The following is a 53878-nucleotide window of genomic DNA, read 5'->3' as shown; positions in this document are numbered from 1 at the left end:
TTCCGACGTCTCTGGCGACCCGGCTTCTGCTGGCCCGCCTTCGTCCCCATCCATATCGGTTTCAGCGTCTTCCACAAGGCGCGCGACGGAAACAACGTGCTCGCCTTCCGCTGTCCGCAGGACCCAGACGCCAGCCGTGGAGCGGCCCGCGATGCGGATCTGGTCAACCGGTGTACGGATCAGCTGGCCGCCATCCGTGACGAGCATGACCTGGTCGCCATCATCGACAGGGAAGGACTGTGACACCTGCTTGGTTGGCCCGGCCTTCTTGTCGCGGCCCCAGATGTTCTGGGCGACAAGGCCTTTGCCGCCGCGCCCGGTGGTGCGGTAGTCGTAGGCGGACGAGCGCTTGCCCATGCCGTCATCAGCGATCGTGAGGATGAATTCCTCGGCAGCGCCCAGCTCGGCGATACGCTCGGGGCTCAGTGCAGTGTCAGCGACGGCCTCGTCGGCATCATCCTCGCTGATTTCCTCTTCCTCGCCTGTCGCGGCACGACGCATCGCAGCGGCGTGCTTGAGATAGGCGCGCGCCTCTTCGGACGACGCCTCGACGTGGCGCAGGATACCCATCGAGATGACTTCGTCCTTCGCACCGAGACGAATGCCGCGGACGCCGGTCGAGTTGCGCCCGGCAAACACGCGCACGTCGGTCACCGGGAAACGGATGCACTGGCCAAGCGCGGTGGTGAGCAGGATGTCGTCATGCTCGGAACAGATCTTGACCGAAACGATGCCATCACCCTCGTCGAGCTTCATCGCGATCTTGCCGTTGCGGTTCACGCGGGTGAAGTCCGCCAGCTTGTTGCGGCGCACCGTGCCGGAGCGGGTGGCGAACATCAGGTCGAGCACTTCGTGCGCCGTTTCGTCATCCGGAAGCGGCATGACGCTCTCGATGCGTTCATCGGCTGCCAGCGGGAAGATGTTGACCAGCGCCTTGCCACGGGAATTCGGCCCGCCGACGGGCAGCCGCCAGACCTTTTCCTTGTAGACCATGCCGGCCGACGAGAAGAACAGGATCTCGGTATGGGTCGTCGCCGAGAACAGCTTGACCACGAAATCCTCGTCTTTCATCGACATGCCGGAGCGGCCCTTGCCGCCGCGATGCTGCGTCCGGTAGGTCGAGAGCGGGGTGCGCTTGACGTAACCGCCATGCGTCACGGTGACGACCATGTCTTCGACCTCGATGAGGTCTTCGTCTTCCATGTCGATTCCGCCCATGGCGAATTCGGAGCGGCGCGGCACGGCAAACTTTTCCTTCACGTCAGCCAGCTCAGCCTTGATGATCTCAAGGATGCGCGGGCGTGAGCGCAGGATGTCGAGCAGGTCGGCGATCTTGTCGGACAGGGCCTTCGCCTCGTTGCCGATCTCGTCGCGGCCAAGGCCGGTAAGCCGGTGCAGACGCAGGTCGAGAATGGCGCGCGCCTGTTCGTCGGACAGGTAGATCGTGTCGCCGCCGGACCAGCGCGTGCGCCGGTCCGCGATCAGTTCGAGCAGCGGCCCCATGTCCATGATCGGCCAGGCCTTTGCCAGCAATTGCTCGCGGGCGGTGGCCGGATCCGGCGCATGGCGGATGATGCGGATGACTTCGTCGATATTGGCCACAGCGAGGGCAAGACCAACCAAGACGTGAGCCCGGTCGCGGGCCTTGTTCAGTTCAAACTTGGTGCGCCGGACGATCACTTCCTGCCGGAAGGCGATGAAGCAATCGAGCACCTTGCGCAGGTTCATCAATTCTGGCCGGCCGCCGTTCAGCGCCAGCATGTTGACGCCGAAACTGGTTTGCAGCTGGCTGAACCGGAAGAGCTGGTTGAGCACGACTTCGGCGCTCGCATCCTTGCGCAGTTCGATGACGACACGGATGCCGTTGCGGTCGGATTCGTCGCGCAGGTCGGAGATGCCCTCGACGCGCTTTTCGCGGACAAGTTCGGCAATCTTGGTGATCATCGCCGCCTTGTTCACCTGGTAGGGAATCTCGGTGATGATGATCGCCTGGCGGCCGTTCTTGGCCTCTTCGATATTCGTCTTCGAGCGCATGATGACCGAGCCGCGGCCGGTGGTGAGGCCCTTGCGGCTGCCGGCATAGCCCATGATCAGGCCGCCGGTGGGGAAGTCGGGACCAGGCACGATGTCGAGCAGGGCCTCGTCGTCGATCATCGGGTCGTCGATCACCGCCAGCGTGGCATCGACGACTTCGCCGAGATTGTGCGGCGGGATGTTGGTGGCCATGCCGACCGCGATGCCGCCGCCGCCATTGACCAGGAGGTTCGGGAACTGGGCCGGCAGGACCGTGGGTTCCTGCTGCGAGCCGTCATACGTGTCCTGGAAGTTGACGGTATCCTTGTCGATATCGGCGAGCAGGTAGGTCGCCGCCTTGGTCATGCGGCTTTCGGTGTAACGCATGGCGGCTGGCGGATCATTGTCGATCGAGCCGAAATTGCCCTGCCCGTCGACCATCGGCAGGCCAAGCGAGAACGGCTGGGCCATGCGCACAAGCGCGTCATAGATCGCGCTGTCGCCGTGCGGGTGGAAATTACCCATCACGGCGCCGACGATATTGGCCGATTTCTTGTAGGGCTTGTCCGGCGTGTTGCCGCCGACATGCATGGCGTAGAGGATGCGCCGGTGCACCGGCTTGAGGCCGTCGCGCACGTCTGGCAGCGCGCGGCTGACGATCACGCTCATCGCATAGTCGAGATACGAGCTCTTCAGCTCCGATTCGATGGAAATCGGCTCAATGCCGTCCACGTGAATTGGACCGGCACCACCCGCATTCTCGGGGGTTTCCGGCTCGTCCGGCGGGGTCGTATCGTCGCTCATTGGGAGGCTTTCTGTGTATCCGGTCGCTTGGGGCGGGGGCAGTGCCCGAATCGCCTATATTTATTGAGAAAACACTAGCAGGCGGAGGGGACGAAAGCCACCCTTTTGGCGGGATTTTGGCAGTTGGCGACGGTGACCGGCCCGACACGAAAAACAGCCCGAACATATGCACGAAAAAAGCCCGGATATTGCCCGGAAACAGGCCGAAACTGTTCGACTCAGCCCGACAGAGTGGCAACATAGTTGGCCACACCGGAATAGGATTCCAATTCTGGCTTGTAGGCACCGATCTTGTACAGGTTGCCATCGATATCAATTCGGGAAATGTCAAAACCGTGCGACACGAGCAACTCGAACAGAGCGCGGAACATGACGCTCGAGTTCACGTCCGAGGGGCCAAACTCAAACTGGACAGAGCGGACGCCCCGGCGCGCAAATATTGACTCGCACCCTCGCAGGACGCTGAATTCGTGGCCTTCGACATCCATCTTGAGCAAATGGATTTCCTTGATGCCGAGACGGCTCACGACATCATCGACTGTATCGACCAGGACCGTTGTCTCGGTCGCGGTTTCGAAACTCCTCTCCTGACGCGCATGAAATGATGCCAGATGGTCATCGCCGTAGTTGTAGAGCTTGAGTTCCCCCGGCATGTCGCCAAGCCCTACGCCATGGATGAATACATGGTCAGATTGCAAAAATTTGTTCTCCAGTTCCCGGACGAGTGCGGGTTGTGGCTCGAACAGGTGAACCGTGGCGGATGGCTTGATTTCCAAAGCGAGCGCCGTCCATTCCCCGTTGTTTGCGCCGACATCGAAAATGATGGCATCGTTCGGCAGGCCGAGCTTTGAGATAGCGCGTTTTTCAGACTGGACGTTCCAGCCGCTGCCTCCTCGCAATGCCTGTAGAAATTCGCCGGTTCGAACGAAATTCGCGCCGAGTTTATGACGAACTTTCCGAGGCATCACGCCAAATGCCACGACCAGAAGACGTTTCATACCAACTCCAAACACGTTTTGCCTCAACCAATGCGCTCAACTCAACGTCAGTGGTTCTTACTTTTCAACTTGAAAGCAAGCATCGGGCCAACATGAATTTGAGCTCACGCCCATCCGCTTTTACGAAATTTGTCTATTCGGCGGCCCTCAGCGCCCCGAGATCGGACAGGGCGCGCATGACGACGGCCTTGCGTTTCGGCACGTCGGCGCCCGGATCGGTCATGTCCATGTTGAAGGCGAAAACATAGGTGCCGGGCGCCTCGCCGCCAGTCTGCTCGAGCCAGCCGACATACCAGCCGATATCGGTTTCGCCGGCGACCGTTTTCCAGCCTGTCTTGCCGTAGAGGGTCCAGCCCGGGCCGGAATCGGCCGCCATCATGGGCACACCCAGCTCGTACGTCCGCGCCGACAGCGGCAACGTGCGCCGGGCCAGGTGGGCGAGGAAGGCGACCTGCTCCTGCGCAGAGATCGCCAGCGGGCCCGCCAGCCAGTATTGCGTGACGTTTTCGGGCGGGCCGACATCGGCGTTGCCATAGTGGAACTGGTCCAGCCAGTCATGCAGGGCCGGGGCGCCGATGCGGGGCGTCAGCGCCTGGTAGATCCAGACCGTCGACCGCTTGAAGGCCGCCGCGAAATCCTGCGTCTGGTTCCAGGAGTTCGCCCAGCGCTTCACGCCGTCCCATTCGAAGACCTCGTCCGGGCCGGACACGGCGCCGGTTTCGAGCGCGATCAGCGTGTGCGGTATCTTGGACGTCGAGGCCGGGGTGAACTGTTCAGCAGAGCGGGCCGGATTGCTGATCCATGTGCGCTCGTCTTCCAGCCGGTAGATCACCAGCGTGGCAGTGGCCGGATCAGCGCCTGCCGCCGCCACGCTCTCGTCCAGCGCAGGTGGCAACATAGTCGCGCAGGCGGCCAGCACGAGCGCCAGGAGGGCGGCCAGGACCCCTCCGGCGACCGGTGGGGGAGACGCGTGCCTGCGCCGCATCATGGCCCCTCCCTAGAACGGAATTTCGTCGTCGAGGTCCTGGCTGAAGCTTTCGGCCGGGCCGGTCATCTTGCGGGCGCTGCCCTGCTGGCTGCCGAAATCATTGCCGCCGGACCGGGCACCGCCGCCGGCACCGCGGTCAGCAGCGCTGTCGAGCATGGTGAGCGTGCTGCCGAAGCCGCGCAGGACGACTTCGGTCGTGTAGCGATCCTGGCCTTCCTTGTCCTGCCACTTGCGGGTTTCCAGCTGGCCTTCGATGTATAGCTTGGAGCCCTTCTTCACATAGCTCTGGACGATGCGGACAAGGCCTTCGCTCAGGATCGAGATCCTGTGCCATTCGGTCTTTTCCTTGCGTTCGCCGGTCGCCTTGTCTTTCCACGTCTCGGACGTTGCGAGCGTGAAGCTGGCGACCTGGCCGCCATTCTGGAACTGGCGGATTTCCGGATCCTGCCCAACGTTTCCGACAAGGATGACCTTGTTCACTGATCCTGCCATGTATCCATCTCCGCTCAAGCTTGTTTCATTATCGAATCTGTACTCTTCTACCGCGACTGACCCCGCCTGTCGCCTGCCCAGCCGTATTTCCACAGGTGAGGACAAAAAAGCAGCACGGCGCAGATGTTCACATTTTGTTCTTGTGGTCAAGCTGGACTCACGCCACACATAGAGCCTAGCAACACTCCCAATCCTGTTTCGTCACCGTAACGAGCTTCCTGCATGGCCCGACTAGAATCGCCTTTCATCCGCGTGCGCGGCGCAAAGGAACACAACCTCAAGAACATCGACGTGGATATCCCGCGCGGTGAGCTTGTCGTGATGACCGGGCTGTCAGGCTCGGGCAAATCCTCGCTGGCATTCGACACGATCTATGCCGAAGGGCAGCGGCGCTATGTCGAAAGCCTGTCGGCCTATGCGCGCCAGTTCCTGGAACTGATGCAGAAGCCGGACGTGGAAAGCATCGAGGGCCTGTCGCCGGCAATCTCGATCGAGCAGAAGACGACCAGCCGCAACCCGCGCTCGACGGTCGGCACCGTGACCGAGATCTATGACTACATGCGCCTGCTGTGGGCGCGTGTGGGCATTCCCTATTCGCCCGCCACGGGCCTGCCGATCGAAAGCCAGACGGTCACCCAGATGGTCGACCGGACGATGGCCCTGCCGGAAGGGACGCGCCTGTTCCTGCTCGCGCCGATCATTCGCGGCCGCAAGGGCGAATACCGCAAGGAATTCGCCGAACTGCTGAAGAACGGCTACCAGCGCGTCAAGGTGGATGGCGAGTTCTACGAACTGGAAGACGCGCCCAAGCTCGACAAGAAGTTCAAGCACGACATCGATGTCGTGGTTGACCGCGTGGTCGTGCGCGAAGGCATGGAGCAGCGCCTCGCCGAGAGCTTCGAGACGGCGCTGGGCCTGGCGCAGGGCATTGCGCTGGCCGAATATGCCGACCTCGAAGAGGGCGAGACCGAGCCCAAGCGGATCACCTATAGCGCCAATTTCGCCTGCCCGGTTTCAGGCTTCACGATTTCCGAGATCGAGCCGCGCCTGTTCTCGTTCAACAATCCGTTCGGCGCCTGCCCGACCTGTGACGGCCTTGGCAACCAGCTGAAGGTCGACCCCGATCTCGTGGTGCCGGACAAGGACCTCGACCTGCTGAACGGCGCCATCGCGCCCTGGGCCAAGTCCACCTCGCCCTACCAGACACAGACGCTGCAGGCCCTGTCGACGCATTACCGGTTCGACCTCAAGAAGCCGTGGAACAAGCTGCCGGACGCCGTGCAGCAGATGATCCTGCACGGCACCGGCGAGGAAGAGATCAAGTTCGTCTATGACGATGGCATGCGCCGCTACGAGGTGAAGAAGACGTTCGAGGGCGTGATCCCGAACCTCGAGCGACGCTATCGCGAGACCGACTCCGCCTGGGTGCGCGAGGAAGTCGCGAAGTTCCAGTCCGCTGCGCCCTGCCCGGCCTGCGGCGGCAAGCGCCTGAAGCCGCAGGCGCTGGCGGTGAAGATTGCCAAGCTGGATATTTCGACCGCTGCCGAGTTTTCGATCCGGGATGCCGGCGTCTGGTTCGGCAAGGTGTCGAAGACGCTGACCAAGCAACAGAACGAGATTGCGAGCCGCATCCTCAAGGAGATCAATGACCGGCTGAACTTCCTCAATGATGTCGGCCTCGAATACCTGACCTTGAGCCGCGGGTCCGGCACATTGTCGGGGGGCGAGAGCCAGCGGATCCGGCTGGCGAGCCAGATCGGGTCCGGCCTGACGGGCGTGCTGTACGTGCTGGACGAACCGTCAATCGGCCTGCACCAGCGCGACAATGCCCGCCTGCTGGAGACACTGAAGCGGCTGCGCGATCTCGGCAATTCCGTGATCGTGGTCGAGCATGACGAGGACGCAATCCTGACCGCCGACCATGTCATCGACATGGGCCCGGCGGCCGGTGTGCATGGCGGCGAGATCATTGCCGAAGGCACGCCTGAGCAGGTGCTGGCCAACCCCAACAGCATGACCGCCGATTACCTGAACGGCACGCGCGAGATCGCGATCCCGAAACGCCGGCCGGTGGAAAAATCCAAGCGCAAGGTCACGCTGAAGGGTGCGACCGGCAACAACCTGAAGAACGTCACCGCGACGATCCCGCTGGGCAGCTTCACCTGCATCACGGGCGTGTCGGGCGGCGGCAAGTCAACGCTGATCGTCGAGACGCTGTACAAGGCGCTGGCCCGCAAGCTGAACGGCGCCTCGAGCCCGCCACAGCCCTATGACAGCCTCGAGGGCCTCGAATATCTCGACAAGGTGATCGACATCAACCAGAGCCCGATCGGGCGCACGCCGCGCTCGAACCCGGCAACCTATACCGGCGCCTTCGGGCCGATCCGCGACTGGTTCACCGGCCTTCCGGAATCCAAGGCGCGCGGCTACAAGGCCGGGCGGTTCAGCTTCAACGTCAAGGGTGGCCGCTGCGAGGCCTGCCAGGGCGACGGCGTGATCAAGATCGAGATGCACTTCCTGCCGGACGTGTATGTCACCTGCGAGACCTGCAAGGGCAAACGCTACAATCGCGAGACGCTGGAAGTGCTGTTCAAGGGCAAGTCGATTGCCGACGTGCTGGACATGACAGTGGAGGACGCAGCGAAATTCTTCACGGCCGTTCCGGCGATCTCGTCAAAGATGGAGACACTGGTACGTGTCGGCCTCGGCTATGTGAAAGTCGGCCAGCAGGCCACGACCCTTTCAGGCGGCGAGGCCCAGCGCGTGAAGCTGGCCAAGGAACTGGCCAAGCGTGCGACGGGCCGGACGCTGTACATCCTCGACGAGCCGACGACCGGCCTGCACTTCGATGATGTGCGCAAGCTGCTGGAAGTGCTGCACGAGCTGGTCGATGCCGGCAACACGGTGGTCGTGATCGAACACAATCTCGACGTGGTGAAGACCGCCGACTGGGTGCTGGACCTCGGGCCCGAGGGCGGTGATGGCGGCGGCCGGCTGGTGGCAGCCGGGACGCCGGAAGACATTGCCGCCAACACGGAAAGCTGGACCGGCAAGTTCCTGGCCGAGACCTTCCGCCGGCAGGACGAGCGCCGCGCCGCCCGCAACAAGCGCGAGCGGGCGAAGACGCCTGCGGCTGCCGCGAAGGCCGTCGCGCCGAAGAAGGCCGCAAAACCGAAAGCCACCGCCAAACCGAAAGCCGCGGCCAAACCGAAAACGGTTGCCAGGTCCAAGCCGGCGGCCAAGCGCAAGTCGGGTGCCACCAGCGCCGCCAAATAGGGGCCTTCGCGCCAGCCCTTGCGCATTCCGCAGGGGCTGGCGCTCAAGCCTCCGGTCTAGGTGAACGTCTCGTCGATTGCCGGATTGCTGGCCCATTGAGGATCGGCCCGCGCCGCCAGTGCGGCAGGCCCCGAAAAAATGTGCATCCAGCAGGCCTGAAGGAAAATGAAGCCCACCATCAGGATGCCTCCGGGGATGATGATACCGGGCGCCGCCATCGCCGAGAAGATGGCTGTCGGATCATCCTCGATGCCGCTCATCACCGGCATCAGCGATGCGACCATGACAACGGCAAAGATCAGGTAGAACACGAAGAATACGACCATCATGATCAGCATGAGCACGATCCAGCTGCCGACAATGGCCCAGGCCTTGCCCTTCGTCACGCGCCAGGCCTGCCCGAACTGGATGCTTCGATCGCGAACCGTGAGTGCCGCCGCCGGAGAGAACCGCGCCGCCACCCAGAGTGCGAAAACCATGTAGGCGATCAACAGGATGAAGACCAGAAATCCGGCGAGAATGGCGCTTTCGCTCGACCCTATCGCGGCCACAACGCCGAAAATCAGGGCCATCACGAGGAAGATGCCCAGATAGAGCGCGATGAACAGGCCAAACCAGATCAGGCCGACAACCAGCAGGCGCCACTCGTCGCCGCCCAGCTGCAGGCGAAAACCTTCCGCCCGCATGTACCGGCGCTGGTTGGCACCTTCGAACAGCATCCAGAAGGCCAGGCCGAGCGGGAACATCAGCAGGTAGCCCAGAAGCATGCGGCCCACCTGCCCCGTCATGGCCGCTTCCATGGCAACCGGGTCGTTCATCATGTCCGGATTGAACATCATCCCGAACATCGGCCACTGCAGCCAGAGATTCACCGCCGACATCACCAGGTACAGGACCGCATAGGTGGCGCCGAATTTGAGCAGAAACCCCTTCGGGCCGCCCGTGCGCCGGAAATGGAACAGCGCATTGTCGAAATTGAACTCGAGATTCGGCATCCTTGGCTCCTCTTGCCTAATCGAAAACTGCCATCTGGGCGGCGTCGTCGACGCCGCCGCGGGGATCGTGCCGGGCTGCAAAGGCGGCCGGACCGCCGGTGAAATGCTGCAGCAGCCCAGACAGGAACAGCCGGAGCAGCGCGTAGATTGACAGAGGAATGACAAAGGCCGTCGACGTCAGCACGGCGGTCAGGTCGTCTGCCGACTCGACCGTTTCCAGACTCGGCATGGATGTCGTCATCAGGGCCATCTGAAGCACCTGGTCGATCACGCTGACGATGATGCCACCGCTCACGGCCAGGATCAGGTAGGCTCCGAGAATGGGCCAGAACCGGCCGCGCGACACGTTCCAGGCATCGAAGAAGACGATCCTGCGATCCTTGATCGTCATGGCGAAACAGGGCGCAAGCCGGGTCGCGAAGAAGACATAGACCGGGAATACCAGCAGCATCAGCCCGAACAGGCTGCCGATCATGGAAAAGGCCTGCCGCGCAATCACGTCTTCCGGGCTGTTGGACACAGACGCGCTGAGCAGTGATGCGATGCCGCCCAGCATGACGAACAATATCGGGCTGATGAACACCAGGTACATGAGGCTCCAGAGCAGGGCGACGACCATCATGCGCAGCTCGTCGCCGCCGAAACGCAGCGTGAACCCCTCATCGCGGATGTAGCGGCGCTGCGAGGCGGCCTCGAACATCGCCCAGAGCGCCCAGCTGCCGACGATGGAGAGAACCAGGAACGGCACGAGCGGCTTGAAGATGCCGGACAATGTCGCGGTGATGGATCCCGGAGCGTCCCGGTCGATGCCGGACCTGTCCAGCGCCCCGATCGACTCGATCACATCGCCGAACGTATTCCGGGTCAGGAGGACCATCACCCCGAAGAACAGTGTGAAGACGATGGCGTAGGCGGCCGAGAACAGCCACGGAAAAGATTGCGCATAGGCAGCGCGAAACGGGTTCGCCAACGCCCCTTCAAAGGAAAATCTCGTTGGCATCGTCCCGCCCCCCAACTCCGATTCCCTGCAGACTAGAGCGATTTAGGCGGCAGACGCAATCTCTTCGGTCGGACCGGGCGCCGGCGCCAGGCGCGGCAGGGCACTGACTGCGAGCCCGTGACCCGCCAGAATGAACGGCGCCAACAGGAGCGCGCCGATGCTGCCGCGCAGGAAACCGGCAACGGATCCGTCGCCGAGCACACCCGCCAGCGCGGCATTGAGGCCGACGGCGACGGCGAACGGCAATACATGGGTGCCCAGCGCCGCGAGGCCAAGGCGCAGGGCATGGCCCTTCGTCCACGGCCATGTCCGGAAGACAAGCGTTTCGCCGGACCTGACCGTCGCAGCGCCGACAAGCAGCAGGCGAATGGCGAAGAAACAGAGCGCCCACAGCCCCAGCGCGCAGGCAATCAGCAGCACGGCGCCATAGGGCGTTGGCAGCATGTCGCGGATGGCGGCCTGCACAATGGCCGGATCCGTCTCCGCGCCGAGATCGGTGCGGCCGGAGACTTCGAGCAGGATGCCCGGAAGGATACCCAGGAAGAAGACGATGAACACGCTAACGAACAGGAACGCGGTATAGATCGAGATATTGGCGTGTGCGAGCGAGAGGAAGCTGCCCGTCTGCTGTCCCAGCATCGTGCGATAGATGCTGAGCGACCAGGCCACGCCGGCGCAGAAGACCGCCGCCAGCAAGGCCAGCGCGAGGACAGACCCGCCACCGGATGCCGACTCCAGCGCGACCGTGTAAAGGCCGGACGCGAGGACGAGAGCGCCGAGCCAGCGCAGGCCCGGCACGAACGACCGCGCCGCAAGCCGCCAGGCCTCGGCGACCAATCCTGTTACCGGCAATCTGTCCGCCATCGTCCGGCTCCTCACTGCCCAGACACCTAACCCGCAAGTTGGCGGGCCGCAAACACCATCTTGACGCGCGGGACCGGCCTGCGCATGTCCCCTCCATGAGCATCAAACCCATACATATCATCGGCGGCGGCATGGCCGGGTCGGAAGCAGCCTGGCAGGCGGCAAACGCCGGCGTGCCTGTCATCCTGCACGAAATGCGCGGCGTGAAGGGCACGGAAGCCCACCAGACCGACCATCTGGCCGAGCTTGTCTGCTCCAATTCCTTCCGCTCGGACGACCATACGACCAACGCGGTCGGCGTTCTGCACGAGGAAATGCGCCGGGCGAACGGCCTGATCATCACCACCGCCGCCGACCACCAGGTGCCGGCCGGCAGCGCGCTGGCGGTCGACCGGGACGGTTTTGCCCAAGCCGTCACCGCGAAGCTGGAAGCGCACCCGCTGGTCACCATCGTGCGCGAGGAAATCACCGGAATTCCGCCTGAAGACTGGGACAGCGTGATCATCGCGACCGGCCCGCTGACGTCGCTGCCGCTGGCAGAAGCGATCCACGCGCATACCGGCGAAGGCGACCTGGCCTTCTTCGACGCGATTGCACCAATCGTCTATTTCGACTCGATCGACATGAACGTCGCCTGGAAACAGAGCCGCTATGACAAGCCGGGCCCCGGCGGTGACACGGCCGCCTACATCAATTGCGGCATGACCGAAGCGCAGTACAACGCCTTCCTCGATGCCCTGATCGCGGCGCCGAAGACCGAGTTCAAGGACTGGGAAAAGGACACGCCCTATTTCGAAGGCTGCCTGCCGATCGAAGTGATGGCCGAACGCGGGCGCGAAACGCTGCGGTTTGGCCCGATGAAGCCGGTTGGCCTGACCAATCCGCACGACCCGACCGTCAAGTCGCACGCCGTGGTGCAACTGCGCCAGGACAATGCGCTCGGTACGCTGTGGAACATGGTCGGCTTCCAGACCAAGCTGAAACATGGCGCGCAGACCGAGATATTCCGGATGATCCCGGGCCTCGAAAAGGCCGAGTTCGCGCGCCTGGGCGGCATTCACCGCAACACGTTCCTGAATTCGCCGAAACTGCTGGACGCGCAGCTGCGCATGAAATCCATGCCGCGCCTGCGCTTTGCCGGTCAGGTCACCGGCGTGGAAGGCTATGTCGAGAGCGCCGCGATGGGCCTGCTGGCCGGGCGCTTTGCCGCTGCCGAACGCCTCGGCCGCAGTCTTGCCCCGCCGCCGCCGACCACGGCGCTCGGTTCGCTGGTGCTGCACATCACCGGCGGCCACCTGCAGGGCAAACAGACCTTCCAGCCGATGAACGTGAATTTCGGCCTGTTCCCGGACATCGCCGACTATCCCAAGGTCGGCGAAGACGGCAAACGGCTGCGCGGCAAGGACAAGGGCCGCGCCAAGAAGCGGGCGCAGGCCGTACGGGCGCTGGAAGATGTTGATGCGTGGCTGGCCGGCGAAGCCGCGCTGGTGCCTGCGGAATAGAGGCTTTTCAGACCTGCCCGGTATTCATCGCCTTCATGATGCTGAGGCGCTTGGTGACCGGATTCGGGTCGCGCCCCTCGCAATAGAACTTGCGCAGGCGGAAATGCGCAATGGCCGGGCGAATGGGCTTCGGTGCCGGGGCGACATGCGGCCCGAAGGCCTTGGTGTCGCTGCGCCGGGTGGCGGCATAGGCCGGGGCCACGTCCTGAATCTCGGTTCCCCAACCGTGCGTGCCGGCAAGGACGCTGGCGGCCACGGCGGCAAGCCAGGCTTCCGGCTCGCGTGCACGGTCTTCGGCGTGGAAGGCGGCTTCGTACCCGTCGACCAGTTTCAATAGCGCGCCGACCTTCAGCCGCTGGCAGGCCACTTCCTCGTAGAGGGCAAGGCAGACATCATGGGCCCGGGGGGCCTGTTCGGCCTCGATCTCCTGCAGGGCATCGCGCCACCACTGGAAGCGGATGGCGCCGAGCGTGTCTTCAGAGACCGCAAGCCGGACGCGCGCCAGCTCGTAAGCCAGGGCATAGAGGGCGATCAGGCTGTGGCGATATTGCTCGGGCGCAAAACGGCTCGAGATCCACCGATCCTCGTCGACGCGCTTTACACGGGCATCGATTGCCTTCCACTGTGTTTTGCTCAAGGGGCTGGTCTCATTGGACATGGAACCCATATGTGGGAAGACGCGCTGATACACCAGTCAATCATATGCAAGAAAGGACACTGACATGGCATTTTCCCTTCCCGAGCTTCCTTATGGACGCGGAGCCCTCGCGCCGCACATTTCCGAGGAGACGCTGAACTATCACCACGGCAAGCACCACCAGGCGTACGTGACCAACCTGAACGGCCTGATCGAAGGCACTGACCTTGCCAACGCGTCGCTTGAAGAGATCGTCAAGAAAGCTGCTGGCGACAAGGCCAAGGCCGGCCTGTTCAACAACGCGGCCCAGGTCTGGAACCACACGTTCTACTGGCACTCGATGAAGCCCGGCGGCGGCGGCAAGCCAACCGGCAAGGTGGCGGCCATGATCGACAGCGACCTCGGCGGCTACGACCAGTTCGTGAAGGACTTCAAGGCAGCCGGCGGCGGCCAGTTCGGATCCGGCTGGGCCTGGCTCGTCCTGAAGGATGGCAAGCTTGCCATCACCAAGACCCCGAACGCTGAAACACCCCTGACAGACCCGGCCGCAACGCCGATCCTGACCATGGATGTCTGGGAGCACGCCTATTATCTCGACTACCAGAACAGCCGTCCGAACTATATGGACGCGTTCATCAACAACCTGATCAACTGGGACTTTGCCAACAAGAACCTTGGCTAGGCCTGACCCGGTGTCTGTCCCTCGGCCCTGCGTGGCCGGGGGACACGCCCTCCCATCCTGAAATCAAGCTGACGTATCAGGGAGCTGCCGCGACGCGGAAACCCGTCAATTCGTCACGAAAGGCGGTATCGTTCCGCCCGCGCGCAGCGATCCGCAGGTCTGCCGGGCTGGATATGTGCGACCCACCGCGCACGACATGCTGCTTGCACGGCGCCCCTTCGACGGCCCGGCCATCCAGCGGCGCATCCGCAAACGTGTTGACGTAGCAATCCTGAACCCACTCGCGCAGGCTGCCCGACACGCCGCGCAGGCCGAACGCGTTGGCCTCCAGGTCGCCCACCGGTTTCAGGTCCGGACCGGACGCCGCCTTGCCGGCATCATAGAGTGCCCCCCACCAGAATGGCGTCACCGTGCCGGCGCGCGCCGCGTATTCCCACTCGGCTTCGCTCGGCAGGCGATAGGTGCGGCCGGTTTTGGCCGACAGCCAGGCCACATAGCCCTGCGCATCCTTCCAGGACACCTTGGCCACCGGTTGCGATCCGCGACCGAGCAGGCCGGCGGGCGGGGAATAGGCCGCACACCCGGCATCGGCGACGCAGGCATCCCACTGGTCGAACGTCACCTCGGTTGCGCCAATCGCGAACGGTGCCATCGCAACCTTGCGAACCGGCCCTTCCCAGGCGTTGCGGGCCAGCTCGTCGTCGGGCGCGCCCATCATGAACGTGCCGCCGGCAATGTTCACCATGTCGGGGCACATGTCGCATTCGCGGAAGGTTGGATTGGCGACCGCCTCGGGCGGGGCTTCGACCACCGGCTCGATGACCGGTGGCGGCGGTTCGACGACGGCAGCGACGACAAGTTCCGCCGCAACAGGGTCGGCCGGCGCGGCGGCGCTGGCGACCTGGTCTCCCGGATAGGCCGGCAGCATCGCCAGCAGCGGCTGGACAAGGTCCGGTCGCAGCACATAGACGCCGACGGCCGTCATCAGCCCGAATGAAAAGGCCATCAGGTGCGTGACCAATACGGCCTTGCCCGAACGCCCCTTTGCCTCGCGATGCTTGCGCGCCCTGGCCGCCGCTTTCGCAACAGCCTTGGTCTTGCCCTTGTGCGCGAAACTGCCGCCGCCTTCGACGGGCTCGACTTCAAGCCGGTGACGGATGACCTCGACACAGGCCAACCAGCTGGGATCCGTGCGGTCACCGGTCCAGCCCGACAGGTCCGTTGACTGGATGAGTTCGAACATTACCGGGCGATCGCAGGGTTCGATCATCAGCGGCACGAGCGTGTTCTTGCGGGCGCCGATGGTCGCCTCGGCGCGCACCCAGCGCGACTTTACCGACCGGCTGGACCAGAGCACGACCACAGCGCGCGCCTTGTGCAGGCGCTCTTCGGTGATCTCGTCATAATTCTCGCCAGCCTGCAGGTTCATGTCCATCCAGACATCGAACCCTTCCTGCAGAAGGCCATCCACGATCCGCTGAGCAATCGGCAGGTCTTCTCTATTGTAGGATACAAATACGTCCGACATTCCACGCCCCCCGGAATATCGGTGGACTGTATGCGAACCTTGGGTGGCGCACAACACGCACGCGAACCGCCAGCCAGGGCCTTCGCCGGGCACCCGAAACACGGCAGGACTTGTATCAGACGCGCGCAGGGCCAAATATGGCTGATGCGTGCCTGACCTGCGTCTCTATACGCGGCGGCATTTTTGCACTATGTGCAGCGCAACAGACGCTCCGGGCTCAGGATTCGCCCGGCAAGGCTGCCATTCGGGCAGCGTCGGGTAATATCAACAATCCTTGGACTGGAAACACTTTGAACGACGTAACATTTGCAGATCTCGGCCTCGGGCCGAACGTACTGAAGGCTGTGGAAGAGGCGGGTTATACAATCCCGACCCCGATCCAGCTGGAAGCCATCCCCCTCGTCCTCGCCGGCCGCGACGTCACGGGCATCGCCCAGACCGGCACCGGCAAGACGGCCGCCTTCGTGCTGCCGATGATCTTTCGCCTGGCCCGCGGACGGGCCCGGGCGCGCATGCCGCGCTGCCTGATCCTCTGCCCGACACGCGAACTCGCGGCGCAGGTATCGGAAAGCTTCGAGAAATACGGCAAGTACCTGAAGCTCACCAAGGCGCTGCTGATCGGCGGCGTCAGCTTCAAGGAGCAGGAAGGCCTGCTGCAGCGCGGCGTCGACGTGCTGATCGCGACACCGGGCCGCCTGATGGACCAGTTCGAGCGCGGCAAGCTGCTGCTCATGGGCGTCGACTACCTGATCATTGATGAAGCCGACCGCATGCTCGACATGGGCTTCATTCCGGATATCGAGAAGATTGTCTCCAAGCTGCCGGCCAAGCGCCAGACGCTGCTGTTCTCAGCGACCTTCCCGACCGACATCCAGCGGCTTGCCAAGAGCTTCCAGATCGACCCGGTCAAGATCGAGGTCGCCCGCCCGACGGATGCGGCCCAGACAATCACGCAATACGTGGTCCACATCCCGACCAATGATGCGAAGGCCAAACGCACGGCCCTGCGCCGTGTGATCGAATCCCGTGACGTCAAGAACGGCATTGTCTTCTGCAACCGCAAGGTCGAAGTCGATGTTGTCGCGGCATCCCTGCAAAAGCACGGGCACGACGCAGCCGCCATCCATGGCGACTTGCCGCAGGCGTTCCGCACCGAAGTCCTGCAGCGTTTCCGCGATGGCGACCTGAAGCTGCTCGTTGCCTCTGACGTGGCAGCGCGCGGGCTCGACATCCCGGATGTCGGCCAGGTGTTCAACTATTCGCCGCCGCCCAAGGATGAAGACTATGTCCACCGGATCGGCCGGACTGGCCGGGCCGGACGCACCGGCGAGAGCTTCACGATCGTCTCTCCCGCGGACGAGAAATCATGGGGCTTCGTGCTCAAGATGATCCAGCAGGATGTCGCGGACTACATGCCCGACGGCCTGCTTGAAGAACTCGAGACGCTTCCGCCCGAAGAGCGGTCCAGCCGTTCCGGCGGCCGCGGTGGCCGCACGGCCAGCAGCAGCCGCAGCCGCGAACGCGGTGAACGCCCCGCACGAGGCCGTTCGCGGAACACCGCCGAGGCCGACGCCCCGAAAGCAAAAGCCGAAACGCCAAAAGCCGAAGTCGAAGCCCCGAAGGCAAAGGTCGCAGCTGAATCTGCCAAGCCGGAGCCAGCCGAAAAGCCGGCCCCGGCCGAGAAACCGAAGCGCGAGCGTGCACCGCGTGCGGAGCGAGCTGAAAAACCGGCCCGTGCACCGCGCGCAGGGCGTGAAGACCGGCCAGCCAGGGACCACAAGCGCAAGGATGACGACCCGATCCTGGCGCCGGCCCCGGAACGCGTCAAAGGGTTCGGCGACGACGTCCCGGCATTCCTGAAGCGCTAGCGATCATTCCGGCAGGGAGTCGACGCCCCGGCGTGCCCGGCGCTTGAGCACGAGGGCTTCGGACAGATCGGATTCCGGTTCCGGACGATCGAACGTGATCGTGAAACGGGTGCCTGATTCACCGGAGTCGATCCTGACATCTGCGGCGACGGATTTGGCCAGCGATTCAACCAGGATCATGCCGATCCCGCGAGACGAACGCCGATCCGATTCCGGTTCCGGCATCCCCACGCCATCATCCTCGACACGGATCGTGATCTTTTCGTCGGCGCCGTCGAGCAGCACCCTGATCGTGCCGGCATCTCGCCCCCTGAAAGCATACTTGCAGGCATTGGTGATCAGTTCGGTGACTGTCAGGCAAACCGATACCGCCTTGCTGACAGGCAGGATGATGGATCCGCGCCGGTCCCATTCGAGTCTGACGGCGCTGTCCAGCGAATAGGTCTCGACGATATTCTCGCACAGGTCCTGCAGCAGGATGACGCAATCGACCTCATTGTGCAGCCCCAGTTCGTAGAGGCTGCGGTGCGTGGCTGAAATCACCTCGATGCGCTGCTGGGTCAGGGCCAGCGTTTCGCGCGCCACCTCGTCTTCGATCCGGTGCAGCGGCAGCGAGATGATCGAGGACACGATCTGCAGGCTGTTGCGGACCCGGTGATTGACCTCGAACAGCAGGATGTCCTTCATCTCCAGTGCGCTGACCAGCGCCTGCTCCGCCTGAACGCGCTTGGTGTCATCGCGCATCGTGAGAACGGACCCGATCTGCTTTCCCTCGGCATTGAGGACAGGCCGCGCCGTACCGACAGCGATCACCACGGACCCGTCGGGCCGCTTGATCTTCCAGGGTTCCTCAATAACCAGTTCGCCACGATTCACGGCCCGCGCGAGCGGCAGTTCGTCCGGCGGGTATGGCAGGTCGTCCATCGTCAGCAATTCATAGGTCTGGGTATATTCCACGGTCGGCACATCAAGCCGCACCCGGCCGTGAATTTCCTCCGCAGCGCGATTGACGCTGATAATGCGGCCGTCCGCATCGGCCACGATGACGCCTTCGCCGAGTTGGTCGAGAACGACAGACTTGAACCCTTCAATTGAACTCAGCATCTACCCGCCTGTCTTCGTCAATCGAATGGTTATCCGGGAACGCACCCTGTCGCCGCTCGCGATGGATGATCGCCTAGCGCTTCAGTCGGGACTGGACCTGCTTGCGATATGTGTCGCCATAGGGCGGCCGGATCATTGCAAGCATTTCGCTGCCGGTCTGTGTGTAGACGGATTTCCTGTGGCTGAACTCGTAGAAGCCGTCGCGGCCATGATAGCTGCCCATGCCCGATGGCCCGACACCGCCGAATGGCAGGTCTTCCTGCGCGACGTGGAATATGACGTCGTTCACGGTGACACCGCCGGAGGTCGTGTTGTTCAACACCGTATCGCGTTCCGAGGAATCCTCGCCGAAATAATAGAGACCGAGCGGGCGCGCATTGGCGTTGATGTAGCCGATCGCATCAGCCGTCTCGCCATACGACTTGATCGGCAGGATGGGGCCGAAAATCTCGTCCTGCATGACGCGCATGTCGTCGGTCGGGTCGACAATGATATGCGGCGCAATCTTGTGATGCGGCTGTTGCGAAAAATTCTCGCTCATCGGATTGATTTCGATCACCTCGGCGCCCTTTTCACGGGCGTCTTCAAGATAGCCCATGATGCGGTCATAGTGGCGCTGGTTCACGATGGACGTGTAGTCCGGGTTGTCCTTCAGCCCCGTCGGAAACATTTTCTCCACCGCGCTTGTCGCCGCCGCCGTGAATTCCGCCGTCTTCTCGCGTGGGACGAATGCATAGTCGGGCGCCAGGCAGATCTGCCCGGCGTTCAGCGTCTTGCCCGCCATGATGCGGTTGGCCGCTTTCTGCATGTCGGCCGAGCGGCCCAGGATGACCGGGCTCTTGCCACCCAGTTCCAGCGTCAGCGGAACGAGATTGTCAGCGGCAGCCCGCATCACATGGCGCGCAACCGAGGTCGCACCCGTGAACAGGATATGGTCGAATGGCAGCTTGGTGAATTCCGCACCGACATCCGGCCCGCCGGTAATCACGGCAATCTCGTCGGCGTCATAATATTGTGCGATCACGGACTTCATCAGTTCGGATGTCGCTTCGGTGAATTCGGACGGCTTGATCATGCACCGGTTGCCGGCAGCCAGCACACCGGCCAGCGGTGTGAAGGTCAGGTTCACAGGGAAATTCCACGGGCTGATGACGCCGATCACGCCTTTCGGCTGGTACTGGATTTCCGCCTTCGAGCCGAGCAGGCCAAGCGGGAACTCGACCTTGCGCTTTTCCGGGCGCATCCATTTGTGCAGGTTCTTCTTGGCAAACTTGAGCGCGCTGATCGACGAGGCGATATCCGTGAACCCGGACTGGTCCTTCGACCGGTGGCCGAAGTCCTCGCACATCGCGTCATTGAACGCATCGCCGTGGGTGACCAGGAGGTCGATGGCCTTGTCGAGCCATTCAATGCGCCGGGCGGCGGATGGAATGCCGTCGCGCAGATGCGCGGCCTTTTGCCTGTCGAGGATGGTGCTCATGCCGCTGCCGGCTGTGCTGTCGAGGGCCATTTCCATTTTCTCCCGGTGTGCTTGTTCTGGTTGTGATGATTGTAGCGCGCGTTCACCGTTTAACAAAGGCGTTTGAATTGCCGCTGCGTGAGGCGTTCACTTCTGGGACAATCCAACTAGATTGGCGCCTCACATGTCAGGGAGTGCACACGATGGCCTACGAGAAGATTGCCTATGAACTCAACGGCGATACAGCCATCATCAGTTTCGACGACGCCGCCACGATGAATGCCTGCGGTGTCGATACGGCCCAGGAACTGCTGCACGCCTTCGACCGGGCCAGCGTCGAAGCCCGGTGCACGATCCTGACCGGCAAGGGCCGCGGGTTCTGCTCGGGCGCCAATCTCGGTGCCAACCCGGGCGGCGGCGCCGCGCCGACCTTGCCTGTATCCGGCCCGGACGCCGGGCGCGCGCTGGACACCCACTACAACCCCCTCATCCTGGCCATCCAGGACCATCCTCATCCGGTCATCACCGCGGTCAACGGGCCGGCCGCCGGAATCGGCTGCGCGATCGGCCTGATGGGCGATCTCGTGGTCTGCGGCAAGAGCGGCTATTTCCTCCAGGCCTTCCGCCGCATCGGCCTGGTGCCGGATGGTGGCTCGACCTACCTGCTGGCACGAACAATCGGCCGCGCGCGGGCCATGGAAATGACCCTGCTGGGCGAAAAGGTCCATGCCGAACAGGCATTGGCCTGGGGGCTGGTGAACCGCGTCGTCGAGGATGATGCCCTGATGGACACCGCCCTGCAGCTCGCAGCCCAGCTTGCCGCCGGGCCGACACGGGCGCTGGCACTGACACGCAAGCTTGTCTGGGACGCCTGCGACGGCGACTTCAAGGGCGCCTTGCGGGCGGAACGCCTTGCCCAGCGCACGGCGGGCCGTACGTCGGACTTTGCCGAGGGCGTGAAGGCATTCCTCGAAAAGCGGAAGGCCCAGTTCAAAGGCAAATAATCACGCACAGATTGAAGGATCTTTGAAATATTAAGAATAGGGTAAGCCATACGTGGCACTGTCCGCCCATCAGATTCAGGCTGGGGGGCGACTGGTTCATGGAATACCGATTGGTCCATTTCAATTGTGCGCGCCCGTTGGGCGCGTTTACATTTGAGAATGAATTCGTTCGGGTTTTCCTCGGTATCCTGCCCCGCATATTCAGCGACGCTGACACATTTGACGGGCTTCACTGGCACCGTCACGGCCTGCGCGAACCGACCGGAAAATGGCGTGACCTGTTCGAAGCCTTCCCCTATCCTGTAGAACTTGCTGCACCGGACGTGTGCACGATGGCGGGCTGGAAATCGATCGAGGACATGCGCACTTTCACCTATTCCGGCAAGACCCACGCGCCCGGCATGCGCCGGCTGCAGGACCAGCTCGACCGCACCCAGGGCCCCGGATTCGTGATGTGGTGGGCCCCCCGCCATGAGCGGTTCACGATGGAAGACGGCTGGCAAAGGCTGATGCACCTTCGCCGGTTCGGCTCTAGCACCTATGCCTTCTCGCTGGACGAGCCGCTCGCTCGTCCGAACGTGGCATGAGCGCACCACTCCGCTGGCTGTCGGCCTTCGTGCTGGCCTGCCTGGTGCTGGGCGCCTGCACGCCCGTGGCGCCGGCCCCTGAAAACGTGATCTATCTCGTGCGCCATGCCGAGAAGGAGGCAGGTGACAACCCGTCACTGACCGAGGGTGGTCATGCCCGGGCAGCGCAGTTGGCCGATGAGCTGGATGACGCAGGCCTGTCGCATATCTACTCGACCGATCTTGCCCGCACACGCGAGACCGCCGCCCCGATTGCCGCGGCGACCGGTCTTGAAATCGAAACATACGATCCAGGCGATCTTGCCGCGTTCGCCACCGTGCTCCTGGCAACGCCCGGCCCGACGCTGGTTGTCGGGCACTCGAACACGACACCCGACCTCGTGACCGAACTTGGCGGCGCTCCGGGAACACTGATCGACGAGGCCGCAGAATTTGACCGGCTCTATGTCCTGCGCATTCGCGGCAGCGAGGTCGACACCGAACTGCTGCGCTATGGCGCGCCCTATCAGCCCTGAGGCAGGCCGAGCCTGTAGACGCCCTTGAACGTGTCCAGGTTCTCGACCGGCTTGCCCTTGCGATAGATCGAGATCGTGCCCGCCTTGGCGAGGCGGACAGCTTCGGCGCGGACATCCTTCAGCACGCGCTGGAAGTTCTCTTCGCTGACGGCCCGCGCGGCCTGTTCGGCGCTGATCGTCTTGCCGACACCGCATTCAGCCGTCAGCGCGAGGATCGCCTCGCGCACCGCATTGTGACCGGGCTCGCTCACCAGTCGATCGCCGCATAGGCCAGTTGCTGGAACTGCGGACGCATCGGATAGGTCGATGACGGCATCAGCTGTGTCGCCTGGATGCCGATCAGTTCCTCTTCCGGATCGATCCAGAAGAAGGTTGATGCCAGCCCGCCCCAGCTGAACGTGCCTTCGCTGCCGGGCTGCTGCATGGCAATCGTGTCGGTATTGACGGACCCGCCAAGCCCGAACCCGACGCCGTCAGCCATGACCTCGGTGAATGTGGACTTGCCCATGTCACGCATCGTCTGGCCGCCGGGAAGGTGGTTCTGGCGCATGTACTCGACCGTTTTCGGGCTGAGGATGCGTTCACCATCCAGCGTGCCGCCGCGCAGCAGCATCAGGCAGAAGCGATGATAGTCGCGCAGCGTGGACACGAGCCCGCCGCCGGCATTCAGCAGCGCGGGACGTTTCGTGTAGAGCTTGGATGCCTTGCCGGCGCCATCGGCCAGCGTGGTTTCGCCGGTCTCGGCGTCCTTCTGGTAGCAGGCCATCAGGCGATCGATCTTCTCTTCCGGCACCCAGAACTCGGTGTCGTGCATGCCGAGCGGGCCGGTGATGCGCTGGCGGAAGAATTCATCGAGTTCCATGCCGGATACGATCTCGACGATCGCGCCGAGCACGTCGATCGAATGGCCGTACCACCATTCGGCGCCCGGCGAGCAAATCAGCGGCAGCTTCGCGAGGCGCTTCGACATCGCCTGCAATGTCTCGTCCGGCCGGCCGATTTTCTCCTTGCGGTAAATCGCATCCACGGGATGCTGCATCATGAAGCCATAGGTGATGCCGGACGTGTGCGTGAACAGGTCCAGCACCTTCATGGGGCGGTCGGGCTTGCGGGTCTTGATATTGTCCTTGTCGCCGCTGTCATAGACCATGACGTCGGCGAATTCGGGAATGTAGCGGCTGACATCATGGTCGAGACGCAGCTTGCCTTCCTCGAACATCATCATCGCCGCCACCGATGTGATCGGCTTGGTCATCGAATAGATGCGGAAGATCGTGTGCGGCCCGATGGGCTCGCCGCTGCCGAGGTGCGTTGTGCCGGAATAATCCTCCAGCGCAATCTCGCCGCCGCGCGACAGCAGCGTCGCCATGCAGGGCAGCTTGCCGGTATCGAGATAGCTCGTCTTGAAATAGGCGGGGATGGCGGCCAGCCGGTCAGGGTTGAGGCCGACTTCGTGCGGGTCGGTGGGGTCGTGTTCGAACATTTACAGGTTTCCTGCCTTGGCAGCCCGGGCGAGTTCCCGGGCGATGATGATCTGCTGGATCTGGCTCGTGCCTTCGTAGAGGCGGAAGATGCGCACATCGCGATAGAAGCGCTCGATGCCGTAGTCAGTGACATAGCCGGCCCCGCCGAATACCTGTACCGCGCGATCCGCGACGCGGCCGCACGCCTCAGTGGCGAACAGTTTCGTGCATGACGCGAGCATGGTGACATCCTCGCCCGCATCGCGCCGGCGCGCAGCGTCGAGGATCATGCAGCGGGCCGCATAGGTCTCAGCCTGGCTGTCGGCAATCATGGCCTGGATCAGCTGGTGGTCCATGATCGGCTTGCCGAACTGCTTCCGCTCCAGGGCGTAGTTGACCATTTCCTTGATGAGGCGCTCGGAGACACCGGTCGCCACGGCGGAGATGTGCAGGCGACCCTTGTCGAGCACGCTCATCGCCACCTTGAAGCCTTCACCCTCGCCCGCGATCCGGTTCGCCACCGGCACGCGCGCATTCTCGAAGATCACGTCGCAGATGTGGGCGCCCTGCTGGCCCATCTTCTTCTCGGGCTGGCCGACTGACACGCCGGGCGTGTTGCGCTCGACCACGAAAGCCGACACGCCCTTGGCGCCCGGCTTGGACAGGTCCGTGCGCGCCATGACCGTGAACAGGTCCGCCTTGTTGGCGTTGGTGATGTAGCGCTTGGTGCCGTTCAACACGTAATGGTCGCCGTCGCGGATCGCCTTGGTTGTCAGGCTGGCAGCGTCGGAGCCCGCTTCGGGCTCGGTCAGGGCAAAGCTCGCGATCAGGTCGCCGCTGGCAATGCCTGGCAGCCATTTCGATTTCTGCTCCTCGGTGCCGAACAGGACCAGTGCCTGGCTGCCAATGCCGATATTGGTGCCGGCGACGGACCGGAAGGCGGGCGAGGTGTGGCCGAGTTCGAACGCCACCAGGCATTCGGTTTCCATGTCGAGGGCCAGGCCGCCATATTCTTCCGGCACCGCAATGCCGAACAGGCCGAGCTGTTTCATCTCGTCCACGACGGACTGCGGAACGGCGTCATCGTCGGCCACCTGGGCCTCGATCGGCACGCATTTTTCGGTCACGAACCGGCGCACCTGCTCGATCAGGGCGGCGCGGATCTCAGCGTCGAAGGCCATCTGGAAGCTCCCGTAATTTCTTGTCCGGATTCATGATATGCCGTTGCGGCATGCTTGTCGAAGGGTGACCGTGCGGTATCAAGGCGAAAACGGAGGAACAAGCAGGAAATGATTGCGACCGAGGTCACAGAGGGCGAATTCAAGGGCTGGAAGACGTGGCCGGAAGAGCCGTTCGAGTACGAGGCGGCAGGGCCATTCTACCTGCGCACCGACGAGAAAGGCCCCGTGGCGGCGTTCCGTGCCGAGCGCAAGCACATGAATGCGGGCGGGGTCATGCATGGCGGCTGCCTGATGACCTTCGCCGACTTTTCCCTGTTCGCCATCGCCCATCAGGGCATGGAAGGCGTGTATGGCGTGACGGTCGCCTTCAATTCGGAATTCCTCGATGGCGCAATCGAAGGCGAACTGATCGAGGCGCGCGGTGAAGTGCTGCGCCAGGGCCGTTCGATCACATTCGTCCGTGGCATCATCACCGCTGACGGGCGCCCCGTCCTCAACTTCTCCGGAACGATCAAATTCAGAAAGCCGAAAACATGAGCCAGCCCCCCTATCAGGAACTTTCCCGCTCGATCAAAGGCAAGACCGCGCTGATTACCGGCGCCGCCAGCGGCATGGGCCGCGCCACCGCGCACCTGTTCGCGCGCGAAGGCGCCAATGTCGCCGTCACCGACCTGAACCAGGCCAATGTCGACATCGTGGTCGACGAGATCAGGGCCGCAGGGTTCGACACTGTCAAAGGCTGGGAACTGGATGTGTCCGATCCCGCCGCCATCAAGCGCGTCATCGACAATGCAGCCGCTCATTTCGGCGGTCTCGACATCCTCGTGAACAATGCCGGTTTCGCCAAAGCCGGCGATGTCGGCGAGGAGAGCTACGAGGACAGCTGGAATCCCAGCATCAATGTCATGCTGACGTCCCACCAGCGCGCCATCCGCGCCGCCCTGCCCTACATGCGCAAGAACGGCTGGGGACGCATCGTCAACATCGCCTCGACCGAAGGTCTCGGCGCGACGCCGGGCAACAGCCCCTATGTCGCCGCCAAGCATGGCGTGATCGGCCTGACGCGCGGTCTGGCCGTTGACCTTGGCCGCGAAGGCATCACGGTCAATTGCATTTGCCCCGGCCCGATCATTACCGGCATCACCGCAGGCATTCCTGACGAGCACAAGGAAATCTACGCCAAGCGCCGCGTGCCGCTGCGCCGTTACGGCATCCCCGAAGAGGTCGCCAACATGACGCTGTCGCTGGTCCTGCCGGCTGCGTCCTTCCTCAATGGCGTTCACATCCCCGTCGATGGTGGCATGTCCATCAAGAATGCCTGACGCCGCACTGCGCCCATGAAGCCCGTCCTCTCCGTGCTCGACCCGTCCCCCCTCTTCGAGGGCTGGGACGCGGCGGATGCCTTCGCCCAGACCGTTGCACTGGCAGAAGCGCTCGACGGGTCGGACTGGAGGGCCTTCTGGGTGCAGGAGCACCATAATGCGGCGAGCTTTGCCGGAACGGCGCCGGAAGTGCTGATGGCAGCCCTCGCCCAGCGCACGCAGCACCTGAAGATCGGGTCGGGCGGCGTCATGCTGCCGAACTATTCACCGCTGAAAGTGGCCGAGCAATTCTGTGCCTTGTCGGCCCTGACGCCGGGGCGGATCGAACTGGGGCTCGGCCGGGCCACGGGGTCGGACCCGCGCACCGCCGCCGCCCTGCTCGGGCCCGGCGCGGACAGCTTTCCCGGCATGCTGCGTCTGCTGATGGACTGGATGCTGGACGCCACCGGCGAGGTGCCGCTGCCGGCAGATCACCGCGCGCGGGGCATCCGTGTCGGCCCGCTTGGCCACAGGCCGGATGTCTGGATGTTGTCATCGTCCACGGAATCCGCCGCCTTCGCCGGGGCGATGGGCCTGAAGCTCGCCTATGCAGACTTCCTCGCGCCAGGCGGCGGGCCAGCGGCAATTGCGGCTTACCGTGCCAGTTTCCAGCCTTCGATCTTCGCGGCGATTCCGCATGCCGCGCTCGGCCTTGTCGGCCTTGCCGCCGATACCGAGGCGGATGCGCATCGCCTGTCCCGATCCAGCGTCGCATGGAACATCACACGGGCTGCCGGGGCCTTCGAGCCGTTCCCGCGAATGGACACGGCAGCCGAACAGCTCGCCACCGCCTCGCCGGAGGCGATCACCGCCGCCTCGTCCCACGGCATGGTCGGCGAGGCTGACAGGGTGGCCGGGCAACTGGTCAGCACCGCCCAGGCTGCGGCCGCCGACGAGGTCTTCCTGCTCACCATCACGGAATCGCTGGACGCCCGCATACGCAGCTACGAACTCATCGCGCGGGCAATGGCCAGGCTCTAGGCCTTCGCAAAGCCACGCGCTGTCATGGCATCGTACCAGCGGCCAAGGTGCGCGTGCTCCTTTTGCGGTTCCCACTTCATCACGCGGCAAAATCCGCAACCGACATAGAGCGTGATATCGGCAATCGAGAACCGGTCAGCGGCCACGAACTCATGTGTCGAAAGGTGCGCATCGAGCCTTTTCGCCATGGACCGCGCCGCCTTCTCGGACTTGGCAGCGGCTTCGGGGCTTTGCGGCACTTCCAGCGGCGCCATTGCCGGGTGGGCATTGCGGAACCAGCCGGCGAACTGGATAAAGAACATCAGCTCGATGCGGCGATCCCACATTTCGATCAGGGCCTTTTCCTTCGGGTCGCTGCCCATCAGGTTCGGCTCCGGAAAAATGCCTTCGAGATAGGTGCAGATCGCGCGGCTTTCGGTGATCGCCGTGCCATCGTCCAGGACCAGGACGGGCACCTGCGAATAGGGGCTGAGCTGGCGGTAGGCGTCCAGCTTGTGCTCGCCCTTCATGATCGAGACCTCCTCCATCTCGACGGCATCAAGCTTGCCCTTCGCGCGCAGGAAAAAGACGACCCGGTCTGGATTGGGCGCCATCGGGCTCTGGTACAGTTTCATCGGTTTTCTCCTAGAATGTCTTTCTCAATCCCAGCGTCGCGTTCAGCGGCTCGCCGGGGAAATACCGTCCGTTGCCGAAGGCGAGATCGGCGCGGTCCGCATAGGCTTCATCCGTCAGGTTACGCACGATCAGGAACACTTCGGTTCCTGCGTCGAACGTGTACGCCCCGCGGGCCGCAAGGATCGTGTGGCCGGGATAGGTCGCCGTGTTGGCCGGGTCCATGTAGTATTCGCCGACATGCTCGGCAGAAAGCGACAGCCGGAGCGCCTCTGTCGCCTGCCAGTCGAGCGCGACATTGGCCAGCCATTCCGGCGCCGTGTCGATCTCGTTGCCGTCGCGGATTGTCTCTGTGCCCGACCCGACGATGCGGTCGAACGTGTAGGTCTGGTCAGACCAGCTGGCATTGCCGTTCAGCACCAGCGTGTCCGTGATGCCGAACGCGGCGGTCGCTTCGACACCGACGTGGCGCGTCGAACCGTCCGGCACGTTGAGGCCATCGCTGTCACGGAAGAAGAAGTTCTCCTTGTCCATCCAGTAGGCAGCAACGTCGAACACGAGCCGTCCGTCTGCGGCACTTCCGCGCACGCCGATCTCGATACTGTCCAGCGCCTCGGTCTTGACCTCACCCGCCACCTGCAGGCTCTGCAGCCGGTAGAGGTCCGACGCCTGCGGCGCGCGTTCGCCCCGCGCATAGTTGATGTAATAGCTGATATCGCTCGGCGACCAGATCAGGCCGAGCTTCGGCGTCAGGAGATCGAATTCGTCGGTCCGGTTGGCGGCCACATTGAAACGGCCATTGATGCCGACCGGCGCATCGGTGGCATAGTCGTATTCATGCGTCTCGCCACGCAGGCCGGCGAGAATGCTGACATCGTTGCCAAGCGCCCATTCCGCCTCGCCCCACAGGGCCAGCATCGTCGTGTCCACCGTGAAGTCATAGTGGACGCCCTGCGGGAAACGCGTGTCGCCGGGGAAGAAGCCGAACGGATCCGGCTGGATTTCACGCAAGTATCCGCTCGCGACATCGACGTCAGCGCCGAGACGCAGGTCCAGCGCGTCGCTCGCCTGCCAGCCGTAACGCGCCATCAGACCGCCGCCCGTGTGGCCGTTTTTCTCGACGCCGCCATTCGGCAGGAAATGCTGCGAGAAGATCATCGCCTGCGAATGCGCATAAGGCGTCAGCACCAGCGTGCCCGGCCCCATTGCCCGCTCTGCCCGCGCACCGATGCGCGCCGACCAGGCATCGCGATAGGCTTCAGGGTTCGGGTTCATTTTCGAGAGATCGCGGTCCTTGTAACTGTCCGTGCCGCCGACATAGCCAGCCGATTCCTGGTTCAGGTTCGAGGCGGACAGCCACGGCGTGACGCGCCATCCGGCGAGATCATAAGCCCCGACGACCGACAGTTTCTGCTGGTCGACGCCGGTATTGTCGCGCCAGCCGCTATCGTGCTGCAGCGAGAGGCCGAGGCGCACATGGCGTCCCTCGTCGAGCGCCATGTCTGTGCGATAGCGCCCAAGCGTGCCATAGCTTGCGCTTGCGAAACTGCCATCGCCCGGCTGACCGAGAATGACATTCACAAGCCCATGAACGGCATTCGAACCATACTTGGCGCTGCCCGGCCCGCGCACCACCTCGATGGCGCTCGCCACTTCATGGTGCGGTTCCATCAGGCTGTTGACGTTGCCGAAGGCGGGCGAGCGCGTCGGCACGCCATTCTCGAGGATCAGGAAACTGCCCTGCCCGGCCCCGCCGGTCAGAACCGGCGAGCGAATGGCGATCAGGTGTTCCTGCCCGGAATTCATCTGCACGTTCACACCCGGCAGCGTATTGAGGATTTCGGCGGGGTGGTCGGCCAGCGTGTCGGCGATCGTCGCAGCGTCCGCGACAGCGTTGGAGCCCGGCTGGTCCGGCGTGCGGTCGCCGAAGACTGTGACGGGTTCGAGCGCCCGCGACGCATCTTCCTGCCCGCTCGCCTGCCCGGCAAGGCACGCGGCCAACACTGCAAGGCTGGCAGACGTCGCGATCAGACGGTGAAGCATGGAGCCTCCTTCGGCTAGGCTGGCCCCAGTCCTACGGTGAAGACCGCCACTTGACGAGCCCTCTCCAAGCGTCAGGTCAGCCCGCCGCACCCGCGAACAACTGGTATGGCAATGCGCCCACGACCGCGCCCGACAGGCAGGTCGCCAGCGTGCCCGCCAGCAAGGTGCGCCAGGCCAGCGACAGGAAGTCGTCGCGGCGTTCCGGTTCGATGATCGACAGGCCGCCGATCAGGATGCCCATCGAGCCGAAATTCGCAAAGCCGCAGATCGCATGCGCCGTGATGATCCGCGTGCGCGGGTCCATGCCGTCGGCCGGAACTTCGGCGAGCTGCAGGAAGGCGACGAATTCGGTCAGCACCGTCTTCACGCCCATCAGGGAGCCCGATTGTGCCGCTTCGCCCATCGGCACGCCGATCATGTACATCAGCGGTGCGAATATCCAGCCGAGGACCCGTTCGATCGAGAGGGGCGCGCCGAACACGTCCGGAAAGACGCCAAGCCCGGCATTGACCAGCCAGAGCAGTGCCAGCGCGGCAATCAGCATGGTCGCGATGTTCAGTACGATCTTGAGGCCATCCGTGGCGCCGGTCGAGAAGGCATCCATCGTCGAGGCGTAGTTGAAGTCCGGCTCCTGCATCCGTTCGGTGCCCTCGGTCGTCTCCGGAATCATGGTCAGCGCCACGGCGACCGCCGCCGGCGCGGCCATGATCGAGGCGGTCAGCAGCTGGGCCAGCGGGTTCGCCATCTTGCCCTCAAGGAACGAGCCGTAGACGACAAGCACCGAGCCCGCGATCGTCGCGAAACCCGCCGTCATCATGATCAGCAGTTCCGAGCGCGTCATGCCCTTGATGTAGGGCCGGATCAGCACCGGCGCCTCGGTCATGCCCATGAACACGTTGGCCGACACGGCCAGCGAGGTCGCCCCGCCCAGCCCCATCGTGCGCTGGAAGATATAGGCAAAGCCATTGGTCACCCAGCGCAGGATACGCCAGTGCCAGAGGATCGCCGACAGGGCCGCAACCACAATGACGATAGGCAGGATCTGGAAGAAGAACAGCGGCGGCGGCGTGCCATCCATCAGTTCGGCGCCGGCCGTGTTGTCGCCGACATACCCGAACACGAAACCGGTGCCCGCGCGGGTCGCGGCCTGCAGGCCGTCGACCACGTCATTGGCGTGGAAGAGAACGCCGCGGACAACAGGCACCCCGAACAGCAGCAGCGCGAAGACAAACTGCATCACGGTTGCGCCGATGATGATCCGCCAGGGGAACAGGCCGCGTTTTTCCGAGAGCAGCCAGCAAACGCCATAGATCATGGCGATCCCGACAAGTGCCCGGGCATTGTCCCAGCCCCATTCATACCCTGCCAGCATCCACACGCTCCCAAGCCCGATTCCAGAGCATTATGACTTAGCCGTGACAGACCCGAATGGAAAGCAGACAGTTGCCGAGGCATGCGTTCCGGGCCGTATTGCCACGACCGCAGGCGTGGAATCGGGCGCCGGGGGTGGCGCACCTTCGCCACCTTCGCTGACCGTTTGACGCGGACGGGGATCGCCGCTAGTTTTTGCCTTTATAATCAATCGCTTGGTTTCCCCGTGGTCAGCGTGCCCCGCCGAATCCAGGGCGCCCACACGGAGAAATGAAGATGCGCGCTTTGTTCATGGCGCTGGTGATGGCTGTGGCCGCACCAGCCTTCGCAGACCCGGAAACACCCGACACAGCCAAGACGGAAGAGGCCAGGCCGATTCCCGATCCCGTGATGTTCGAGAGCAAGCATTCCGGCACGTTCGGCAATACGAAGGTCACCTACAAGGTCGAGGCGGGCGAGACGCAGATCCGGAATGAAGAGGGCGAACCGGCCGCGAGCCTGTTCACCACCTCCTACATTCGCGACTCTGCCGACAGCGCGCGCCCGGTGACTTTCGTGTTCAATGGCGGGCCCGGTTCGGCGTCGATCTGGCTTCACATGGGCCTGCTCGGCCCGAAGCGCGTGCAGGTGGCGAGCAACGCCGACAGTGATGATGGCGCCGCGCCCTACACACTGGTCGACAATCCCCTGTCCATCCTGGACGTCACCGACCTTGTCTTCATCGACCCCGTGGGTACCGGCTACAGCCGCGCCATCGGCAAGGGCGAGAACAAGGACTACTGGAACGAAAAGGGCGACAGCAGCTCGATTGCCGAATTTATCCGGATATGGATCACGCAGCACAAGCGCTGGAACGCACCGAAATACCTGATCGGGGAAAGCTTCGGCACGACACGGGCGGCCTATCTCGCCAACACGTTGACCACCGGCGATGTCGATATCGCCCTCAACGGCATCGTGCTGATCTCGCAGGCGCTGGACTATGAGGGCTCCACCTCGGTCCACGACAACATGTATTCCTACATCACCTACCTGCCCAGCATGGCGGCGGCCGCGCAGTATCACGGCAAGGCCGGCCAGGGCGTGTCGCAGGCGGCTTTCCTGGCCGAGGCGCGCGCCTTCGCCCGGGACGAATACGGCCCCGCGCTGATGAAGGGCGACCGGCTGAGCCCGCAGGAACGCATCCATATCCGCGATCGCCTGGCCCACTTCACCGGGCTGGACCCGGCCTATATCGAAACCTCGAACCTGCGTATCCTGATGCCCCGGTTCCAGAAGGAATTGCTGCGCGACAAGGGCGTGGCACTGGGGCGGCTGGATGGCCGCTACCTGGGTGACGAAGCCGATGATGCCGCCGAAACCCCCGAGGACGATGTCGCCAGCTACGCCATCAGCTCGGCCTATTCGGCCCTGCTGAACCAGTACCTGGCGTCAGATCTCGGCGTTGCGATGGACCGGCCCTACATGGTGTCCAGCGCGGATGCCGGGGAGCAGTGGAATTTCCGTGACGTGCCCGAGGGCGAGTACTGGGAACCGCATTATGTGAATGCCGGTCGCCAGCTGACCACGGCAATGCGTCACAACACGGCGCTGAAAGTGATGGTCGCGAGCGGGTATTTCGACATGATCTGCCCCTTCTTCGACGCGGAGATCACGTTCGCTCGCTATGGCATCCCGCAGGACCGGGTGGCCATGACCTATTACCAGGCCGGCCACATGATGTACCTGAACGAGGATGCCCTGAAGACGCTGGTGGCCGACGTGCGGGCCTTCTATGCTGGCAATCTCGCAGACGCACGGCTCGACTAGATCGCGCCGGCATAAGTGTCCCCCGGCACCGTTGCCCGGGGACACTCCTGAAGCGGACTCAGCCGAGCTTGCAGACGCAGAGCTTGTTGCCGTCGGGGTCGCGGAAATAGGCACCGTAGAAGTTCGGCGTCCGGTTGCCGGGTGCGCCTTCGTCCACCGCGCCAAGGCTGATCGCCTTGTTGTAGACGCGGTCGACGGTGGCATTGTCGGGCGCCGCGAGGGCCGGCATCACGCCATTGCCGCAGGTGGCCGCGTCCTTGTCAAAGGGATCGCCGATGGCGATCATCGGCTGGCCAGGGCCGACGCCGTAGAATTGCAGGCGGTCATTGGCGAAGAACCGCTTGGCGCCCAATTCGCCGAGAACAGCGTCGTAGAAGGCCAGTGCCTTCTCCTTGTCATTTGATCCAAGTGTCACATACGCGAGCATGTCGATTCCTCCTTTTGCGTGCGTTCTGTTTTGGTACGCAATCACGGACGCTGGGTCAGGGCAAGATATGACGCAGCGGCGGCACCTTGACGTTTACGTGAACGTCTGTTGTGAACCGCCCAGATCGATTTGTTGCAAATGCAGGAGTATTCCCATGTCCGATATTCGCTTTGACGGCCGCGTCGCTATCGTTACCGGAGCCGGCGGTGGCCTTGGCCGGTGCCATGCGCTCGAGCTTGCCCGCCGCGGCGCGAAACTGGTCATCAACGATCTCGGCGCCAGCATGGATGGCACAGGCGGCAATTCGGCCGCAGCCGAGGCCGTGGTCAAGGAAATCGAAGCGCTCGGCGGTGAAGCCATCGCCAACGGCTCGTCCGTCGCGGACGAAAAGGGCGTCCAGAAAATGATCGACGACACGATGTCGAAATTCGGCCGCATCGATATCCTGATCGCCAATGCCGGCATCCTGCGCGACAAGTCCTTCTCCAAGATGACCCAGGCCGATATCGACCTGGTGATCGACGTCCACCTGCGCGGCTCGTTCATGCCGATCCATGCGGCATGGAACATCATGAAGGAACAGAATTACGGCCGCCTCGTCGTGACCACGTCGTCAACCGGGCTCTACGGCAATTTCGGCCAGGCCAATTACGGTGCCGCCAAGCTGGGTGTCGTCGGCATGATGAACACGCTGAAGATCGAAGGCGCCAAGAACAACATCAAGATCAACGCGGTCTGCCCGATTGCCGCGACCCGCATGACAGAAGGCCTGATGCCGCAAGCGGTTCTGGACCAGCTGAAGCCGGAATATGTCACGCCCGGCGTGATGAACCTTGTGAAGGACGACGCGCCGTCGGGCCTGATCCTGTCGGCCGGTGCCGGTGCCTTCTCGATGGCCCGGATCGTCGAAACCGAAGGTGCCTTCGTCGGCCACGGCGATGCCCTGACAGCCGAGGCGGTCGCCGCCAAATGGGACCAGATCACCGACACGTCCAAGACCCGCCCGGCCTTCCAGTCCGGCGCAGAGCATGGCCAGAACATATTCGCGCTGGTTGCCGCAGGGACGACAGCCTGAGAGGCTTGCCCCAGGCGAGTTTAAAGGGCAGGTTTCCCCTCATACGCTATAAAGGGTAATCAATGCGTCTTACTGTTCCAGCCTTTGTGATTTCTGCACTTCTGATCGTGTCTGCCTGCAGCGCGCCGTCCAGTTCCGAGACAAATGTCGATGCCGTCGAACCCGCCATCCAGGCACTGCCGATCAGTGCGGAAGGTGAAACCTGCGGCGGCATTGCCGGGCTGCAGTGCGAAGAGGGCTTTTTCTGCAAGTTCGAAGACGGCGCCTGCGTCACCACGGCTGATGCCGCAGGCGTCTGCGCGGAAATCACGCCCTTCTGCACGCGGGAATACGCGCCGGTTTGCGGCTGTAACGGCAAGACCTATCCGAATACGTGCGAAGCCCATGCCGACGGCACGAGCGTTGCCACGAAGGGTGCCTGTACGGGCTAGGCCGTCAGGCTTTTTCCTGCAGGGCTTTCAGGTACATGGAATTCACCGGACGGGAGAAGACCCGTTCGACCATCGGCGTGAAGAACTCCAGTGATTCGCTTTCATAGTCCGGATCGAAGGCGGCCTGATCATACAGGTGGCAGAACTGCGCGCAGTATTCGTAGTGCGGGCTGTCCTTGAACTGCTCGCGCATGTTCTTGTCGAGACCAAGGTATTCGAAGAAATAGTAGCCTTGGAACGCGCCGTGATTGGCCACCATGAACAGGTTGGCCTCCGACACGAACGGCTTCAGGATCGCGGCCGCGACGTCCGGGTGGTTATAGCTGCCCAGCGTGTCACCGATGTCGTGCAGCAGCGCACAGACCACGTATTCCTCGTCCCGCCCGTCGCGATGTGCGCGCGTCGCAGTCTGCAGGGAATGCGTCAGCCGATCGACCGGGAAGCCGCCATAATCGCCGTCCAGCAGGCGCAGATGGTCCAGCACCCGCTTGGCGAGGCCCTTGTTGAAGTCCTTCGCGTGGCTGGCAATGATGCCCCAGTCTTCCTGCGTGCCTTCCAGCATTTCGCGGAACTTCGCGCGTTCGCCCATATCCTGTCCGTCGGCCATGCCGTGTCTCTCCCTGATCGTTTGCGTCCAGTGTAACCCGCCCCGGCGCCGGCGCAAAGGGCAGGTTGTTGACAGGCGGCCATACTTCCATATTCGTTGAAATATGGAATCGAATCTTGCTGTCCAGCGCCTCTCCGCCCTCGCCCAGCCGAACCGCCTGGCCGTGTTCCGGTGCCTCATCCGCTGCGGCCCCGCCGGATTGCCCGCCGGCGACATCGCGCGCCTGCTTGACGTCGCGCCGAACACGCTCTCCGCCCAGCTCACGCTGCTCGCCCAGGCCGGCTTGCTGACGCGCCGGCGTGATGGACGCTCGATCGTCTACGCAGCCAATCAGGATGCGATGAGCGATCTCATCGTCTACCTGCTCGAAGACTGCTGCGCTGGCCGCCCCGATATCTGCGCGCCGATCGCCGATGCGGTCGCCCGCGCAGCGTGCTGCTAGCCATGCCGGGCAGGAATATATCCGCCGCCGGCAGTCTCGCCCGCACCTGCAACGCCACATTCGCAGGCATTGAACCAGCGTCAGGTCCCGGGTTCATCACGGCGCAGGTCGCTGCCGCAATCACCGCTGTACCGCTTTGTTCATGGCTTTTCAGGAGGGCCCCCGCATGACCGTAACCATCTATCACAACCCCGCCTGCGGAACGTCGCGCAACACGCTCGCCATGATCCGCGCCAGCGGTGTCGAGCCGCAAATTGTGCCCTATCTCGACACCGGCTGGACACGAGACCTCCTGCGCACCTTGCTCGCCAATATGGGCCTCACGGCGCGCGACGTGCTGCGCACCTCCAAGAGCCCCGCGGAAGACCTGGGCCTCACGGACCCCGCTGTCAGCGATGCGGCGCTGATCGATGCCATGCTTGAACACCCGATCCTCGTGAACCGGCCCATTGTGGTGTCCCCCAAAGGTACCCGCCTGTGCCGTCCGTCCGAGCGGGTTTACGACCTGCTCGACACCCCGCCCGCCACCTTCACCAAGGAAGATGGCGAAGTCATCCGGCGCTGAAACAAGAAAGCCCCTCCTCCGATTGGAGAAGGGGCTTTCCGTCAGACGCCTCAGTCCCAGAGGGAACCAAGCGCGATCCGGTCGCGCCAGGTCGGCCATTCGAGCGGATCGGAAGCCCCGCTCCGCTCGTACTCATGTCCGCACAGCCGGCGAGCCAGGACCCAGGTCGATTCGCCGGTGCGAACACCCGCCGGGCGGAGCGCAGCAATGATGCGCCGCAACGCTTCATCGCTGACGTCCTCGTTCTGGCGGGCCTTCACCTCCGCAAGCCGCCAACCGGCCGGGTCCTGCCGCAGGGCAATGGCCACCGGTTCCATCCCCTCGCGGAGCGTGAACACGGCCATGCGCCCGGCGGCAAGGTCGCCCGCGAAATCCCGCAGGCAGTTGCGGAAGTCCAACGCGACACGGACCAGCGACTTGCTGTCCGCGACAGGCACGAACGCCTCAGGCAGGCGCGGCACAGGCAGAACCTGCCCGAACTGCACCGGCTCCAGCGCGTCGGCAGCCATCTGGAACAGGCCAGGCATGTCGCTTGCGCGGTTCCAGCGCTGGGCAATGCTCGCCGCAGCCCCGGCTCCGTGAATGCGGAGCGCAAGACCGAACGCTTCGGCGAGATCTTCCACTGCAAGCGGATCGCTTGGCAGGTGGGAGATGATCCCGGCCTGGCGCAGCGCGGCCGGCAACACACCAATCAGCTGCAGCCTGTCGGCGGCAATGACCGGCATGTGACGCAGCACACGCCCGGCCTCGTCCTCGCTGAAGAGGGCGAGGAAGCGGGCATAGTCGCCCGCCTTCCAGAGCACTTCCCCGAGCCGGCCGAGCGCCTTCATCAGGCCACCCGGTGCTTCGCCGCTCACCAGGAGGTGCGCGACGTCCCGGTCACGGCCCCGCTCGACAAGGCGGACAATGTCCGCGCTGCGAACGCCAGCGCCATCACCGAGCAGGATGGCTGCAGCATGGCGTCGGGCTGCAGGCAGGGTCAGGAACCCGGCGTGCGGCGCGGGCCAGGCAGCAGCGATGCGGCCTGCGTGCGGCCCGGCCAGGTAGCCGAGCAATGGCGTCTGCACTGCTGCGCGTCCTTTCGGATACGCAGGCAGCAGGGTCATGGGCGCGCCCATGATCCACCTCCTTTCAAAACGCTCCGCGCAGGCAGGGCTGCGCCGGAACCGATTCAAGGTTTCAATGCGAGGTCAGGCGTCCACCGGCCAAAGCGCGGGGGAGGCTGACAGCGCTCCCCGCAATCGCGAGGAGCTGGGCGTGTGTGTACAACTCAGCTTCATCTCAGGTCTCTTCCGGTTGGGTTGCCGGGCCATCCCTTCACGGACGGCCCGGCAACGAGGTGCGGCGTATAACGCCACTGATGGTTAACTGTCAACCTTTGACGCAAACCACCTGGCGAAGCGTGTGGACAATCTCCACCAGGTCGCCCTGCGCCGCCATGACGGCGTCGATGTCCTTGTAGGCCATCGGCGTTTCGTCAATCACGCCGGTATCTTTCCGGCATTCGACGGCCGCGGTTGCCGCGACATGGTCTTCCAGCGTGAACCGGCGCTTGGCTTCGGAGCGCGACATCGCCCGCCCTGCACCGTGCGCGCACGAGCAGAACGACTCCGCGTTGCCCTTCCCGCGAACGATGAAGGACTTCGCCCCCATCGACCCCGGAATGATGCCCAGCTCACCCTCGCCGGCGCGCACGGCGCCCTTGCGGGTGACCCAGATGTCAGCGCCGAAGTGATGCTCCCACTCCACATAGTTGTGGTGGCAGTTCACCGCCTGCTTATCCAGCGTGAACGCCGGAAACATGTCGCGAAGCACCATCAGTACACGGTCCATTATCACTTCCCGGTTGAGACGCGCATAGTCCTGCGCCCAACCGACAGCGTCCACATAATCGGCAAACAGGTCTTCGCCTTCCACGAAGAAGGCGAGGTCCTTGTCCGGCACATGGTAGCCGAGCACCCGCTTCTCCAGCGCCTCACGGGCTTCCTGGATGAAGTAGGTTCCGATCACGTTGCCGGTTCCCCGCGAGCCGGAATGCAGCATCACCCAGACGCGGTCCACCTCGTCGAGGCAGAGCTCGATGAAGTGGTTGCCACCCCCGAGCGAGCCGAGCTGCTGGGCGAATGCCGTGCGCCGGATGCGCGTGTGCCTGGCCGTGATGGCCTCCAGCCGTTCCACAAGACCCGACTTGCGCAGCGCCGTTGCCGCGCGCGCCGGGGTGTCCTTGTGGTTCCCGCGGGGGCCGTTGCCGACCGGCACCTTGCGCTCGATCTCGCTGCGAATGGCCGCCAGGCCGTCCGGCAGGTCGCTCGCCGTCAGGCTGGTCCCGATCGCCATCATGCCGCAGCCGATATCGACGCCGACCGCTGCCGGGATGATCGCTCCCCGTGTGGGAATGACCGACCCGACAGTCGCGCCGCGGCCGAAATGCACGTCGGGCATCACGGCCAGGTGCGAGTGAATGAACGGCAGGCCCGCCACATTCTCAAGCTGGCGCCGGGCGCCATCCTCGACAGGCACACCCTTCACCCAGGCCTTGATGCGCCCACCGGCGCTGGTTTCGAAAACGTCAAATTCACTCATCGTTCCAAAGTCTGGGGTCTCCAGGCTCCTCCTGACAAGCCCTCCGCGGTTCCCTTCGGGTGAAAGACATAAAAAACCCTCCGGGCGACAAGCGCGGAGGGCGGACAAAAACCGGTTTCCCGATCTGCGGACTGACACCCAGTCCTATCCAGCTTCCTCCATGCGAACGCATTCGCCGCGCAGATCCTGCGCGCCGAACTTGGTCTCTGGCTGATTGGTACACCGGGTCATCGGTATCTCCGTAGCTGAAGGGATGCGCCGTATGATGGAAGTCCCGGGACCCGTCAAGCAAAAAAGCAAAAAGCCCCGGACGAAACCGTCCGGGGCTTTTGATCTTTCTGACAAACTTCAGCGGGACTATTCGTCCATCGCATCCAGTTCGGCCTGATGGCGCACCTTGTCGGCAGCGCCCTTGGCTGTCTCGTCACGGTCAACCAGTTCGAGCACGGCCACCGGCGCGTTATCGCCCTGGCGGAAGCCGGCTTTCATCACGCGCGTGTAACCACCGCTGCGGTCCTTGTAACGGTCGCCCATCACGTCAAACAGCTTGCGGACAGCATCCTCGTCGCGGACTTTCGAGATGGCCTGGCGGCGTGCAGACAGGTCACCCTTCTTGGCAAGCGTGATCAGCTTGTCCATCAGGGGGGCCATTTCCTTGGCCTTGGGCAGGGTCGTCGTGATCTGTTCGTGCGTGATCAGACTCGCCGCCATATTGGCGAACATCGCCTTGCGGTGCGAGCTCGTCTTGTTCAGTTTGCGATGGGCTATTCCGTGGCGCATTGTCGTGTCCTCTGGAGGTGATCAAGCCTCCGTAATCAGATTGATCGGGTCCTATAGGTGGTCGTCGTATTTCTTGGCAAGGCCTTCAATATCTTCAGGCGGCCAATCCGGCACTTCCATGCCGAGATGCAGGCCCATGCCAGCGAGGACTTCCTTGATCTCGTTCAGTGACTTGCGGCCGAAGTTCGGCGTGCGCAGCATCTCTGCTTCGGATTTCTGGATGAGGTCGCCAATATAGACGATATTGTCGTTCTTCAGGCAGTTCGCCGAACGCACGGACAGTTCCAGCTCGTCGACCTTCTTGAGGAGGACGGGATTGAAGCCGAGGTCGGTTTCTTCTGCAGCCTGGCCCACTTCGAGGGTCGGCTCTTCGAAATTGATGAACAGCTGGAGCTGGTCCTGCAGGATGCGCGCGGCATAAGCCACCGCGTCTTCCGGCGTGACCGATCCATCCGTATCGATGTCGAGTGTCAGCTTGTCATAGTCCAGCACGGTGCCTTCACGCGTGTCTTCGACCAGGTAGGCGACGCGGCGGACCGGGCTGTAGATCGCGTCAATCGGAATATAACCGATCGGGGCGTCTTCAGGACGGTGCGCGTCGGCAGGCACATAGCCCTTGCCGGTTGCGACAGTGAATTCCATGCGGACTTCTGCGCCCTCGTCCAGCGTACAGATGACGAGGTCGGGGTTGAGAACCTTGCTGTCGGCCGGCGTCTCGATCTGGCCAGCCTTGACTTCGCCCGGACCTTTCGCCTTCAGCACCATGCGCTTGGGCGTATCGGATTCCATGAACAGGGCGACCTGCTTCAGGTTCAGCACGATCGTGGTGACGTCTTCACGCACGCCCGGGATCGCGGAGAACTCGTGAACAACGCCGTCGATCTGGACGCCGATGATCGCAGCACCCTGGAGCGAGGAGAGAAGGACGCGACGCAGCGCATTGCCGAGCGTCGTGCCGTAGCCGCGCTCAAGCGGTTCGATGACCAGCTTGGCCTTGCGCTTGGTGTCGTATCCGGCCTGAACAACAGGACGGTTAGGACGGATCAGCTCTTTCCAGTTGCGGTCGTTGACGGAGATAAGCTCTTTGTCAGCCATGGGCGACGTTCCTTGAAAGCGGCAAGCGGCGCAAAGTGCGCCGCAGGATTTGAGTTAATTCAGACGCGGCGGCGCTTCGGCGGGCGGCACCCGTTGTGCGGGATCGGCGTCGTGTCGTTGATCGACGTCACGGTAAGGCCGACAGCCTGCAATGCACGCAGGGCGCTCTCACGGCCCGAACCGGGGCCGCGCACGTTGACTTCGACCGTCTGGAGCCCGTGCTCCTGGGCCTTCTTGGCAGCGTCTTCAGCGGCCATCTGCGCCGCATAAGGCGTCGACTTGCGCGAGCCCTTGAAGCCGACAACGCCCGAAGACGACCAGGAAATCGCATTTCCCTGCGCGTCGGTGATCGTGACCATCGTGTTGTTGAAGCTCGAGTTCACATGAACAACACCCGAGGTGATGTTCTTGCGCTCTCTGCGGCGGACTCGTGTGGTTGTATCGCGGGCCATGTCGGTCTGATCCTATTTCTTCTTGCCGGCGATCGGCTTCGCCGGGCCCTTGCGGGTGCGGGCATTCGTATGGGTACGCTGGCCGCGAACCGGCAGCTTGCGACGGTGGCGCAGGCCACGGTAGCAACCCAGGTCCATCAGGCGCTTGATGTTCATTGACACGTCGCGGCGAAGGTCGCCCTCGACCATGTAGTCGGCGTCGATCGCTTCGCGGATGCGAATGACTTCGGCGTCGGACAGCTCGCTGACGCGGCGTGCAGGCTCAACGCCCACTTTTTCGATGATTTCGCGCGCCATGGCTGGACCAATGCCGTGAATATAACGCAGCGCGATTTCCACGCGCTTATTGGTCGGGATGTTAACGCCTGCAATACGGGCCAAAGCCGTTACTCCTGGAGCGATAGTTCAAACATAAAAGAGCGCAAGGGGGCGGATTCCGCCCCGTCGCGCACTGGCGATTAAGCCTTAAGCTAAGAAGTGAGGCTTATAACCTCACAAACTTCCGCGTCAACAGCGGAATCCCAGCTTTAGGCGGTCTGTTTCAGGGCCGCATCAATTTCCGATGCGACCTGGTCTTCAGTTCCCATTCCGTCGATTTCCACGAGGATGCCCCGTTCGGCATAAATCGGCAGCAAGGGCGCTGTATCTTCGTAATATTTTTCCAGTCGGCGGGAGAAAGTCTCCGGATTGTCGTCCTTGCGTCCCTCTTCATTGAACCGCTTGGTGACGCGCGTCAGCAGCTTGTCATCATCCACCAGGAGGCGGATGACACGGTCCACCGCGCAGCCGCGCGATTCCAGCAGCATGTCGAGCGCTTCGGACTGGCCAACCGTGCGTGGAAAGCCGTCGAAAATGAACCCCGGAGCGCCCGCCTGGACCTCCAGCTGCTCGTCGATGAGGGCAATCACGATCTCGTCCGACACAAGGCCGCCTTCATCCATGATCTTGGAAACACGCTGGCCGAGTTCAGAGCCGGACGCACGGGCCGCCCGCAGCATGTCGCCAGTCGACAGCTGGACGAATCCGCGCTCCCTGACCAGGCGTTTCGATTGCGTGCCCTTGCCGGCCGCTGGCGGGCCGAACAGTATCAAATTCATTTCTTGCGGCCCCCGACCTTCGATTTCTTGATCATGCCCTCATATTGATGCGCGATCAAATGGGACTGAATCTGCGTTACCGTATCCATCGTGACAGAAACCACAATGAGTAGGGATGTCCCACCAATATAGAAGGGAATCTCTGGGTAATAGCGACGCAGCAGTTCGGGCAGGATACAAACGAAGACCAGGTAGATGGCACCGATCGTAGTGAGGCGCGTCAGGACATAGTCGATATAGGCGGCGGTATTCGACCCCGGCCGGATGCCCGGAATGAAGCCACCATACTTGCGCAGGTTATCGGCCGTCTCTTCCGGATTGAACATGATCGACGTGTAGAAGAAACAGAAGAAGGCGATCAGAACGGCTTGCGTGATGATGTAGGTCCACGAGCCCGGCGAGAAGTGAGTCGCCAGGAACCCGAGCATGCCGCTGGCGCCCGCATCGGCCGCATTGCCACCGAGGAAACCGATGGCCGTCATCGGCAGCATCAGCAGGGCCGACGCGAAGATCGGGGGAATCACCCCGGATGTGTTGATTTTCAGCGGCAGGAAGCTGCGCTGGCCCTGTGCAAATCCGTGGGCCTGCTGGCGCTTGGGATACTGGATCAGGAGGCGCCGTTGCGAGCGCTCCATGAACACGATGAACATCACGAGGGCCAGGACCATGACCGCGATGCCGACCACGAAGGCCACGTTCACCGATGTCGTCCGGGCCTGCGTGACCAGGTTGAAGATGGCGCGCGGCAGCTCTGCCACGATACCCGCGAAGATGATCAGCGAGATGCCGTTGCCGATGCCGCGGGCGGTGATCTGCTCACCCATCCACATCAGCAGCATGGTGCCGCCGGTCAGCGTGACAACGCCCGTCAGGATGAAGAAGGGCGCGGAAATGCCTTCCAGCCGCACGGCCGACAGGCCACCGGCAATCGCGAATGACTGGACCAGCGCGAAACCCAGCGTCAGGTAGCGCGTGTACTGGTTGATCTGCTTGCGCCCCGATTCGCCTTCCTTCTTGAGCTTTTCAAGTGTCGGCGAGGCCGAGGTCATCATCTGGATGATGATCGACGCCGTGATGTAGGGCATCACGTTGAGCGCGAATATGCCCATCCGTTCGACAGCGCCGCCGGAGAACAGGTTCATCGAGCCGAGAATGCCGCCCGACTGGCTGGCGAAGAGGCTGGCATACTGGCCCGGGTCGAGCCCGGGGATCGGGATGAACGTACCGAGGCGGAACAGGACGAGGATACCAAGGGTGAACAGGAGACGTCCCTGCAGGTCCTTGGCCTTTCCAAAGCTCGAAAAATTGACGTTCCGAGCCATTTGTTCTGCTGCATTCGCCATCGGCTGGAGAGCCTCCCTGAAAAAGCGTTCGCCGCCAAAATCGGCGGCGAAACTATGTTTGTGAAGGGGTATCCGGAAAAATCAGCTGATTAAACTTCAGCTGTGTCTTTCCTGGGCCCGGTCACGGTGACGGATCCGCCGGCCTTTTCGACCGCTTCGATGGCCGCTTTCGAGGCACCCGTCACTGTAATGTTGACCTTTTTAGGCGCATCACCCTTGGCCAGCAGGCGAACACCGTCGCCAAGCTTGTTGACCAGGCCTGCAGCCATGAGGGTTTCCTCGGTCACGTTCTTTGCGTCCAGCTTGCCCTCTTCGATCGCTTTCGACAGGCGTCCGAGGTTGATCCAGGCGTGGGACTTGGAATTGCGAGCGGTGAAACCGCGCTTTGGCAGACGCATGTAGATCGGCATCTGGCCGCCTTCGAAGCCATTCACGGCCACGCCGGAACGCGCCTTCTGACCCTTGACGCCGCGACCGGCTGTCTTGCCTTTACCCGAGCCAACACCGCGACCAACACGCATGCGGTTCTTGGTGGAGCCCTCTGCGGGGGACAAATCGTTGAGTTTCATCGCTCTATCTTCCGATATTCTGTTGTTTGAGGAGGCCGGCGGCGCAAATCGCTACTCGCCAACCACCTCGACCAGGTGGGCCACTTTGCGGATCATGCCGCGAACCGGCGCCGTGTCTTCAAGTTCCTTCGTCCGGCCGATCTTGTTCAGACCGAGTCCCATCAGCGTCTGGCGCTGGCTGGGGTCACGGCCGATCGGACTGGCCTTCTGGCGGACGGTGAGCATTTTCTTAGCCATGTGGATCTGCCCTTCTAGTTGACCGCGTCAGCCATGCCGGCTTCGGACGCGCCATCGGTCCGGCGACCGACAACATCCTGAACCTTCATGCCGCGCTTGGACGCCACCGTACGGGGGCTGGCCTGTTCCTTGAGCGCGTCGAACGTGGCGCGAACCATGTTGTAAGGGTTCGACGAACCGATCGACTTGCCAACGACATCCTGGACGCCGAGCACTTCCATCACGGCGCGCATCGGGCCACCGGCGATCACGCCCGTTCCCGGAGGCGCTGCACGCAGCACGACCTTGCCAGCGCCGTGACGGCCCTTGCCGTCATGATGCAGCGTACGGCCTTCGCGCAGTGGCACGCGGACCATGTTGCGCTTGGCTTCTTCTGTCGCCTTGCGGATTGCTTCTGGCACTTCGCGAGCCTTGCCCTTGCCGAAGCCGGCGCGGCCCTTCTGGTCACCAACCACGACGAGCGCGGCAAAACCGAAATTCTTGCCGCCCTTCACCGTCTTGGCGACGCGATTGATGCCGACCAGCTTGTCGACGATCTCGGAAGATTCTTCCTCACGATCGCGACGGCGGCCTCGTCCTCTTTCTTCAGCCATAGGGCCTCTCCTTAGAATTTGAGACCGCCCTCACGGGCGGCGTCTGCCAGGGCTTTCACCCGGCCGTGGAACATGTAGCCGCCGCGATCGAACACGACGTCCTCGATACCGGCCTTCTTGGCGCGCTCGGCGAGCACCTTGCCAACGAGGGCCGCGGCAGCAGAGTCTGCGCCGGTCTTGGCCTTGCCCAGGACATCCTTCTCCAGCGTCGAAGCCGAAGCGAGCGTTACGCCCTTTTCGTCATCGATGATCTGGGCGGAGATGTTCTTGTGGCTGCGCGCAACCGAAAGGCGCAGGTGCCCTTCGGCGACCTTGCGGAGCTTGGCACGGACGCGCTGGGCGCGGCGCTGCATTTTTTCGCGTGAACTTTTCATCGGCTTACTTCTTCTTGCCTTCCTTGCGGCGGACATATTCGCCGGTGTAGCGGATACCCTTGCCTTTGTACGGCTCTGGCGGACGATACTTGCGGATTTCAGCGGCAACCTGGCCAACGGACTGCTTGTCAGCGCCGGTGATCACGACTTCTGTCGGCTTCGACGAAGCCAGCGTAATGCCGTGCGGTGCCTTGTAGATCACATCGTGCGAGAAGCCGAGCGCCAGTTTCAGGTCACTGCCCTGCATCTGTGCACGATAGCCGACGCCGACGAGTTCCAGCGACTTGGTAAAGCCTTCGGACACACCGTGCACCATGTTGGCAGCGCGGGCCCGTGCGGTTCCCCACTGGGTGCGTGCCGTCGAATCGAGCGCTTCGGCGAATGTCGGCAGGCGACGACCGCGTGCCTTTTCCTGGGCGATGCGGTCTTCGGCCGCCTTCACCAGGTCCGCGCGTGGCGACACCGTAAGCTCGTTATCCTCGAGCTTCGGCGTGATCACTTCAGCGACCGTGAAGGTCATTTCGCCCTTCGGGCCTTTCGCCGTGATCGTCTGGCCATCGACGGAGACCGTCGTGCCGTTCGGAACCGGGATTGCGAGTTTTCCAATACGTGACATCAGCGCTCTCCTAGAATACCCGGCAGAGCACTTCGCCGCCGACATTCTTCGTCCGGGCAGCATTGTCCGACATAACACCCTGCGAAGTCGACAGGATTGAAATGCCAAGGCCATTGCGCACGAGCGGAATGTCAGAGACCGAAGAATACACGCGGCGGCCCGGCTTGGAGATCCGTTTGATCTCCGAGATGACCGGTTGGCCCTCGTAATATTTGAGCTCGACTTCAAGGTTCTTGTGGCCGTCTTTTTCCACTTCCACGTAGCCGCGGATGTAACCCTCTTCAATGAGGACATCCAGGACGTGGGCGCGGATTTTCGACGCCGGGGTGACTACTTTCGACATGCCGCGCATCTGGGCGTTCCGGATGCGGGTCAACATGTCGCCGAGGGGATCAGAAAGGTTCATTTAGCTTCTCCTCCCTACCAGCTGGATTTCACGAGACCGGGGATCATGCCCGTGGACCCAAGGTCCCGAAGCGCGATCCGCGACATCTTGAATTTACGATAGTAACCGCGCGGACGCCCGGTAACCTCGCAGCGATTGCGAACACGGCTGGGCGCGGAATTGCGAGGCAACTCAGCCAGCTTGAGACGCGCTTTGAAACGTTCCTCAAGCGACAGGTTCTCGTCCATCGCGATAGCCTTCAATTCGGCGCGCTTGTCCGCATAGCGGGCAACAAGCTTCTGGCGCCGCTTGTTCTTCTCGATTGCGCTCTTCTTTGCCATATCAGCAGATCTCCTGGCGCTAGTTCCGGAACGGGAAGCCACACTCCGCGAGGAGTGCCTTGGCTTCTTCGTTGGTTGCGGCGGTGGTGCAGACAATGATGTCCATACCGCGAATGTCTTCCACCTGATCGTAGGCGATCTCCGGGAAAACGATGTGTTCTTTGAGACCCATGGCATAGTTGCCCATGCCATCGAAGCTCTTGCCGTTCAGGCCGCGGAAGTCCTTCACGCGCGGAAGCGCAATGTTGGTCAGGCGGTCAAGAAACTCGAACATCCGGTCACGACGGAGCGTGACCTTGCAGCCAATCAGCATGCCTTCGCGCAGCTTGAAGCCGGCGATCGACTTGCGGGCCTTGGTGGCGACAGGCTTCTGGCCCGCGATCAGTTCCAGCTCGGCCAGGGCCGCCTTGATCTTCTTGGAGTCGGAGACGGCTTCGCCCACGCCCATGTTGATCACGACCTTGTCGAGTTTAGGAACCTGCATCGGGTTCGAGTAGCTGAACTGCTCCTGCAGTTTGCCCCGGATCTCATCGCGGTATCTCGTTTTGAGACGGGGTTCGTATGCCTTAGACATCGATGGATTCCCCTGAACGCTTGGCAAACCGCGTCTTGCGGCCATGCTCATCAATCTTGAAGCCGACGCGGACGGGCTTGCCATCGCGCGGATCGGCTATTGCGACATTGGACACATGGATCGGCGCTTCAAAATTCTTGATGCCGCCCGGGTCCATCTGTGTTGGTTTCTGGTGACGCTTCACGACGTTCACGCCACGGACGACAACCCGGTTCTCGTCGACGAGCACTTTCAGTACTTCGCCTTTCGAGCCCTTGTTCCGCCCTGCGATCACGACAACCGTGTCACCTTTTTTGATCTTCGCAGCCATGACTACAAAACCTCCGGCGCCATATTGGCGATCTTGACCTGGTTCTTGCCGCGAAGTTCGCGCGGGACCGGACCAAAAACGCGGGTTCCGATCGGCTCACCATTATTGTTGATGAGCACGGCGGCATTGGAGTCGAAACGGATGGTCGATCCGTCCGCACGATTGATGTCCTTGGCGACGCGAACGACGACGGCCTTGCGGACGTCACCCTTCTTCACGCGGCCCGTCGGGATCGCTTCCTTGATGGAGACGACAATGACGTCACCCACCGACGCGTAACGACGACCGGCACCGCCCAGCACCTTGATGCACTGGACACGGCGCGCGCCGGAATTGTCGGCAACGCGGAGATTTGATTGCATCTGGATCATGCGTCACTCCCTTGGCCGGAAACAAGTTCCCAACGCTTCAGCTTGGAGTGCGGCGGGCATTCCTGGATGGTTACGATCTGACCCTCGACGGCGACATTGCCTTCGTCATGGGCGTGATACTTTTTCGAACGACGAACGATCTTCTTCATCACCGGATGGGTGAAGGTACGTTCGACGCGAACGATGGCGGTCTTGTCCTGCTTGGTCGAGACAACGACGCCTTCCATGATACGCTTTGGCATGCTCTCTCTCCTAAGCCTTGCCTGCCAGGGCCTGTTCGCGAAGGATCGTCTTCACGCGAGCGATGTCGCGGCGGACTTCCTTGGCACGGGCCGTTTTTTCCAGTTGGCCGGTGGCCGCCTGGAAACGCAGGTTGAACTGTTCCTTTTTCAGCTTAACGAGCTCGTCTTTGAGCTGGTCAGCGCTTTTGTTTCTGACATCAGAGGTTTTCATGATCAGATCCCCTCAATCCGTTTGACCACTTTGGTCTTGATAGGAAGCTTGGCAGCACCGAGGCGCAGCGCCTCGCGGGCGATATCTTCCGGAACACCATCGATCTCGAACATGATCCGGCCGGGCGACACACGGGCAACCCAACGGTCGACCGAGCCCTTGCCCTTACCCATCCGGACCTCGATCGGCTTGGCCGACACAGGCACATCCGGGAACACGCGGATCCATACCTTGCCCTGACGCTTCATGTAGCGCGTCACGGCCCGGCGGGTCGCTTCGATCTGGCGGGCCGTCACACGCTCGGGCTCGAGCGCCTTCAGGCCGAACTCGCCGAATGCCAGCGTGAAGCCGGCTTTGGCCGTTCCATTGATCCGGCCCTTGAAGGCCTTCCTGAACTTGGTTCGCTTCGGTTGACGCATCTCTTACGCTCCGGCGGCTTGCGTACCGGTCGCCGGTCCGCGTTGGTTTGCATTGGCACGGGCACGGGACTGACCGGACGTTTCCAGGCGCTTGTCCTGGGCCATCGGGTCATGTTCCATGATCTCACCCTTGTAGACCCAGACCTTGATACCAATGATACCGTAGGTCGTCTGGGCTTCAGCGGTGCCGTAATCGATGTCGGCGCGCAGTGTGTGCAGCGGCACGGAGCCTTCTGCATACTGCTCGGTGCGGGCGATTTCCGCGCCGCCGAGGCGACCGGCAACCATCACGCGGATACCCTGGGCGCCGAGGCGCATGGCCGACTGGATCGACCGCTTCATGGTGCGGCGGAACGATGCCCGGCGCTCCAGTTGGCGTGCGATGTCGTCGGCGATCAGCGTGGCGTCGATTTCCGGCTTGCGGATCTCGACGAGGTTCACGCGAACCTCATCCGTCGTCATCTTGGACAGTTCCTTGCGGAGCACCTCGATGTCGCCGCCCTTCTTGCCGATCACCAGGCCCGGACGGGCCGTGTGGATCGTGATCAGGCACTTCTTGTGCGGCCGCTCGATGATGATCTTCGAAATGCCGGCCTGCTTCAGCTTCTGGCGGATCGCCTTGCGGATCGCGAGGTCCTGGTGCAGCAGGTGGCCGAATTCGGCGCTATCTGCGTACCAGCGGCTGTCGGACATCCGGTTGATGCCGAGACGAAAACCGATCGGGTTGACTTTCTGGCCCATCAGGCAGCCTCCGCTTCCATGCTTGTGTCACGAAGGACAATTGTAACTTGCGCGAACGGCTTCAGGATGCGCGCTGCCCGGCCGCGTGCACGGGCCCGGATACGCTTCATCACCATGTTCTTGCCGACGTGGGCTTCGGCAACGATGAGACTGTCGATGTCGAGGCCGTGATTGTTTTCTGCGTTCGCGATCGCGCTCTGCAGCAGTTTGCGAACGTCCTTGGCAGGACGCTTCGGCGAAAACTGCAGCTGGGCAAGCGCCCGCTCGACCGGCATGCCGCGGATCTGCTGGGCCAGAAGGTTCAGCTTCTGTGGGCTCGAACGATACATGCGCAGAACGGCGCGCGATTCGTTGGCAGCCTGCTTCGGAGGATTTTTAGCCTTGCTCATGACTACTTCCGCTTCGCTTTCTTGTCCGCGCCGTGACCGTAGAACGTACGGGTCGGTGCAAACTCGCCAAACTTGTGGCCGACCATCTCTTCCGAGACCGTGACCGGGATGAACTTGTTGCCGTTATGGACCTGGAAGTTCAGGCCGATGAAGTTTGGCAGGATTGTCGAACGGCGCGACCAGGTCTTGATGACCGTGCGCTTTTCAGCGGCGCGCGCTTCCTCGGCCTTCTTCAGCAGATAGCCGTCGACAAATGGGCCTTTCCAGACAGAACGTGACATGTCTCGCGGCTCCTCTAGCGTTTCGCGTTACGGCGGCGGATGATCAGGCGATCCGTCGCTTTGTTGGTGCGGGTCTTGGGACCGCGGGTTTTCTTGCCCCATGGCGTCACTGGGTGACGACCGCCGGACGACTTGCCTTCACCACCACCGTGCGGGTGGTCGACAGGGTTCATGACAACACCGCGGACAGACGGGCGCTTGCCCATGTGACGCCTGCGGCCGGCCTTCGAGAAGACCTGGTTCATGTTGTCCGGGTTCGAGACGGCGCCGATCGTGGCCAGGCAGGTGTCGAGCACCATGCGAAGCTCGCCGGACGTCAGCTTGATCTGGGCATAACCACCATCGCGACCAACCAGCTGGGCATAGGTGCCGGCGGAGCGGACCATCTGTGCGCCCTTCTGGGGCTTCAGCTCGATATTGTGGATGATCGTGCCGACCGGGATGTTCTTCAGCGGCAGCGTGTTGCCCGGCTTGATGTCGGCCGTGGCAGACGTGACAACCGTATCGCCCACTTCAAGGCGCTGTGGCGCGATGATGTAGGACAGCAGGCCGTCCTCGTACTTGATCAGCGCGATGAACGCCGTGCGGTTCGGGTCATATTCCAGCCGTTCGACGACAGCAGGCATGTCCCAGCGCGTGCGCTTGAAGTCGACCTTGCGGTAAAGCTTCTTGGCGCCACCACCGATGCGGCGGGCGGTAATACGGCCACGGTTGTTGCGGCCACCCTTGTTGGACAGGCCTTCGGTCAGCGCCTTGACGGGCTTGCCCTTGTGCAGGTCCGAGCGGTCGACCAGCACGAGCTGGCGACGGCCTGGGGAAGTTGGGTTGAATGTCTTGAGTGCCATTTTCTACGTCCTTCCCCTACAGGCCTGTCGAAATGTCGACAGATTGGCCTTCGGCAAGCGTGACAACAGCCTTCTTGACGTCATTACGACGACCGAGATGGCCTTTGAAACGCTTCGTCTTGCCCTTCTGGAGCAGCGTGTTGACCTTGGTGACATCAACCTTGAACAGGGCCTCGACGGCCTCCTTGATCGACTTCTTCGTCGCGTCCATGGACACTTCGAAGACGATCTTGTTCTCTTCCGCGACCAGCGTCGATTTCTCGGTGATGATCGGGCGACGGATGACGTCGTAATGGTGTTGTTTCGGGTCAGCCATGACTATTCAGCCTCTGCTGCGATTGCGGGTTGGGCCAGCGTGCCGTCGAAGCGGGCCTGAATGCCTTCAGCTGCTTCCTTCGTGATGACCAGCGTCTTGCGGCGCAGGACGTCGTACACGTTCAGGCCGGCGACCGGCAGGACATCCACGTTCGGGATGTTGCGTGCGGCCTTGGCGAAATTCTCATCAACCGTGATGCCGGAAATGATCAGCGCATTCTCGATACCGAGGCCAGCGAACTGGGCGGCCAGTTCCTTGGTCTTCGGCGAGGTGAGCGATGCCATGTCGATCACCAGGATCGAGTCGGTCACAACTTTCGACGACAGGGCGTGAGCCAGCGCCAGCTTGCGGACCTTCTTGGGAAGGTCATGCGCATGGCTGCGGACACGCGGGCCGTGGGCCACGCCGCCGCCGACAAAGATCGGAGCGTTGCGCGAGCCGTGGCGTGCGCCGCCCGAACCCTTCTGGCGGATCGACTTTTTCGTGGTCACGGACACTTCAGACCGCGACTGGGTCTTGTGCGTGCCGGCCTGGCGCTTGGCCAGCTGCCAGCGAACCGTGCGGTGAAGGAGGTCCTTGCGGATGTCCTCGATACCGAAGATCGCGTCATCGAGCGTGATCTTTCCGGCGGCTTTGCCGGCGAGGGTTTTGACTGCGAGTTCCATTATTCAGCACCCTCTGTCTGGGCAGGAGCGTTTGCCGACCGGAAGGAACCGGCTGCAGGCGCATCGGCCGGCAGGGCTTTCTTCACGGCGTCGCGGATTTCCACGAACGAACCATCGTGACCGGACACAGCGCCCTTCACGAGGATCAGGCCGCGCTCGACATCGGTGCGCACAACCGTCAGGTTCTGGGTGGTGATACGGTCGGTACCGAGGTGGCCGGCCATCTTCTTGTTCTTGAACACGCGGCCCGGATCCTGGTTCATACCAGTCGAACCGTGCGAGCGGTGCGAGATCGACACGCCGTGCGTGGCACGCAGGCCGCCGAAGTTCCAGCGCTTCATCGCGCCGGCAAAACCCTTGCCGATCGCGTTGCTCGATACGTCGACCTTCTGGCCGGGCACGAAATGGTCAGCAAGGACCTCGGCGCCGATTTCCGGCAGGTCGCCCGAGACGCGGAACTCTTTCAGCTTCGCTTTCGGCGCCACGCCGGCTTTTGCGAACTGGCCGCGAAGAGCCTTGTTCGTGCGCTTGGCTTTCTTGTCGCCAGCACCAAGGATGACAGCCTTGTAGCCGTCCGTGCGGGTGACTTCGCCACCCTTCTTCGTCGTGACCTTGCGCTCGTCTTCGGTGCGCAGGCCAACGACCTGGCAACCATCGAGAGACAGGACCGTCACGGGAATGTGGCGACCGTTTTCATCGAATACGCGCGTCATGCCCAGTTTGCGGGCCAGCACGCCGGAACGGGGGGCTGGAAGAGCCATTAGCGAGCTCCCTCAAGCTTGATTTCAATGCCAACGCCCGACGACAGGTCGAGCTTCATCAGGGCGTCGACCGTTTGCGGGGTCGGGTCCACGATGTCGAGGATGCGCTTGTGAGTGCGGACCTCGAACTGCTCGCGCGACTTCTTGTCGACGTGCGGTGAGCGGTTGACGGTGAAGCGCTCGATACGGGTCGGGAGTGGAATCGGGCCCTTCACTTCTGCGCCGGTGCGCTTGGCCGTGTTCACGATCTCTTTCGCCGACATATCGAGGGCGCGGTGATCGAAGGCTTTCAGCCTGATCCGGATATTTTGTCGTTCCATCGTTCTCGTCCGTCCGCACAAAACACTTTAGCCCAGGGCGATGGCTCGTCAGCATCGAGCGCCCGGGTTGGGTGGAGGTTAAATTGTCAGTTTCGAGGGAGCGTTCGCTAATCAAGCGCGGCCTTCCCGGCGAATTGGTGCTTCTATGGGAAGGAATCGGCTGCGTCAACAGACGAAACGGGGAATTTGCAGGCATTTGCTGCCCGCCTTTGCGGGGCCGGACGCCACGCTGCTCCAGCGCCTCCAAAAGCCCCCTCTCCCCACCCTTGCCCAACCCTATCCCG

At 62.8% G+C, this 53878-nt stretch carries 63 protein-coding genes (1 of these 63 cut by a window edge); 15 read left to right on the top strand and 48 right to left on the bottom strand.

Annotation, left to right across the window (positions count from 1 at the left end; translation table 11 throughout):
• The 4 genes from gyrA to ssb form a co-directional block, all read right to left on the bottom strand.
• Nucleotides 1-2817 carry the 5' portion of a DNA gyrase subunit A gene (gyrA, locus tag HJO_RS17375; RefSeq protein WP_035619590.1) on the bottom strand. Its footprint begins 3 nt before the window's first position, so only the first 2817 of its 2820 coding nucleotides appear in the window; its start codon is at nucleotides 2815-2817; its stop codon lies off the left edge, out of view.
• A gap of 218 nt (nucleotides 2818-3035) precedes the next feature.
• Complete coding sequence (locus HJO_RS17370) at nucleotides 3036-3815, bottom strand: FkbM family methyltransferase (RefSeq protein WP_084142209.1); 780 nt, start codon at nucleotides 3813-3815, stop codon at nucleotides 3036-3038.
• 133 nt (nucleotides 3816-3948) lie between these two features.
• Entirely contained in the window at nucleotides 3949-4800 is an 852-nt protein-coding gene (blaOXA, locus tag HJO_RS17365; RefSeq protein WP_277813179.1) for an OXA-1090 family carbapenem-hydrolyzing class D beta-lactamase, read from the bottom strand.
• Between the two features lie 12 nt (nucleotides 4801-4812).
• The gene (gene ssb / locus HJO_RS17360) at nucleotides 4813-5295 is read right to left on the bottom strand and encodes a single-stranded DNA-binding protein (protein WP_035619586.1); all 483 of its coding nucleotides are present in this window, start codon (nucleotides 5293-5295) and stop codon (nucleotides 4813-4815) included.
• A 222-nt stretch (nucleotides 5296-5517) separates the two neighbouring features.
• Between ssb and uvrA the strand changes: the two genes are divergently transcribed.
• On the top strand, nucleotides 5518-8571 hold the full coding sequence (gene uvrA, locus HJO_RS17355; RefSeq protein WP_035619584.1) for an excinuclease ABC subunit UvrA: 3054 nt from the start codon (nucleotides 5518-5520) through the stop codon (nucleotides 8569-8571).
• 56 nt (nucleotides 8572-8627) lie between these two features.
• On the opposite strand, the gene HJO_RS17350 is transcribed toward uvrA, so the two are convergent.
• Genes HJO_RS17350 through HJO_RS17340 form a run of 3 tightly spaced genes read right to left on the bottom strand, consistent with a single transcriptional unit; the run spans nucleotide 8628 to nucleotide 11430 of the window.
• The gene (locus HJO_RS17350; protein ID WP_035619582.1) at nucleotides 8628-9566 is read right to left on the bottom strand and encodes a hypothetical protein; all 939 of its coding nucleotides are present in this window, start codon (nucleotides 9564-9566) and stop codon (nucleotides 8628-8630) included.
• 16 nt (nucleotides 9567-9582) lie between these two features.
• A complete protein-coding gene (locus HJO_RS17345; protein WP_156945859.1) occupies nucleotides 9583-10566 on the bottom strand; it encodes a hypothetical protein in 984 nt (327 codons plus the stop codon).
• A gap of 42 nt (nucleotides 10567-10608) precedes the next feature.
• Nucleotides 10609-11430, bottom strand: a complete 822-nt coding sequence (locus HJO_RS17340) for a hypothetical protein (RefSeq protein WP_156945856.1) — start codon at nucleotides 11428-11430, stop codon at nucleotides 10609-10611.
• 95 nt (nucleotides 11431-11525) lie between these two features.
• Here HJO_RS17340 and trmFO point away from each other — a divergent pair, with 95 nt between their 5' ends.
• Nucleotides 11526-12932, top strand: coding sequence for a methylenetetrahydrofolate--tRNA-(uracil(54)-C(5))-methyltransferase (FADH(2)-oxidizing) TrmFO (gene trmFO / locus HJO_RS17335; protein ID WP_035619573.1), 1407 nt, complete (start codon nucleotides 11526-11528; stop codon nucleotides 12930-12932).
• Between the two features lie 7 nt (nucleotides 12933-12939).
• Here the strand turns inward: trmFO and HJO_RS18020 are convergent, their stop codons facing one another.
• On the bottom strand, nucleotides 12940-13569 hold the full coding sequence (locus tag HJO_RS18020) for a squalene/phytoene synthase family protein (RefSeq protein WP_162173861.1): 630 nt from the start codon (nucleotides 13567-13569) through the stop codon (nucleotides 12940-12942).
• 85 nt (nucleotides 13570-13654) lie between these two features.
• Between HJO_RS18020 and HJO_RS17325 the strand changes: the two genes are divergently transcribed.
• On the top strand, nucleotides 13655-14251 hold the full coding sequence (locus tag HJO_RS17325; protein ID WP_035619570.1) for a superoxide dismutase: 597 nt from the start codon (nucleotides 13655-13657) through the stop codon (nucleotides 14249-14251).
• A gap of 76 nt (nucleotides 14252-14327) precedes the next feature.
• On the opposite strand, the gene HJO_RS18015 is transcribed toward HJO_RS17325, so the two are convergent.
• Nucleotides 14328-15779, bottom strand: a complete 1452-nt coding sequence (locus HJO_RS18015) for an SUMF1/EgtB/PvdO family nonheme iron enzyme (protein ID WP_051618758.1) — start codon at nucleotides 15777-15779, stop codon at nucleotides 14328-14330.
• A 290-nt stretch (nucleotides 15780-16069) separates the two neighbouring features.
• Between HJO_RS18015 and HJO_RS17315 the strand changes: the two genes are divergently transcribed.
• Nucleotides 16070-17647: a DEAD/DEAH box helicase gene (locus HJO_RS17315; RefSeq protein WP_035619567.1), complete on the top strand. Its 1578-nt coding sequence runs from the start codon at nucleotides 16070-16072 to the stop codon at nucleotides 17645-17647.
• 3 nt (nucleotides 17648-17650) lie between these two features.
• Here the strand turns inward: HJO_RS17315 and HJO_RS17310 are convergent, their stop codons facing one another.
• Entirely contained in the window at nucleotides 17651-18751 is a 1101-nt protein-coding gene (locus HJO_RS17310) for a sensor histidine kinase (RefSeq protein WP_035619564.1), read from the bottom strand.
• A gap of 73 nt (nucleotides 18752-18824) precedes the next feature.
• Nucleotides 18825-20261: a coniferyl aldehyde dehydrogenase gene (locus tag HJO_RS17305; protein ID WP_035619602.1), complete on the bottom strand. Its 1437-nt coding sequence runs from the start codon at nucleotides 20259-20261 to the stop codon at nucleotides 18825-18827.
• A 152-nt stretch (nucleotides 20262-20413) separates the two neighbouring features.
• Between HJO_RS17305 and HJO_RS17300 the strand changes: the two genes are divergently transcribed.
• The 3 genes from HJO_RS17300 (at nucleotide 20414) to HJO_RS17290 (ending at nucleotide 22316) form a co-directional block, all read left to right on the top strand.
• Nucleotides 20414-21214 carry an enoyl-CoA hydratase/isomerase gene (locus HJO_RS17300; RefSeq protein WP_035619560.1) on the top strand — a complete coding sequence of 267 codons (801 nt, stop codon included), beginning with the start codon at nucleotides 20414-20416 and terminating at the stop codon, nucleotides 21212-21214.
• Between the two features lie 98 nt (nucleotides 21215-21312).
• Nucleotides 21313-21801, top strand: a complete 489-nt coding sequence (locus HJO_RS17295; RefSeq protein ID WP_035619557.1) for a DUF3291 domain-containing protein — start codon at nucleotides 21313-21315, stop codon at nucleotides 21799-21801.
• A complete protein-coding gene (locus HJO_RS17290; protein ID WP_035619555.1) occupies nucleotides 21798-22316 on the top strand; it encodes a SixA phosphatase family protein in 519 nt (172 codons plus the stop codon). Before HJO_RS17295 ends, HJO_RS17290 begins: the two co-directional genes overlap by 4 nt.
• Here the strand turns inward: HJO_RS17290 and HJO_RS17285 are convergent.
• The 3 genes from HJO_RS17285 to HJO_RS17275 are packed head-to-tail and all read right to left on the bottom strand — an operon-like array spanning nucleotide 22307 to nucleotide 24960.
• Nucleotides 22307-22567, bottom strand: a complete 261-nt coding sequence (locus HJO_RS17285) for a DUF3253 domain-containing protein (protein ID WP_035619553.1) — start codon at nucleotides 22565-22567, stop codon at nucleotides 22307-22309. The genes HJO_RS17290 and HJO_RS17285 overlap by 10 nt on opposite strands.
• The gene (locus HJO_RS17280; RefSeq protein WP_035619550.1) at nucleotides 22564-23799 is read right to left on the bottom strand and encodes a serine hydrolase domain-containing protein; all 1236 of its coding nucleotides are present in this window, start codon (nucleotides 23797-23799) and stop codon (nucleotides 22564-22566) included. The genes HJO_RS17285 and HJO_RS17280 overlap by 4 nt, the downstream gene beginning before the upstream one ends.
• Nucleotides 23800-24960 carry an acyl-CoA dehydrogenase family protein gene (locus HJO_RS17275; RefSeq protein WP_035619547.1) on the bottom strand — a complete coding sequence of 387 codons (1161 nt, stop codon included), beginning with the start codon at nucleotides 24958-24960 and terminating at the stop codon, nucleotides 23800-23802.
• Nucleotides 24961-25068: 108 nt separating this feature from the next.
• Between HJO_RS17275 and HJO_RS17270 the strand changes: the two genes are divergently transcribed.
• Genes HJO_RS17270 through HJO_RS17260 form a run of 3 tightly spaced genes read left to right on the top strand, consistent with a single transcriptional unit; the run spans nucleotide 25069 to nucleotide 27302 of the window.
• Nucleotides 25069-25497, top strand: a complete 429-nt coding sequence (locus HJO_RS17270; protein ID WP_035619545.1) for a PaaI family thioesterase — start codon at nucleotides 25069-25071, stop codon at nucleotides 25495-25497.
• Entirely contained in the window at nucleotides 25494-26282 is a 789-nt protein-coding gene (locus HJO_RS17265; RefSeq protein WP_035619543.1) for an SDR family NAD(P)-dependent oxidoreductase, read from the top strand. Before HJO_RS17270 ends, HJO_RS17265 begins: the two co-directional genes overlap by 4 nt.
• Nucleotides 26283-26297: 15 nt before the next feature.
• Nucleotides 26298-27302 (top strand): MsnO8 family LLM class oxidoreductase, encoded by a 1005-nt coding sequence (locus HJO_RS17260; RefSeq protein ID WP_035619540.1) that lies wholly within the window; start codon nucleotides 26298-26300, stop codon nucleotides 27300-27302.
• Here HJO_RS17260 and HJO_RS17255 read toward each other — a convergent pair.
• From HJO_RS17255 to HJO_RS17245, 3 genes are all read right to left on the bottom strand, one after another.
• Nucleotides 27299-27916: a glutathione S-transferase family protein gene (locus tag HJO_RS17255; protein ID WP_035619538.1), complete on the bottom strand. Its 618-nt coding sequence runs from the start codon at nucleotides 27914-27916 to the stop codon at nucleotides 27299-27301. The genes HJO_RS17260 and HJO_RS17255 overlap by 4 nt on opposite strands.
• Nucleotides 27917-27926: 10 nt before the next feature.
• Nucleotides 27927-29957, bottom strand: coding sequence for a TonB-dependent receptor (locus tag HJO_RS17250; protein WP_035619534.1), 2031 nt, complete (start codon nucleotides 29955-29957; stop codon nucleotides 27927-27929).
• A 76-nt stretch (nucleotides 29958-30033) separates the two neighbouring features.
• Nucleotides 30034-31329, bottom strand: a complete 1296-nt coding sequence (locus tag HJO_RS17245) for a NupC/NupG family nucleoside CNT transporter (RefSeq protein WP_035619532.1) — start codon at nucleotides 31327-31329, stop codon at nucleotides 30034-30036.
• A gap of 275 nt (nucleotides 31330-31604) precedes the next feature.
• Here HJO_RS17245 and HJO_RS17240 point away from each other — a divergent pair, with 275 nt between their 5' ends.
• Entirely contained in the window at nucleotides 31605-33137 is a 1533-nt protein-coding gene (locus HJO_RS17240; RefSeq protein ID WP_241764785.1) for a S10 family peptidase, read from the top strand.
• A 58-nt stretch (nucleotides 33138-33195) separates the two neighbouring features.
• Here the strand turns inward: HJO_RS17240 and HJO_RS17235 are convergent, their stop codons facing one another.
• On the bottom strand, nucleotides 33196-33564 hold the full coding sequence (locus HJO_RS17235; RefSeq protein WP_035619529.1) for a VOC family protein: 369 nt from the start codon (nucleotides 33562-33564) through the stop codon (nucleotides 33196-33198).
• A 154-nt stretch (nucleotides 33565-33718) separates the two neighbouring features.
• Between HJO_RS17235 and HJO_RS17230 the strand changes: the two genes are divergently transcribed.
• Nucleotides 33719-34639, top strand: coding sequence for an SDR family NAD(P)-dependent oxidoreductase (locus HJO_RS17230; RefSeq protein ID WP_035619527.1), 921 nt, complete (start codon nucleotides 33719-33721; stop codon nucleotides 34637-34639).
• Between the two features lie 62 nt (nucleotides 34640-34701).
• Nucleotides 34702-35070 (top strand): Kazal-type serine protease inhibitor domain-containing protein, encoded by a 369-nt coding sequence (locus tag HJO_RS17225; protein ID WP_035619525.1) that lies wholly within the window; start codon nucleotides 34702-34704, stop codon nucleotides 35068-35070.
• Between the two features lie 4 nt (nucleotides 35071-35074).
• Here the strand turns inward: HJO_RS17225 and HJO_RS17220 are convergent, their stop codons facing one another.
• Nucleotides 35075-35677, bottom strand: a complete 603-nt coding sequence (locus tag HJO_RS17220) for an HD domain-containing protein (protein WP_035619523.1) — start codon at nucleotides 35675-35677, stop codon at nucleotides 35075-35077.
• 103 nt (nucleotides 35678-35780) lie between these two features.
• On the opposite strand from HJO_RS17220, the gene HJO_RS17215 reads away from it, so the two are divergent.
• Together HJO_RS17215 and arsC are read left to right on the top strand one after the other, a co-directional pair.
• Nucleotides 35781-36119, top strand: coding sequence for an ArsR/SmtB family transcription factor (locus tag HJO_RS17215; protein WP_035619521.1), 339 nt, complete (start codon nucleotides 35781-35783; stop codon nucleotides 36117-36119).
• Nucleotides 36120-36285: 166 nt separating this feature from the next.
• Nucleotides 36286-36684 carry an arsenate reductase (glutaredoxin) gene (gene arsC / locus HJO_RS17210; protein WP_035619600.1) on the top strand — a complete coding sequence of 133 codons (399 nt, stop codon included), beginning with the start codon at nucleotides 36286-36288 and terminating at the stop codon, nucleotides 36682-36684.
• Nucleotides 36685-36734: 50 nt separating this feature from the next.
• On the opposite strand, the gene HJO_RS18010 is transcribed toward arsC, so the two are convergent.
• The 29 genes from HJO_RS18010 to rpsJ form a co-directional block, all read right to left on the bottom strand.
• Complete coding sequence (locus HJO_RS18010) at nucleotides 36735-37802, bottom strand: hypothetical protein (RefSeq protein ID WP_051618756.1); 1068 nt, start codon at nucleotides 37800-37802, stop codon at nucleotides 36735-36737.
• A gap of 253 nt (nucleotides 37803-38055) precedes the next feature.
• Complete coding sequence (locus HJO_RS17200; RefSeq protein WP_035619519.1) at nucleotides 38056-39267, bottom strand: RtcB family protein; 1212 nt, start codon at nucleotides 39265-39267, stop codon at nucleotides 38056-38058.
• Between the two features lie 357 nt (nucleotides 39268-39624).
• Nucleotides 39625-40047: a 50S ribosomal protein L17 gene (gene rplQ / locus HJO_RS17195; protein ID WP_035619517.1), complete on the bottom strand. Its 423-nt coding sequence runs from the start codon at nucleotides 40045-40047 to the stop codon at nucleotides 39625-39627.
• A 51-nt stretch (nucleotides 40048-40098) separates the two neighbouring features.
• Entirely contained in the window at nucleotides 40099-41142 is a 1044-nt protein-coding gene (locus HJO_RS17190) for a DNA-directed RNA polymerase subunit alpha (protein WP_035619515.1), read from the bottom strand.
• A 59-nt stretch (nucleotides 41143-41201) separates the two neighbouring features.
• Nucleotides 41202-41594 (bottom strand): 30S ribosomal protein S11, encoded by a 393-nt coding sequence (gene rpsK / locus HJO_RS17185; RefSeq protein ID WP_034738444.1) that lies wholly within the window; start codon nucleotides 41592-41594, stop codon nucleotides 41202-41204.
• Between the two features lie 12 nt (nucleotides 41595-41606).
• Entirely contained in the window at nucleotides 41607-41975 is a 369-nt protein-coding gene (gene rpsM / locus HJO_RS17180) for a 30S ribosomal protein S13 (protein WP_035619513.1), read from the bottom strand.
• Nucleotides 41976-42121: 146 nt separating this feature from the next.
• On the bottom strand, nucleotides 42122-42691 hold the full coding sequence (locus HJO_RS17175) for an adenylate kinase (RefSeq protein ID WP_035619511.1): 570 nt from the start codon (nucleotides 42689-42691) through the stop codon (nucleotides 42122-42124).
• On the bottom strand, nucleotides 42688-44034 hold the full coding sequence (gene secY / locus HJO_RS17170) for a preprotein translocase subunit SecY (RefSeq protein ID WP_035619509.1): 1347 nt from the start codon (nucleotides 44032-44034) through the stop codon (nucleotides 42688-42690). The genes HJO_RS17175 and secY overlap by 4 nt, the downstream gene beginning before the upstream one ends.
• A gap of 89 nt (nucleotides 44035-44123) precedes the next feature.
• Nucleotides 44124-44603 carry a 50S ribosomal protein L15 gene (rplO, locus tag HJO_RS17165; RefSeq protein WP_035619508.1) on the bottom strand — a complete coding sequence of 160 codons (480 nt, stop codon included), beginning with the start codon at nucleotides 44601-44603 and terminating at the stop codon, nucleotides 44124-44126.
• Between the two features lie 51 nt (nucleotides 44604-44654).
• Nucleotides 44655-44840 (bottom strand): 50S ribosomal protein L30, encoded by a 186-nt coding sequence (gene rpmD, locus HJO_RS17160; protein WP_035619506.1) that lies wholly within the window; start codon nucleotides 44838-44840, stop codon nucleotides 44655-44657.
• Nucleotides 44841-44854: 14 nt separating this feature from the next.
• Nucleotides 44855-45433, bottom strand: a complete 579-nt coding sequence (gene rpsE, locus HJO_RS17155) for a 30S ribosomal protein S5 (RefSeq protein WP_035619504.1) — start codon at nucleotides 45431-45433, stop codon at nucleotides 44855-44857.
• Nucleotides 45434-45444: 11 nt separating this feature from the next.
• The gene (rplR, locus tag HJO_RS17150; RefSeq protein ID WP_035619502.1) at nucleotides 45445-45807 is read right to left on the bottom strand and encodes a 50S ribosomal protein L18; all 363 of its coding nucleotides are present in this window, start codon (nucleotides 45805-45807) and stop codon (nucleotides 45445-45447) included.
• 4 nt (nucleotides 45808-45811) lie between these two features.
• On the bottom strand, nucleotides 45812-46423 hold the full coding sequence (gene rplF / locus HJO_RS17145; RefSeq protein WP_035619500.1) for a 50S ribosomal protein L6: 612 nt from the start codon (nucleotides 46421-46423) through the stop codon (nucleotides 45812-45814).
• A 10-nt stretch (nucleotides 46424-46433) separates the two neighbouring features.
• The gene (gene rpsH, locus HJO_RS17140) at nucleotides 46434-46829 is read right to left on the bottom strand and encodes a 30S ribosomal protein S8 (protein WP_035619498.1); all 396 of its coding nucleotides are present in this window, start codon (nucleotides 46827-46829) and stop codon (nucleotides 46434-46436) included.
• A 14-nt stretch (nucleotides 46830-46843) separates the two neighbouring features.
• On the bottom strand, nucleotides 46844-47149 hold the full coding sequence (gene rpsN / locus HJO_RS17135; protein WP_035619495.1) for a 30S ribosomal protein S14: 306 nt from the start codon (nucleotides 47147-47149) through the stop codon (nucleotides 46844-46846).
• 19 nt (nucleotides 47150-47168) lie between these two features.
• The gene (gene rplE / locus HJO_RS17130) at nucleotides 47169-47723 is read right to left on the bottom strand and encodes a 50S ribosomal protein L5 (RefSeq protein WP_035619494.1); all 555 of its coding nucleotides are present in this window, start codon (nucleotides 47721-47723) and stop codon (nucleotides 47169-47171) included.
• Complete coding sequence (gene rplX / locus HJO_RS17125) at nucleotides 47716-48033, bottom strand: 50S ribosomal protein L24 (protein WP_035619492.1); 318 nt, start codon at nucleotides 48031-48033, stop codon at nucleotides 47716-47718. The genes rplE and rplX overlap by 8 nt, the downstream gene beginning before the upstream one ends.
• Before the next feature lie 2 nt (nucleotides 48034-48035).
• The gene (gene rplN / locus HJO_RS17120; protein WP_034738431.1) at nucleotides 48036-48404 is read right to left on the bottom strand and encodes a 50S ribosomal protein L14; all 369 of its coding nucleotides are present in this window, start codon (nucleotides 48402-48404) and stop codon (nucleotides 48036-48038) included.
• The gene (rpsQ, locus tag HJO_RS17115) at nucleotides 48401-48646 is read right to left on the bottom strand and encodes a 30S ribosomal protein S17 (RefSeq protein WP_035619490.1); all 246 of its coding nucleotides are present in this window, start codon (nucleotides 48644-48646) and stop codon (nucleotides 48401-48403) included. Before rpsQ ends, rplN begins: the two co-directional genes overlap by 4 nt.
• Nucleotides 48647-48656: 10 nt before the next feature.
• Entirely contained in the window at nucleotides 48657-48857 is a 201-nt protein-coding gene (gene rpmC / locus HJO_RS17110; RefSeq protein WP_035619489.1) for a 50S ribosomal protein L29, read from the bottom strand.
• 2 nt (nucleotides 48858-48859) lie between these two features.
• A complete protein-coding gene (gene rplP, locus HJO_RS17105; RefSeq protein ID WP_035619488.1) occupies nucleotides 48860-49276 on the bottom strand; it encodes a 50S ribosomal protein L16 in 417 nt (138 codons plus the stop codon).
• A gap of 3 nt (nucleotides 49277-49279) precedes the next feature.
• A complete protein-coding gene (gene rpsC, locus HJO_RS17100) occupies nucleotides 49280-50017 on the bottom strand; it encodes a 30S ribosomal protein S3 (RefSeq protein ID WP_035619486.1) in 738 nt (245 codons plus the stop codon).
• The gene (gene rplV / locus HJO_RS17095; protein ID WP_035619484.1) at nucleotides 50017-50406 is read right to left on the bottom strand and encodes a 50S ribosomal protein L22; all 390 of its coding nucleotides are present in this window, start codon (nucleotides 50404-50406) and stop codon (nucleotides 50017-50019) included. Before rplV ends, rpsC begins: the two co-directional genes overlap by 1 nt.
• A 2-nt stretch (nucleotides 50407-50408) precedes the next feature.
• Nucleotides 50409-50687: a 30S ribosomal protein S19 gene (gene rpsS / locus HJO_RS17090; protein ID WP_035619482.1), complete on the bottom strand. Its 279-nt coding sequence runs from the start codon at nucleotides 50685-50687 to the stop codon at nucleotides 50409-50411.
• 14 nt (nucleotides 50688-50701) lie between these two features.
• Nucleotides 50702-51532: a 50S ribosomal protein L2 gene (rplB, locus tag HJO_RS17085; protein ID WP_035619481.1), complete on the bottom strand. Its 831-nt coding sequence runs from the start codon at nucleotides 51530-51532 to the stop codon at nucleotides 50702-50704.
• Between the two features lie 16 nt (nucleotides 51533-51548).
• Nucleotides 51549-51848, bottom strand: a complete 300-nt coding sequence (locus HJO_RS17080) for a 50S ribosomal protein L23 (RefSeq protein WP_035619479.1) — start codon at nucleotides 51846-51848, stop codon at nucleotides 51549-51551.
• 2 nt (nucleotides 51849-51850) lie between these two features.
• The gene (rplD, locus tag HJO_RS17075) at nucleotides 51851-52513 is read right to left on the bottom strand and encodes a 50S ribosomal protein L4 (protein WP_035619477.1); all 663 of its coding nucleotides are present in this window, start codon (nucleotides 52511-52513) and stop codon (nucleotides 51851-51853) included.
• Nucleotides 52513-53274: a 50S ribosomal protein L3 gene (rplC, locus tag HJO_RS17070; RefSeq protein WP_035619475.1), complete on the bottom strand. Its 762-nt coding sequence runs from the start codon at nucleotides 53272-53274 to the stop codon at nucleotides 52513-52515. The genes rplD and rplC overlap by 1 nt, the downstream gene beginning before the upstream one ends.
• On the bottom strand, nucleotides 53274-53594 hold the full coding sequence (rpsJ, locus tag HJO_RS17065) for a 30S ribosomal protein S10 (RefSeq protein ID WP_035619473.1): 321 nt from the start codon (nucleotides 53592-53594) through the stop codon (nucleotides 53274-53276). Before rpsJ ends, rplC begins: the two co-directional genes overlap by 1 nt.
• Nucleotides 53595-53878 lie beyond the last annotated feature (284 nt).

Source organism: Hyphomonas johnsonii MHS-2, assembly GCF_000685275.1.
In the GTDB taxonomy this organism is placed as follows: Bacteria; Pseudomonadota; Alphaproteobacteria; order Caulobacterales; family Hyphomonadaceae; genus Hyphomonas; species Hyphomonas johnsonii.
The sequence above is the reverse complement of the archived record's forward strand: the minus strand, read 5'-3'. Positions and strand labels throughout refer to the sequence as shown.

What these genes read in the sequence shown, in the direction of transcription:
- secY (WP_035619509.1), bottom strand. Translation starts at nt 44,034, where the DNA reads ATGGCGAATGCAGCAGAACAAATGGCTCGGAACGTCAATTTTTCGAGC.
- HJO_RS17215 (WP_035619521.1), top strand. Translation starts at nt 35,781, where the DNA reads ATGGAATCGAATCTTGCTGTCCAGCGCCTCTCCGCCCTCGCCCAGCCG.
- rpsC (WP_035619486.1), bottom strand. Translation starts at nt 50,017, where the DNA reads ATGGGCCAGAAAGTCAACCCGATCGGTTTTCGTCTCGGCATCAACCGG.
- HJO_RS17240 (WP_241764785.1), top strand. Translation starts at nt 31,605, where the DNA reads ATGCGCGCTTTGTTCATGGCGCTGGTGATGGCTGTGGCCGCACCAGCC.
- rpsN (WP_035619495.1), bottom strand. Translation starts at nt 47,149, where the DNA reads ATGGCAAAGAAGAGCGCAATCGAGAAGAACAAGCGGCGCCAGAAGCTT.
- rplD (WP_035619477.1), bottom strand. Translation starts at nt 52,513, where the DNA reads ATGGAACTCGCAGTCAAAACCCTCGCCGGCAAAGCCGCCGGAAAGATC.
- HJO_RS17080 (WP_035619479.1), bottom strand. Translation starts at nt 51,848, where the DNA reads ATGGCTGACCCGAAACAACACCATTACGACGTCATCCGTCGCCCGATC.
- rplV (WP_035619484.1), bottom strand. Translation starts at nt 50,406, where the DNA reads ATGAGCAAGGCTAAAAATCCTCCGAAGCAGGCTGCCAACGAATCGCGC.
- rplP (WP_035619488.1), bottom strand. Translation starts at nt 49,276, where the DNA reads ATGCGTCAACCGAAGCGAACCAAGTTCAGGAAGGCCTTCAAGGGCCGG.
- ssb (WP_035619586.1), bottom strand. Translation starts at nt 5,295, where the DNA reads ATGGCAGGATCAGTGAACAAGGTCATCCTTGTCGGAAACGTTGGGCAG.
- HJO_RS17245 (WP_035619532.1), bottom strand. Translation starts at nt 31,329, where the DNA reads ATGCTGGCAGGGTATGAATGGGGCTGGGACAATGCCCGGGCACTTGTC.
- rplX (WP_035619492.1), bottom strand. Translation starts at nt 48,033, where the DNA reads ATGGCTGCGAAGATCAAAAAAGGTGACACGGTTGTCGTGATCGCAGGG.
- arsC (WP_035619600.1), top strand. Translation starts at nt 36,286, where the DNA reads ATGACCGTAACCATCTATCACAACCCCGCCTGCGGAACGTCGCGCAAC.
- rplF (WP_035619500.1), bottom strand. Translation starts at nt 46,423, where the DNA reads ATGTCACGTATTGGAAAACTCGCAATCCCGGTTCCGAACGGCACGACG.
- HJO_RS17290 (WP_035619555.1), top strand. Translation starts at nt 21,798, where the DNA reads ATGAGCGCACCACTCCGCTGGCTGTCGGCCTTCGTGCTGGCCTGCCTG.
- HJO_RS17300 (WP_035619560.1), top strand. Translation starts at nt 20,414, where the DNA reads ATGGCCTACGAGAAGATTGCCTATGAACTCAACGGCGATACAGCCATC.
- HJO_RS17255 (WP_035619538.1), bottom strand. Translation starts at nt 27,916, where the DNA reads ATGAAACTGTACCAGAGCCCGATGGCGCCCAATCCAGACCGGGTCGTC.
- HJO_RS18015 (WP_051618758.1), bottom strand. Translation starts at nt 15,779, where the DNA reads ATGTCGGACGTATTTGTATCCTACAATAGAGAAGACCTGCCGATTGCT.
- HJO_RS17250 (WP_035619534.1), bottom strand. Translation starts at nt 29,957, where the DNA reads ATGCTTCACCGTCTGATCGCGACGTCTGCCAGCCTTGCAGTGTTGGCC.
- HJO_RS17190 (WP_035619515.1), bottom strand. Translation starts at nt 41,142, where the DNA reads ATGGCTGACAAAGAGCTTATCTCCGTCAACGACCGCAACTGGAAAGAG.
- HJO_RS17175 (WP_035619511.1), bottom strand. Translation starts at nt 42,691, where the DNA reads ATGAATTTGATACTGTTCGGCCCGCCAGCGGCCGGCAAGGGCACGCAA.
- HJO_RS17345 (WP_156945859.1), bottom strand. Translation starts at nt 10,566, where the DNA reads ATGCCAACGAGATTTTCCTTTGAAGGGGCGTTGGCGAACCCGTTTCGC.
- rpsQ (WP_035619490.1), bottom strand. Translation starts at nt 48,646, where the DNA reads ATGCCAAAGCGTATCATGGAAGGCGTCGTTGTCTCGACCAAGCAGGAC.
- rpmC (WP_035619489.1), bottom strand. Translation starts at nt 48,857, where the DNA reads ATGAAAACCTCTGATGTCAGAAACAAAAGCGCTGACCAGCTCAAAGAC.
- rpsJ (WP_035619473.1), bottom strand. Translation starts at nt 53,594, where the DNA reads ATGGAACGACAAAATATCCGGATCAGGCTGAAAGCCTTCGATCACCGC.
- HJO_RS17295 (WP_035619557.1), top strand. Translation starts at nt 21,313, where the DNA reads ATGGAATACCGATTGGTCCATTTCAATTGTGCGCGCCCGTTGGGCGCG.
- rplN (WP_034738431.1), bottom strand. Translation starts at nt 48,404, where the DNA reads ATGATCCAGATGCAATCAAATCTCCGCGTTGCCGACAATTCCGGCGCG.
- rplC (WP_035619475.1), bottom strand. Translation starts at nt 53,274, where the DNA reads ATGGCTCTTCCAGCCCCCCGTTCCGGCGTGCTGGCCCGCAAACTGGGC.
- rpmD (WP_035619506.1), bottom strand. Translation starts at nt 44,840, where the DNA reads ATGGCTAAGAAAATGCTCACCGTCCGCCAGAAGGCCAGTCCGATCGGC.
- rplR (WP_035619502.1), bottom strand. Translation starts at nt 45,807, where the DNA reads ATGAAAAGTTCACGCGAAAAAATGCAGCGCCGCGCCCAGCGCGTCCGT.
- HJO_RS17350 (WP_035619582.1), bottom strand. Translation starts at nt 9,566, where the DNA reads ATGCCGAATCTCGAGTTCAATTTCGACAATGCGCTGTTCCATTTCCGG.
- HJO_RS17200 (WP_035619519.1), bottom strand. Translation starts at nt 39,267, where the DNA reads ATGAGTGAATTTGACGTTTTCGAAACCAGCGCCGGTGGGCGCATCAAG.
- rpsK (WP_034738444.1), bottom strand. Translation starts at nt 41,594, where the DNA reads ATGGCCCGCGATACAACCACACGAGTCCGCCGCAGAGAGCGCAAGAAC.
- HJO_RS17220 (WP_035619523.1), bottom strand. Translation starts at nt 35,677, where the DNA reads ATGGCCGACGGACAGGATATGGGCGAACGCGCGAAGTTCCGCGAAATG.
- HJO_RS18010 (WP_051618756.1), bottom strand. Translation starts at nt 37,802, where the DNA reads ATGGGCGCGCCCATGACCCTGCTGCCTGCGTATCCGAAAGGACGCGCA.
- HJO_RS17265 (WP_035619543.1), top strand. Translation starts at nt 25,494, where the DNA reads ATGAGCCAGCCCCCCTATCAGGAACTTTCCCGCTCGATCAAAGGCAAG.
- uvrA (WP_035619584.1), top strand. Translation starts at nt 5,518, where the DNA reads ATGGCCCGACTAGAATCGCCTTTCATCCGCGTGCGCGGCGCAAAGGAA.
- rpsS (WP_035619482.1), bottom strand. Translation starts at nt 50,687, where the DNA reads ATGTCACGTTCTGTCTGGAAAGGCCCATTTGTCGACGGCTATCTGCTG.
- trmFO (WP_035619573.1), top strand. Translation starts at nt 11,526, where the DNA reads ATGAGCATCAAACCCATACATATCATCGGCGGCGGCATGGCCGGGTCG.
- HJO_RS17305 (WP_035619602.1), bottom strand. Translation starts at nt 20,261, where the DNA reads ATGGCCCTCGACAGCACAGCCGGCAGCGGCATGAGCACCATCCTCGAC.
- blaOXA (WP_277813179.1), bottom strand. Translation starts at nt 4,800, where the DNA reads ATGCGGCGCAGGCACGCGTCTCCCCCACCGGTCGCCGGAGGGGTCCTG.
- HJO_RS17260 (WP_035619540.1), top strand. Translation starts at nt 26,298, where the DNA reads ATGAAGCCCGTCCTCTCCGTGCTCGACCCGTCCCCCCTCTTCGAGGGC.
- rplB (WP_035619481.1), bottom strand. Translation starts at nt 51,532, where the DNA reads ATGGCACTCAAGACATTCAACCCAACTTCCCCAGGCCGTCGCCAGCTC.
- rpsE (WP_035619504.1), bottom strand. Translation starts at nt 45,433, where the DNA reads ATGGCTGAAGAAAGAGGACGAGGCCGCCGTCGCGATCGTGAGGAAGAA.
- HJO_RS17340 (WP_156945856.1), bottom strand. Translation starts at nt 11,430, where the DNA reads ATGGCGGACAGATTGCCGGTAACAGGATTGGTCGCCGAGGCCTGGCGG.
- HJO_RS17325 (WP_035619570.1), top strand. Translation starts at nt 13,655, where the DNA reads ATGGCATTTTCCCTTCCCGAGCTTCCTTATGGACGCGGAGCCCTCGCG.
- HJO_RS17310 (WP_035619564.1), bottom strand. Translation starts at nt 18,751, where the DNA reads ATGCTGAGTTCAATTGAAGGGTTCAAGTCTGTCGTTCTCGACCAACTC.
- HJO_RS17270 (WP_035619545.1), top strand. Translation starts at nt 25,069, where the DNA reads ATGATTGCGACCGAGGTCACAGAGGGCGAATTCAAGGGCTGGAAGACG.
- HJO_RS17230 (WP_035619527.1), top strand. Translation starts at nt 33,719, where the DNA reads ATGTCCGATATTCGCTTTGACGGCCGCGTCGCTATCGTTACCGGAGCC.
- HJO_RS17370 (WP_084142209.1), bottom strand. Translation starts at nt 3,815, where the DNA reads ATGAAACGTCTTCTGGTCGTGGCATTTGGCGTGATGCCTCGGAAAGTT.
- HJO_RS17225 (WP_035619525.1), top strand. Translation starts at nt 34,702, where the DNA reads ATGCGTCTTACTGTTCCAGCCTTTGTGATTTCTGCACTTCTGATCGTG.
- rplO (WP_035619508.1), bottom strand. Translation starts at nt 44,603, where the DNA reads ATGAAACTCAACGATTTGTCCCCCGCAGAGGGCTCCACCAAGAACCGC.
- HJO_RS17275 (WP_035619547.1), bottom strand. Translation starts at nt 24,960, where the DNA reads ATGGCCTTCGACGCTGAGATCCGCGCCGCCCTGATCGAGCAGGTGCGC.
- HJO_RS17280 (WP_035619550.1), bottom strand. Translation starts at nt 23,799, where the DNA reads ATGTTCGAACACGACCCCACCGACCCGCACGAAGTCGGCCTCAACCCT.
- rplE (WP_035619494.1), bottom strand. Translation starts at nt 47,723, where the DNA reads ATGTCTAAGGCATACGAACCCCGTCTCAAAACGAGATACCGCGATGAG.
- rplQ (WP_035619517.1), bottom strand. Translation starts at nt 40,047, where the DNA reads ATGCGCCACGGAATAGCCCATCGCAAACTGAACAAGACGAGCTCGCAC.
- rpsH (WP_035619498.1), bottom strand. Translation starts at nt 46,829, where the DNA reads ATGAACCTTTCTGATCCCCTCGGCGACATGTTGACCCGCATCCGGAAC.
- HJO_RS17235 (WP_035619529.1), bottom strand. Translation starts at nt 33,564, where the DNA reads ATGCTCGCGTATGTGACACTTGGATCAAATGACAAGGAGAAGGCACTG.